General features: G+C 70.5%; 47 protein-coding genes and 1 pseudogene (1 of these 48 only partly in view). 30 read left to right on the top strand and 18 right to left on the bottom strand.

All coding sequences use genetic code 11. The annotated features are described in order from the left end of the window. From F0P95_RS02510 to F0P95_RS02500, 3 genes are all read right to left on the bottom strand, one after another. Positions 1-150, bottom strand: partial view of a hypothetical protein gene (locus F0P95_RS02510; protein WP_054668240.1) — the 5' portion only. It extends 114 nt beyond the left edge of the window; only the first 150 of its 264 coding nucleotides appear in the window; it begins with the start codon at positions 148-150; the stop codon falls past the left edge of the window. A gap of 64 nt (positions 151-214) precedes the next feature. Further along, the gene (locus F0P95_RS02505; RefSeq protein ID WP_182335569.1) at positions 215-802 is read right to left on the bottom strand and encodes a YdeI/OmpD-associated family protein; all 588 of its coding nucleotides are present in this window, start codon (positions 800-802) and stop codon (positions 215-217) included. A gap of 96 nt (positions 803-898) precedes the next feature. After that, the gene (locus F0P95_RS02500) at positions 899-2,278 is read right to left on the bottom strand and encodes an amino acid permease (protein WP_182335568.1); all 1,380 of its coding nucleotides are present in this window, start codon (positions 2,276-2,278) and stop codon (positions 899-901) included. Between the two features lie 245 nt (positions 2,279-2,523). Here F0P95_RS02500 and F0P95_RS02495 point away from each other — a divergent pair, with 245 nt between their 5' ends. Further along, on the top strand, positions 2,524-3,696 hold the full coding sequence (locus tag F0P95_RS02495) for an acyl-CoA dehydrogenase family protein (RefSeq protein WP_054668236.1): 1,173 nt from the start codon (positions 2,524-2,526) through the stop codon (positions 3,694-3,696). Between the two features lie 951 nt (positions 3,697-4,647). Next, a complete protein-coding gene (locus F0P95_RS02490) occupies positions 4,648-5,880 on the top strand; it encodes a CaiB/BaiF CoA transferase family protein (protein WP_182335567.1) in 1,233 nt (410 codons plus the stop codon). An 18-nt stretch (positions 5,881-5,898) separates the two neighbouring features. Here F0P95_RS02490 and F0P95_RS02485 read toward each other — a convergent pair whose 3' ends face one another. The 3 genes from F0P95_RS02485 to F0P95_RS02475 all read right to left on the bottom strand — a co-directional run bounded on the left by F0P95_RS02485 (position 5,899) and on the right by F0P95_RS02475 (position 7,455). Further along, the gene (locus tag F0P95_RS02485; RefSeq protein ID WP_182335566.1) at positions 5,899-6,366 is read right to left on the bottom strand and encodes a hypothetical protein; all 468 of its coding nucleotides are present in this window, start codon (positions 6,364-6,366) and stop codon (positions 5,899-5,901) included. A gap of 87 nt (positions 6,367-6,453) precedes the next feature. Next, entirely contained in the window at positions 6,454-6,933 is a 480-nt protein-coding gene (locus F0P95_RS02480) for a tRNA (cytidine(34)-2'-O)-methyltransferase (RefSeq protein ID WP_182335565.1), read from the bottom strand. Between the two features lie 126 nt (positions 6,934-7,059). Next, on the bottom strand, positions 7,060-7,455 hold the full coding sequence (locus tag F0P95_RS02475) for a hypothetical protein (protein ID WP_182335564.1): 396 nt from the start codon (positions 7,453-7,455) through the stop codon (positions 7,060-7,062). Between the two features lie 430 nt (positions 7,456-7,885). Here F0P95_RS02475 and F0P95_RS02470 point away from each other — a divergent pair, with 430 nt between their 5' ends. From F0P95_RS02470 to F0P95_RS02460, 3 genes are all read left to right on the top strand, one after another. Then, on the top strand, positions 7,886-10,744 hold the full coding sequence (locus F0P95_RS02470) for a M16 family metallopeptidase (protein ID WP_182335563.1): 2,859 nt from the start codon (positions 7,886-7,888) through the stop codon (positions 10,742-10,744). A 102-nt stretch (positions 10,745-10,846) separates the two neighbouring features. Continuing rightward, the gene (locus F0P95_RS02465; protein ID WP_054668222.1) at positions 10,847-11,158 is read left to right on the top strand and encodes a DUF4156 domain-containing protein; all 312 of its coding nucleotides are present in this window, start codon (positions 10,847-10,849) and stop codon (positions 11,156-11,158) included. A 217-nt stretch (positions 11,159-11,375) separates the two neighbouring features. Further along, the gene (locus F0P95_RS02460; protein ID WP_054668221.1) at positions 11,376-12,392 is read left to right on the top strand and encodes a 3-oxoacyl-ACP synthase III; all 1,017 of its coding nucleotides are present in this window, start codon (positions 11,376-11,378) and stop codon (positions 12,390-12,392) included. Between the two features lie 309 nt (positions 12,393-12,701). Here F0P95_RS02460 and F0P95_RS02455 read toward each other — a convergent pair whose 3' ends face one another. Continuing rightward, entirely contained in the window at positions 12,702-13,430 is a 729-nt protein-coding gene (locus tag F0P95_RS02455) for a UPF0149 family protein (RefSeq protein ID WP_182335562.1), read from the bottom strand. 149 nt (positions 13,431-13,579) lie between these two features. Continuing rightward, positions 13,580-14,170 (bottom strand): uracil-DNA glycosylase family protein, encoded by a 591-nt coding sequence (locus F0P95_RS02450; protein ID WP_425515894.1) that lies wholly within the window; start codon positions 14,168-14,170, stop codon positions 13,580-13,582. Positions 14,171-14,279: 109 nt separating this feature from the next. Between F0P95_RS02450 and F0P95_RS02445 the strand changes: the two genes are divergently transcribed. Then, a complete protein-coding gene (locus F0P95_RS02445) occupies positions 14,280-15,170 on the top strand; it encodes an alpha/beta fold hydrolase (RefSeq protein ID WP_182335561.1) in 891 nt (296 codons plus the stop codon). 207 nt (positions 15,171-15,377) lie between these two features. Here the strand turns inward: F0P95_RS02445 and F0P95_RS02440 are convergent, their stop codons facing one another. After that, positions 15,378-15,806 carry a YkgJ family cysteine cluster protein gene (locus F0P95_RS02440; RefSeq protein ID WP_182335560.1) on the bottom strand — a complete coding sequence of 143 codons (429 nt, stop codon included), beginning with the start codon at positions 15,804-15,806 and terminating at the stop codon, positions 15,378-15,380. Positions 15,807-15,908: 102 nt separating this feature from the next. Here F0P95_RS02440 and oleC point away from each other — a divergent pair, with 102 nt between their 5' ends. The 3 genes from oleC to F0P95_RS02425 all read left to right on the top strand — a co-directional run bounded on the left by oleC (position 15,909) and on the right by F0P95_RS02425 (position 18,814). Continuing rightward, positions 15,909-17,561 carry an olefin beta-lactone synthetase gene (gene oleC, locus F0P95_RS02435; RefSeq protein ID WP_182335559.1) on the top strand — a complete coding sequence of 551 codons (1,653 nt, stop codon included), beginning with the start codon at positions 15,909-15,911 and terminating at the stop codon, positions 17,559-17,561. Then, entirely contained in the window at positions 17,558-18,556 is a 999-nt protein-coding gene (gene oleD / locus F0P95_RS02430; protein ID WP_182335558.1) for a 2-alkyl-3-oxoalkanoate reductase, read from the top strand. The genes oleC and oleD overlap by 4 nt, the downstream gene beginning before the upstream one ends. A 102-nt stretch (positions 18,557-18,658) precedes the next feature. Then, positions 18,659-18,814 carry a DUF1328 domain-containing protein gene (locus F0P95_RS02425; protein ID WP_082394334.1) on the top strand — a complete coding sequence of 52 codons (156 nt, stop codon included), beginning with the start codon at positions 18,659-18,661 and terminating at the stop codon, positions 18,812-18,814. 30 nt (positions 18,815-18,844) lie between these two features. Here F0P95_RS02425 and F0P95_RS02420 read toward each other — a convergent pair whose 3' ends face one another. Both F0P95_RS02420 and ddlA read right to left on the bottom strand, forming a co-directional pair. Next, positions 18,845-20,056 carry an MFS transporter gene (locus tag F0P95_RS02420; RefSeq protein WP_182335557.1) on the bottom strand — a complete coding sequence of 404 codons (1,212 nt, stop codon included), beginning with the start codon at positions 20,054-20,056 and terminating at the stop codon, positions 18,845-18,847. Between the two features lie 62 nt (positions 20,057-20,118). Then, a complete protein-coding gene (ddlA, locus tag F0P95_RS02415) occupies positions 20,119-21,222 on the bottom strand; it encodes a D-alanine--D-alanine ligase (RefSeq protein WP_182335556.1) in 1,104 nt (367 codons plus the stop codon). Positions 21,223-21,391: 169 nt separating this feature from the next. Between ddlA and F0P95_RS02410 the strand changes: the two genes are divergently transcribed. From F0P95_RS02410 to F0P95_RS02395, 4 genes and pseudogenes are all read left to right on the top strand, one after another. Next, positions 21,392-22,039 (top strand): ubiquinone biosynthesis accessory factor UbiJ, encoded by a 648-nt coding sequence (locus tag F0P95_RS02410; protein ID WP_182335555.1) that lies wholly within the window; start codon positions 21,392-21,394, stop codon positions 22,037-22,039. Further along, positions 22,036-23,703: a ubiquinone biosynthesis regulatory protein kinase UbiB gene (gene ubiB, locus F0P95_RS02405; protein ID WP_182335554.1), complete on the top strand. Its 1,668-nt coding sequence runs from the start codon at positions 22,036-22,038 to the stop codon at positions 23,701-23,703. The genes F0P95_RS02410 and ubiB overlap by 4 nt, the downstream gene beginning before the upstream one ends. Then, a pseudogene (locus F0P95_RS02400) lies at positions 23,700-24,375 on the top strand (Qnr family pentapeptide repeat protein). The gene ubiB and the pseudogene F0P95_RS02400 overlap by 4 nt, the downstream one beginning before the upstream one ends. 94 nt (positions 24,376-24,469) lie before the next feature. Continuing rightward, the gene (locus tag F0P95_RS02395; RefSeq protein ID WP_182335553.1) at positions 24,470-25,234 is read left to right on the top strand and encodes a pseudouridine synthase; all 765 of its coding nucleotides are present in this window, start codon (positions 24,470-24,472) and stop codon (positions 25,232-25,234) included. A 24-nt stretch (positions 25,235-25,258) separates the two neighbouring features. On the opposite strand, the gene F0P95_RS02390 is transcribed toward F0P95_RS02395, so the two are convergent. Continuing rightward, entirely contained in the window at positions 25,259-27,271 is a 2,013-nt protein-coding gene (locus F0P95_RS02390) for a winged helix-turn-helix domain-containing protein (protein WP_182335552.1), read from the bottom strand. A 211-nt stretch (positions 27,272-27,482) separates the two neighbouring features. Between F0P95_RS02390 and F0P95_RS02385 the strand changes: the two genes are divergently transcribed. Next, a complete protein-coding gene (locus tag F0P95_RS02385; RefSeq protein WP_198422017.1) occupies positions 27,483-29,279 on the top strand; it encodes a tetratricopeptide repeat protein in 1,797 nt (598 codons plus the stop codon). A 67-nt stretch (positions 29,280-29,346) separates the two neighbouring features. Here the strand turns inward: F0P95_RS02385 and F0P95_RS02380 are convergent, their stop codons facing one another. Continuing rightward, positions 29,347-29,736: an MAPEG family protein gene (locus tag F0P95_RS02380; RefSeq protein WP_182335551.1), complete on the bottom strand. Its 390-nt coding sequence runs from the start codon at positions 29,734-29,736 to the stop codon at positions 29,347-29,349. Positions 29,737-29,803: 67 nt separating this feature from the next. Further along, the gene (locus F0P95_RS02375; protein WP_182335550.1) at positions 29,804-30,760 is read right to left on the bottom strand and encodes a tetratricopeptide repeat protein; all 957 of its coding nucleotides are present in this window, start codon (positions 30,758-30,760) and stop codon (positions 29,804-29,806) included. 175 nt (positions 30,761-30,935) lie between these two features. Here F0P95_RS02375 and F0P95_RS02370 point away from each other — a divergent pair, with 175 nt between their 5' ends. From F0P95_RS02370 to dcp, 9 genes are all read left to right on the top strand, one after another. Further along, positions 30,936-31,997: a HEAT repeat domain-containing protein gene (locus tag F0P95_RS02370; RefSeq protein ID WP_182335549.1), complete on the top strand. Its 1,062-nt coding sequence runs from the start codon at positions 30,936-30,938 to the stop codon at positions 31,995-31,997. Further along, positions 31,994-33,520 (top strand): glycosyltransferase family 2 protein, encoded by a 1,527-nt coding sequence (locus F0P95_RS02365; RefSeq protein ID WP_198422016.1) that lies wholly within the window; start codon positions 31,994-31,996, stop codon positions 33,518-33,520. The genes F0P95_RS02370 and F0P95_RS02365 overlap by 4 nt, the downstream gene beginning before the upstream one ends. Positions 33,521-33,537: 17 nt before the next feature. Next, positions 33,538-34,818: a YaiO family outer membrane beta-barrel protein gene (locus tag F0P95_RS02360; protein WP_182335548.1), complete on the top strand. Its 1,281-nt coding sequence runs from the start codon at positions 33,538-33,540 to the stop codon at positions 34,816-34,818. 13 nt (positions 34,819-34,831) lie between these two features. Further along, on the top strand, positions 34,832-37,210 hold the full coding sequence (locus tag F0P95_RS02355) for an LTA synthase family protein (protein ID WP_182335547.1): 2,379 nt from the start codon (positions 34,832-34,834) through the stop codon (positions 37,208-37,210). After that, positions 37,207-38,151: a hypothetical protein gene (locus F0P95_RS02350; RefSeq protein WP_182335546.1), complete on the top strand. Its 945-nt coding sequence runs from the start codon at positions 37,207-37,209 to the stop codon at positions 38,149-38,151. Before F0P95_RS02355 ends, F0P95_RS02350 begins: the two co-directional genes overlap by 4 nt. A 34-nt stretch (positions 38,152-38,185) precedes the next feature. Further along, positions 38,186-38,617 carry an alternative ribosome rescue aminoacyl-tRNA hydrolase ArfB gene (arfB, locus tag F0P95_RS02345; protein WP_054668193.1) on the top strand — a complete coding sequence of 144 codons (432 nt, stop codon included), beginning with the start codon at positions 38,186-38,188 and terminating at the stop codon, positions 38,615-38,617. A gap of 36 nt (positions 38,618-38,653) precedes the next feature. Next, the gene (locus tag F0P95_RS02340; protein WP_232528991.1) at positions 38,654-39,238 is read left to right on the top strand and encodes a 1-acyl-sn-glycerol-3-phosphate acyltransferase; all 585 of its coding nucleotides are present in this window, start codon (positions 38,654-38,656) and stop codon (positions 39,236-39,238) included. Positions 39,239-39,240: 2 nt separating this feature from the next. Further along, a complete protein-coding gene (locus tag F0P95_RS02335) occupies positions 39,241-40,677 on the top strand; it encodes a cryptochrome/photolyase family protein (RefSeq protein ID WP_182335544.1) in 1,437 nt (478 codons plus the stop codon). Positions 40,678-40,789: 112 nt separating this feature from the next. Continuing rightward, positions 40,790-42,946 carry a peptidyl-dipeptidase Dcp gene (gene dcp, locus F0P95_RS02330; RefSeq protein WP_182335543.1) on the top strand — a complete coding sequence of 719 codons (2,157 nt, stop codon included), beginning with the start codon at positions 40,790-40,792 and terminating at the stop codon, positions 42,944-42,946. A 91-nt stretch (positions 42,947-43,037) separates the two neighbouring features. Here the strand turns inward: dcp and F0P95_RS02325 are convergent, their stop codons facing one another. Together F0P95_RS02325 and F0P95_RS02320 are read right to left on the bottom strand one after the other, a co-directional pair. Further along, positions 43,038-43,265 carry a hypothetical protein gene (locus F0P95_RS02325; RefSeq protein WP_054668187.1) on the bottom strand — a complete coding sequence of 76 codons (228 nt, stop codon included), beginning with the start codon at positions 43,263-43,265 and terminating at the stop codon, positions 43,038-43,040. After that, complete coding sequence (locus tag F0P95_RS02320; RefSeq protein ID WP_232528739.1) at positions 43,252-43,749, bottom strand: 3-dehydroquinate dehydratase; 498 nt, start codon at positions 43,747-43,749, stop codon at positions 43,252-43,254. Before F0P95_RS02320 ends, F0P95_RS02325 begins: the two co-directional genes overlap by 14 nt. Positions 43,750-43,914: 165 nt before the next feature. Here F0P95_RS02320 and lepB point away from each other — a divergent pair, with 165 nt between their 5' ends. Next, the gene (gene lepB / locus F0P95_RS02315; RefSeq protein WP_182335542.1) at positions 43,915-44,544 is read left to right on the top strand and encodes a signal peptidase I; all 630 of its coding nucleotides are present in this window, start codon (positions 43,915-43,917) and stop codon (positions 44,542-44,544) included. A 193-nt stretch (positions 44,545-44,737) separates the two neighbouring features. Here lepB and F0P95_RS02310 read toward each other — a convergent pair whose 3' ends face one another. Continuing rightward, complete coding sequence (locus F0P95_RS02310) at positions 44,738-46,240, bottom strand: alpha/beta hydrolase (RefSeq protein WP_182335541.1); 1,503 nt, start codon at positions 46,238-46,240, stop codon at positions 44,738-44,740. Between the two features lie 180 nt (positions 46,241-46,420). Here F0P95_RS02310 and F0P95_RS02305 point away from each other — a divergent pair, with 180 nt between their 5' ends. The 6 genes from F0P95_RS02305 to dld all read left to right on the top strand — a co-directional run bounded on the left by F0P95_RS02305 (position 46,421) and on the right by dld (position 54,479). Then, positions 46,421-48,130 carry a histidine kinase gene (locus tag F0P95_RS02305; protein ID WP_182335540.1) on the top strand — a complete coding sequence of 570 codons (1,710 nt, stop codon included), beginning with the start codon at positions 46,421-46,423 and terminating at the stop codon, positions 48,128-48,130. Next, complete coding sequence (locus F0P95_RS02300) at positions 48,118-48,819, top strand: LytR/AlgR family response regulator transcription factor (protein ID WP_182335539.1); 702 nt, start codon at positions 48,118-48,120, stop codon at positions 48,817-48,819. The genes F0P95_RS02305 and F0P95_RS02300 overlap by 13 nt, the downstream gene beginning before the upstream one ends. A gap of 369 nt (positions 48,820-49,188) precedes the next feature. Next, complete coding sequence (lldP, locus tag F0P95_RS02295) at positions 49,189-50,847, top strand: L-lactate permease (RefSeq protein WP_182335538.1); 1,659 nt, start codon at positions 49,189-49,191, stop codon at positions 50,845-50,847. A 16-nt stretch (positions 50,848-50,863) separates the two neighbouring features. Further along, positions 50,864-51,649, top strand: coding sequence for a transcriptional regulator LldR (gene lldR / locus F0P95_RS02290; RefSeq protein WP_269150862.1), 786 nt, complete (start codon positions 50,864-50,866; stop codon positions 51,647-51,649). After that, on the top strand, positions 51,646-52,785 hold the full coding sequence (lldD, locus tag F0P95_RS02285; protein ID WP_182335537.1) for an FMN-dependent L-lactate dehydrogenase LldD: 1,140 nt from the start codon (positions 51,646-51,648) through the stop codon (positions 52,783-52,785). Before lldR ends, lldD begins: the two co-directional genes overlap by 4 nt. Further along, positions 52,782-54,479: a D-lactate dehydrogenase gene (gene dld, locus F0P95_RS02280; protein WP_182335536.1), complete on the top strand. Its 1,698-nt coding sequence runs from the start codon at positions 52,782-52,784 to the stop codon at positions 54,477-54,479. The genes lldD and dld overlap by 4 nt, the downstream gene beginning before the upstream one ends. 77 nt (positions 54,480-54,556) lie before the next feature. On the opposite strand, the gene F0P95_RS02275 is transcribed toward dld, so the two are convergent. Continuing rightward, positions 54,557-56,641, bottom strand: a complete 2,085-nt coding sequence (locus F0P95_RS02275) for a S9 family peptidase (RefSeq protein ID WP_182335535.1) — start codon at positions 56,639-56,641, stop codon at positions 54,557-54,559. Positions 56,642-56,658 lie beyond the last annotated feature (17 nt).

Genomic DNA, 56,658 nt, shown 5'->3' with positions numbered 1-56,658 from the left:
GGGATGGCTGCCGAAGCGGTAGTGCTGGCTGTCGTTGTCGGTGTCCTGCACCAGGTAGACACCGAAGGAAGGGGGATTGGTGAGGGTGCCTTCCAGCTTCACGGATGACGGGTCTATGGCGCGCTGGATGAGGTCTTCGAGGTCGGTCATGGCGTTGCGTGGGGATGTCGTGTCGTACTTTCGGGGGCAAGTGGAATCGTTGGCGGGGCCGGCGTCAATGCCTTTCGTGTTTCCAGTGGCGGCGCTTGCCCTGGGCCAGCCATTCGATGGCCTGGGCGATGCGCTGCTGGCGGGTGGATTCGCGCCGGGCCTCGCCGATCCACTCCAGGTAATCGCGGCGGGCGCCGGGGGGGAAGCCGTCGAACGTGGCGCTGGCCTGCGGTGCCGCGGCCAGCGCCCGGGCCAATGCCGGCGGCATGGTTAGCGGCGGCCGTGGGCCGCGCTTGAGGGCCGGCGCGCCGGCCCCGATGCGTTGCATGGCCAGGCGCAGCTGGGCGGCCAGCTCCTGGGTACCGGGCAGGTCGGCGACCGACCGCAGCCGGCCATACCGGCCCATGCCCTGCCCGGTGCCGCGCGGCTGGCCATCGCGCGGCCACAGGCTCAGTGCGGCGTGCGCCTTGAACGCGGCCATGCCGCACAGCAGCTTGCCGTCATGCAGGAACGCCGGCCGGCCCCACCTGATCGCCTCCCCGCCCCCGGGACTGGCCGCGTGCACGCGCTGGCGGATCTCGCGCAGGATCGGCTGCGCGAAGGCGGCGGCGCTGGCGATGTAGGCATCGACACGGGGATCGGGCGTGGGCATGGCGGGGCCTCGGATGGGCGGAGCCTGCCGCCACCCGCGCGCCAATACAAGCCCGCGGCGGGGCTGGCCGCGGGTTGCCTGCTGCCGCTGGCGTCCTCAGCCGCGACGCAAGCGCCGCGCCAGCCCGTTCACCACGGCGATGGCGGCGGTCAGGGCGGCCATCGACAGGAACTGCAGGCGGGTCTCGGGTGCGGACAGCAGCAGCGCGAAAATCAGCACCAGGATCGCCAGTGCCAGTACCGTCAGGTAGGGAAATCCGGCCATCCGGAACGGCAACGGCGTGCCCAGGCGTTCGGCGCGGCGGCGCAGTACCAGCTGCGAGACCAGGGTGATGGTCCACACCAGCAGGCAGGTCGAGCCGACCACGTTCAGCAGCACCGGCAGCACGCGCTCCGGATACAGCAGTTCCAGCACGGTGGCGGCGAAGCCGAACAGCACGCTGGCCAGCACCGCCAGCACCGGTACCTGGCGGCTGCTGATCCGCGCCAGTCCACGCGGCGCTTCGCCGCGTGCGGCCAGCGAGTGGATCATGCGCGAGGCGCCGTAGAGATTGGCATTGAGCGCCGACAACAGGGCGATCACCGCGATCAGGGTGATGGCGGTGGCCGCGCCGGGGATGTTGGCGACCTGCAGCACCGCCGCGAACGGCGATCTGAGCGATTCGCTGGTCCACGGCACCACCGCGATGATCACCCCGATCGAGCCGATGTAGAACACCAGGATGCGCCAGGCCACGGTACGGATCGCGCGTGCCAGGCTGCGCTCGGGATCCTGGGTCTCGGCCGCGGCCACCGCCACGATCTCGGTGCCGCCGAAGGCGAACACCACCACCAGCAGCGCCGCGCCGACGCCGGCCAGGCCATTGGGCGCGAAGCCGCCATGCGCGAACAGGTTGGACAGGCCCGGCGAGGGCACGCCCGGCAGCAGCCCGCACAGCAGCGCGATGCCGACCACGATGAAGGCAATGATCGCCGCGACCTTGAGGATGGCGAACCAGAACTCGAACTCGCCGTAGTTGCGCACCCCCATCAGGTTGATGACGGTGAACACCACCATGAACGCCAGCGAGGTCAGCGGCACCGACAGCTGTGGCCACAGCGTCGCCAGCAGGCCGGCCGCGCCGACCGACTCGGCCGCGATCACGATCACCAGCTGCACCCACCACAGCCAGCCGATGGTGGCGCCGGCGGTGGCGCCCAGCGCATCGGCGGCGTAGACCGAGAACGCGCCGCTGGTCGGGCGTGCGGCGGCCATCTCGCCCATGGCATGCATCATGATGATCACCAGCGTGCCGGCGACCAGGTAGGACAGCAGCACCGCCGGGCCGGCGGCGTGGATGCCCACGCCCGAGCCCAGGAACAGGCCGGCGCCGATCGCGCTGCCCAGGCCCATCATGATCAGCTGGCGCGGTTTGAGCGCGCGTTCCAGTTTCTGCGACGGCGGAGCCGGGGCGGCGACGGACGGATTGGCGGGCATCGGCGGGCTTCGGAGGGCGGAAAGGGCGACACCATACCGCGTCGGCCGCGTCCCGTGCCTGTTCCGTTGGTTGGGCCTGCCGCGCCCCGGTGGCAGGGGGTGCGGCGCCCGGTCCGGGGGCCCGGGAGGTGCGTGCCGGACCGCCGGCGGCATGTCAACGTGCGGACGCAGCATCTTTCCCGGCGCGGATGCACTACCTTATTCATCCACCCTCCCGGCCGTGATGGCAGCTTTCCGAGACAGCAATGACTTTGAAGACCCTCAACCCCTTCGACCTGTTCGATGTGCGTTCGCTGCTGAGCGAGGAAGAGCGCGCCGTGCAGGACTCCGTTGCCCGCTTCACCGACGAACGCGTACTGCCGATCATCGGCGACTGTTTCGACCAGGGCCGCTTCCCCGACGAGCTGATCCCCGAGATCGCCGACATGGGCCTGCTGGGCAGCACCCTGCCGGAGCAGTACGGCGGCGCCGGCCTCAATGGCGTCAGCTACGGCCTGATCTGCCAGGAACTGGAGCGCGGCGATTCGGGCCTGCGCAGCTTCGTCTCGGTGCAGAGCTCGCTGTGCATGTACCCGATCTATGCCTATGGCTCGGAAGAGCAGCGCATGCGCTGGCTGCCGGACATGGCGCGCGGCAAGGTCATCGGCTGCTTCGGCCTGACCGAGGCGCACGGCGGCTCGGACCCGGCCAGCATGAAGACCCGCGCGGTCAAGGACGGCGGTGACTGGGTCATCAACGGCTCCAAGATGTGGATCACCAACGGCTCGGTGGCCGACATCGCCATCGTCTGGGCCAACACCGACGAGGGCGTGCAGGGCTTCGTGATCGAGAAGGGCACCCCGGGCTTCACCGCGCAGGAGATCAAGCACAAGATGAGCCTGCGCGCCTCGGTGACCGGCGCGCTGTTCTTCGACAACGTGCGCGTGCCCGACGCCAACCGGCTGCCCAACGTCAAGGGGCTGAAGGGCCCGCTGGGCTGCCTGACCCAGGCCCGCTACGGCATCACCTGGGGCCCGATCGGCGCGGCCATCGCCTGCCTGGACGAAGTGCTGGCCTACACCAAGGAGCGCATCCTGTTCGGTCGCCCGGTCGCGGCGACCCAGAGCGCGCAGATCAAGATGGCCGACATGGCCCGCCGCATTACCGCCGGCCAGTTGCTGGTGCTGCAGCTGGGCCGCCTGAAGGACGCCGGGGAAATGCAGCCGCAGCAGGTGTCGCTGGCCAAGTGGAACAATTGCCGCCTGGCCATCGACATCGCCCGCGAATGCCGCGACCTGCTGGGCGGGGCCGGCATCACCACCGAACACTCCGCCATCCGCCACGCGCTGAACCTGGAGTCGGTGATCACCTATGAAGGCACCGAGACCGTGCACCAACTGGTGGTCGGCCGTGAACTGACCGGCATCAACGCGTTCTGAGTCTGGGACGGCCTGCATCTGGAATGCAGGCCGTTTTCCCGCGCGGTTCCCTGGCATATGCCGCCGACAGGGTATTCGGGCTGGCGGGAATGCGTGGTGTTCCCGCGGCTTCGGTTTCCACTCCTGCGCGGCTGCCACGCGGAATAGTCGGTGCCTTCATCGGGGCGTCCGGCAGGTAGGCCGGGCATGCGGCTGGCGGCGCCAGGGAACGGTGAGGCCTTTTCCGGGTGGGCCGGCTTCAGTCCTGCGCAAGCATCAGGGCCATGTGTGGCTCTTCATGCGGCCTGTACAGGGACAGCCCAGGCAAACAATCCTTGCTCCGGGTCTGCCTGGCTGTCAGCGACGATGGAAATTCTGAAGTTGGCCGGATCCCGGGATCCGGCCATGTGTTCAACCTGCAATCTGCTGCAGGCGTCCGCCAGAGTGCGGCGCCATTGAGCAGCTGCTTTCAAGGCCTACTTTTCCTGACGGGTGTCTTTCTCGAAGGGATCTTTCGCGACGAACACGTAGCCGCAGCTCGTACCGGTATTCGAGCACTTCCACACCCAGCAGCCTGATTGGACACAGACGTCCGGGACGGCATTTGCCGTACTGGAAACGGAGAAAAGTGCGATCGCAATTGCAGCTCCAGCTATTGCCTTGTACATATCGATCTCCATTGGCCGACGATCCTGTCGGCCAACCGATCCTTTCATGATTCCCCATCGCGTATGTTAAGGATCCGGTCCGGATCGATGGTGGTCCCTGGCTTTCCGCAATGCTTCATCGTTACGCTGCTGGCAGGAAATGCCGTGTCGAATGACTGCCTTCGATCATCGCCGACGAGTTGGCGGTGGGTATCGAGCAGAGTGGAAACTGGCGATGACGTGAGCTCTGCAATCCTGGCCCGGCATCCTTTTCATGATCGTGCGGAACCCTCCAGAGCTGGAGCCATGCCCTATGGTGGTCAACATGAAACTTCTGGAAGGTATCCGCGTACTTGACCTGTCGCGCATCCTCGCCGGGCCGTGGGCCACCCAGGTGCTGGCCGATTTCGGCGCCGACGTGATCAAGGTCGAGCGCCCCGGGGTGGGCGACGACACCCGCGGCTGGGGGCCGCCGTTCCTCAAGGACGCCGAGGGCAACGACACCACCGAGTCGGCGTACTACCTGTGCGCCAACCGTGGCAAGCGTTCGGTCGCCATCGACTTCACCCTGCCGCAAGGGCAGGCGCTGATCCGCGCGCTGGCCGCACGCTGCCAGGTGCTGGTGGAAAACTACAAGGTCGGTGGGCTGGCGAAGTACGGGCTGGACTACGCCAGCCTGCGTGCGCTCAACCCGGCGCTGGTGTACTGCTCGATCACCGGTTACGGCCAGGATGGGCCCTACGCACGGCGCGCCGGCTACGACGCCGCCATCCAGGCGATCGGCGGGCTGATGAGCGTGACCGGCGAACCCGACGGCGCGCCCGGCGGTGGCCCGCAGAAGGTGGGCGTTGCGGCAACCGACCTGATGACCGGCATGTATGCGGCCACCGCGATTCTGGCGGCGCTGCGCCATGCCGAACGCACCGGCCAGGGCCAGCAGGTCGACCTGGCGCTGCTGGACACGCAGGTGGCCTGGCTGGCCAACCAGGCCTCCAACTGGCTGGTCGGCGGCCAGGTGCCGGGCCGCCAGGGCACCGCGCATCCGAACATCGTGCCGTACCAGGTGATGCCCGCGGCCGATGGCCATTTCATGCTGGCGGTCGGCAACGACGCGCAGTTCGCGCGCCTGTGCGAGGTGATCGGTGAACCGTGGCTGGCGGCCGATGCCCGCTATGCGACCAACAATGGCCGGGTGGCGCACCGTACCGGACTGGTGTCGCTGCTGCAGCAGCGATTGCGCACGCGGCCGGCGGCGGAATGGCTGGAGAGGCTGGAGCAGGCGGTGGTGCCGGCCAGCCCGGTCAACCGCATCGACCAGGTGTTCGACGATGCGCAGGTGCGCGCGCGCGGACTGCGCATCGACCTGCCGCACGCCAGCGGCGGCACGGTGCCGGCGGTACGCAATCCACTGCGGTTCTCGGCGACGCCGCTGCAGTACCGGCAGGCCGCGCCGGTGCTGGGGCAGCACACCACGCAGGTGCTGGAAGAGGTGCTGTCGCTGGATGCCGACCGCCTGCAGGAACTGCAGGCGGCAGGGGTGCTCGGCGGCGCGGCGTGAACCGCCGCCGCCAACGGCTCAGGGGCGGTTTTCGGGCCAGCTGATACCGGTCTTGCGCATCGCCTCCATGCTGCGCTCGCGCGCGGCGGCGCGTTCGGCGACCGTCATGCAGATGGTCTGCGGGCGGTTGCTGCCGGTCAGCGTTTCGCGGCGGCAGACCAGCCGGCTGTCGGCCCTGGCCTTGGCAAGCAGGGTGTTGACCAGTTCCTGGTCGTTGACGACGTCCACCTGTGCGGTCGGGTGCAGGCCGGACAGAACGCCGTCGCTGCCCAGCTTTTCCTGGATGCGCGCCAGTGCGTTGACCACCTGCGCATGGTCGGCCGGCTTCAATTCGCTGTAGGTCTTTTGATCCGCCAGCTCGGCCCGGATGTGCTCGATCTGCGAGGCCGTCGGCCGGGTGGTGTCGATGAGCGGGTTGGTCGAGGCATGGAGCTGGCCGATGGCCATGAAACCGATCAGCCCGACGGCGATTGCGATGCGCTGCATTATCCTTCCATTGATTGGCGCATGGGTATGCGGAACCCTTGAGCATACCGGACCGGCGCAGCGTTTTTGCCTGCGCCGATGCTTTTGTTACTCGCCGCCGACGAAGCCATGCTGGCGCCAGGCCTCGAACACCACCACGGCGACCGAGTTGGACAGATTGAGGCTGCGGTTGTCCGGCTGCATCGGCAGGCGCAGGCGATGGCCGGCGGGCAGGGCGTCGAGCAGTTCCTGCGGCAGGCCGCGCGTTTCCGGGCCGAACAGGAAGGCGTCGCCGTCGGCAAAGCGTACGCTGTCGTAGCGCACGCTGGCGCGGGTACTCATGGCGAACAGGCGGCTGGGCGCGATGCGCGCCAGCGCGGTGTCCAGGTCCGGATGGACCTGCATGCGCGCGTATTCGTGGTAATCCAGGCCGGCCCGCTTGAGCTGCCTGTCGCTGAGATCGAAGCCGAGCGGTTCGATCAGGTGGAGCCGGGCGCCGGTGTTGGCGCAGAGCCGGATCACGTTGCCGGTGTTGGGCGGGATCTCGGGCTGGTACAGCAGTACATGGAAAACGGGAGGCGCGGTCATCGGCGCAGTTTACGCCGTGGGTGTCTGGCTAGGACCTGCCCGCGCCGTTGCAGCCTGCTGCGGGCGAAGGGATGGCATGTGCCCGGTACGGCTGCGGCACGGACAGGTCCGGAGGGGTGCGACGACTCACTTGGCGACCATCCCGTTGGCAACCTCGCCCAGGGTATCGGCAGCCAGTTCGGTGGCCAGCGCCTTGACCTGCTGGGCATCGGGACGAACGGTGATGGCCGGCAGCGAGACCATCCACTGGCCGATGCTGGCGCCGATCGCGACCGGCGTATGCGCGGCCAGCTGGGCGGCGGCCTGCTCGGCAGCGAGTTCGACGATCTGGCCGGCGGTCGGGCGCACCTGGACCGACGACAGGGTCGGGATGGCGCTGGAGCGCTCGAGTTCGGCCTGGGCCAGCTGGTCGGCGGAGGGGCGCACCTGCACGGTGTCCAGGGTGACGATGTTGGAGGCATGCGCGGAGGCGGCGAAGCCGGCAGCGAGGACGAGGGCGACGGCGAAGGATTTGGTGTTCATGGCGGGCCTGTTTGGTGTGTGTGAACGGTGGTGTGGTAGTAAGGTAGTACACCAAATCTCAGGATGCAAGGAATTTCTTGCTTTTCTTCGATTTGTTCAGCATCCAGTCATGTTTTGTTTGATCCGGATGAACTGCAGGTCTCCATGAAGCAGAATGCGTGCCATCTCCATCATTTTGATTTTCAAGTGATTTTCATGGCGAACGAGTGTCCGCTGTCCGGACGGTGTGGCCAGCCACCGGCGTCCGCGGACATCGATGCAGCCGTGGGCGCAGGTGGGGTTCATTGCCGGGGCGGGCGGCGCGGTGCTGTGCAGGTCGCCGGAAACCGAGCGCGTGCCTGTGGCTGCCACCCATGACCCATGGCGTATGCGGCCGGTCGGCATGGCCGGTTAGGATCGGCGTCCATATTCATTGCTCAAGGAAAGTGGGATGAACGCAGCAACACCCCGGACCGCCCTTCTCACCGCCGCGCTGGGCCTCGCCCTGGGCGGATTCGCCGGCGTGCCACTGCCCGCCGCTGCCAAGGCCCCGGCCGCGGCCACGGCGGTGGACATCCCGTTCGAGGAATTCACCCTGCCCAACGGCCTGCGCGTGGTGGTGCACACCGACCGCAAGGCGCCGATCGTGGCGGTCAACATCTGGTACCACGTCGGTGCCAAGGACGAGCCGTCCGGGCGCACCGGCTTCGCCCACCTGTTCGAGCACCTGATGTTCCAGGGCAGCGAGAACCACAACGGCGAGTTCTTCGAGCCGTTCAAGCAGGTCGGCGCCACCGACCAGAACGGCACTACCAACACCGACCGCACCAATTACTTCCAGAACGTGCCCACCACCGCGCTGGACATGGCGCTGTGGATGGAATCGGACCGCATGGGCCACCTGCTCGGCGCGATCGACCAGGCCGCGCTCGATGAGCAGCGTGGCGTGGTGCAGAACGAGAAGCGCCAGGGCGAGAACCAGCCTTATGGCCAGGTGTGGGACAAGCTGACCCGCGCGCTGTACCCGGCCGGGCATCCGTACCACCACGGCGTGATCGGCTCGATGAACGACCTCAACGCCGCCTCGCTGGAAGACGTCAAGACCTGGTTCCGCACCTGGTACGGCCCGAACAACGCGGTGCTGGTGCTGGCCGGCGACGTCGACGTGGCCACCGCCAAGGAAAAGGTCGCCCGCTACTTCGGCGACATCCCGGCCGGCCCGACCATGGCCCAGCCGAAGGTGGACGTCGCCCAGCGCGCCGCCTCCACCCGCGAGGTGATGACCGACAAGGTGCCGCAGGCGCGCATCTACCGTGCCTGGAACGTGGCCCAGGTCGGCACCACCGACATCGACCAGCTGCAGTTGTTCGCGCAGGTGCTGGGCGGTGCCAAGTCCTCGCGCCTGGACCAGCGGCTGCTGCACCAGGACAAGCTGGTGGACAACATCGGCACCATGGTCGGCCCGTCGCAGCTGGGTTCCAACTTCATCATCATGGCCACGGTCAAGCAGGGCGTGGACCCGGCCAAGGTCGAGGCGGTCATCGATGAAGAACTGAAGCGGCTGGTGGCCGAAGGCCCCAGCGCGGAGGAGCTGGCACGCGCCAAGACCGCGTTCCGCGCCGGCTTCATCCGCGGCATCGAGCGCATCGGCGGCTTCGGCGGCAAGGCCGATGCGCTGGCCGAATGCGCCGTGTACGAGGGCGACCCGGGCTGCTTCCGCACTTCGCTGTCCACCATCCGCGACGCCAGCGTCGCCGACGTCAAGGCGGTCGGCGCCAAGTGGCTGGGCGTGGGCGACCACACCCTGGTGGTGGAGCCGGGCGAGCGCGTGGCGCTGGCCGAGCTGCCGTCCGGCAAGCCCGCGCCGTTCAACGTGCCGGCGGTCGACGCCAAGTACCGTGTGCTGCCCTCGCAGGTGGACCGCAGCGCCGGCGTGCCGCAGACCGCGACCTTCCCGGAGCTGAAGTTCCCGCAGCTGCAGCGCGCCACGCTGAAGAACGGCACGCGGGTGGTGCTGGCCGAGCGCCATGACATCCCGGTGGTGCAGTTCAGCTACGAGTTCCAGGGCGGCTTCACCGCCGACCAGGGCCGCAAGCCGGGTACCGCCAACTTCACCATGGGCATGCTCGACGAGGGCGCCGGCAAGCTCGGCTCGCTGGCCTTCGCCGATGCCGCCGACGCGCTGGGCGCACGCATCGCCGCCGGCGCCTCGCTCGACGGCGCCAATGTCTACCTGTCGGCGCTGAAGGAGAACCTGGCGCCGTCGCTGGCGCTGTATGCCGACGCGCTGCGCGCGCCGCGCTTCGACCAGGGCGAGATCGACCGCATCAAGGCCACCTGGATCGCCGGCATCAAGCAGGAGAAGGTCAACCCGAACGCGGTGGCGATGCGCGTGCTGCCGCCGCTGCTGTACGGCAAGGGCCACCCGTACGCCATCCCGTTCACCGGCAGCGGCGACGAGGCGGCGATCCAGGCGCTGGGCCGCGACGACCTGCTGTCCTTCCACAAGGACTGGGTGCGTCCGGAGAACGCGACCCTGATCGTGGTCGGCGACACCACGCTGAAGGAGATCGTGCCGCTGCTGGACCGCCAGCTCGGCGACTGGAAGGGCGAGGGCGCGGCACCCGCGGTGGGCGCACCGTCGGCGGTCGCGCGCCCGGACAAGGCCCGCGTGTACCTGATCGACCAGCCCGGCGCGGTGCAGGCCAACCTGTTCGCCGGCCAGGTCGTGCCTTCCACCATGGACGCGGGGGCGACCCGCTTCGACATCGCCAATGGCGTGCTGGGCGGTGACTTCACCTCGCGCCTGAACATGAACCTGCGCGAGGACAAGCACTGGTCCTACGGTGCCCGTTCCAGCGCCAGCGGTGCGCTGGGGCAGCGGCCGTGGATGGCGGTGGCGCCGGTGCAGATCGACAAGACCAGCGACGCGATGAAGGAGATGCAGGCAGAGATCAGCCAGTTCGCCAGCGGCCAGCGGCCGCCGACGACGGACGAAGTCGCCCGCATCCGCAACATCCAGACGCTGAGCCTGCCGGGCGCCTACGAGACCGCCTCGGCGGTGATGAACACCATCGGCGGCATCGTGCGCTACCAGCGCCCGGACGACTACGTGTTCAAGCGCAAGGCCGAGATCGAGGCGATGACCCCGGCCCAGGTGGCCGAAGCGGCCAGGACGCTGGACCCGGCCAGGCTGACCTGGGTGGTGGTGGGCGACCTCAAGCAGACCGAGGCGCCGGTGCGTGCGCTGGGCCTGGGCGAAGTGGTGGTGGTCGACAGCGACGGCAACCCGGTGCCGGCCGCCAAGTGATGTAGTACCGTCGCGGCCCGCTCCCCCGGGAGCGGGCCGCGGATCATCACCGATTCATCCACACCCGGCACAATCCGTTCCGATTCCAACAAGGACCTGTCCATGCGCGCTCTGATCCTTACCGCCCTGATTGCCAGCACGGCCGCCTGCACCTGGGTGCCGATCGAGAGCGGTGGCAAGGCGGTGCGCGTGCTGCCGGCCGGCCCGGTGGCGCCGGGCTGCGTGGCCAAGGGCGAGATCGTGGTCTCGGTCAAGAGCAAGGTCGGTTTCTACAACCGCAACCCGCTGCGGGTGCAGGAAGAACTGGAAACCCTGGCGCGCAACGAGGCGCCCAGCGCCGGCGCCAACGCCATCCAGGCCCTGGCCGCACCGGCCGATGGCAGCCAGCGCTACAGCGCCTGGCAGTGCCGCTGACGCGCCGCGCGCGGACCTGCGGCGCCGACGCCCGGTCGGGTGGGGTAACGCGGACAGGCGGGCGCTGCCCTCCGTAAAACGCGCCTGGCGCGGGGCATCCGGCCGCTGGCCTGCAGGCCCGGTCCCCATACGCAGCGGCCGCAAACCGTTAAAGATGCGTCAAACACGGGCAGCCGCTAGAATGGCGCCCCCTTCGCCTGAGTCCTGGCGCCTTCCGATGCCCTTCCAGAATGTCTCCATCGCGGGACTGGCGCATGTCGACGCGCCGCATACCCTGACCTCCAAGGAAATCAACGAGCGTCTGCAGCCGACGCTGGACCGTCTGGGCATCCGTGCGGACATGCTGGGCGATGTCGCCGGCATCCATGCGCGCCGTCTGTGGGACCCGGGTACGCAGGCGTCCGACGCGGCCACCATGGCCGGGCGCAAGGCGCTCGAGGACGCGGGCGTGTCGCCCGACCGCATCGGCCTGCTGGTCAATACCTCGGTCAGCCGCGATTACCTGGAGCCGTCCACCGCCTCCATCGTCTCGGGCAACCTGGGCATCGGCGAGGACTGCGTCACCTTCGACATCGCCAACGCCTGCCTGGCCTTCATCAACGGCATGGACGTGGCCGCGCGCATGATCGAGCGCGGCGACATCGACTATGCGCTGATCGTCGACGGCGAAAGCTCCAACCTGGTCTATGAAAAAACCCTGGAGCGGATGAGCGCGCCGGACGTCACCGCGCAGCAGCTGCGCGACGAGTTCGCCGCACTGACCACCGGTTCGGGCGCCGCCGCGATGGTCCTGGCCCGCGCCGAGCTGGTGCCCGACGCGCCGCGCTACAAGGGCGGCGTGACCCGCGCGGCCAACCAATGGAACAAGCTGTGCGTGGGCAACCTGGACCGCATGGTCACCGATACCCGCCTGCTGCTGATCGAAGGCATCAAGCTGGCCTCCAAGACCTTCGAGGCCACCCGCCAGGCGCTGGGCTGGGCGGTGGACGAGATCGACCAGTTCGTCATCCACCAGGTCAGCCAGCCGCATACCAACGCGTTCATCAAGGCGTTCGGCATCGACCCGAAGAAGGTGATGACCATCTTCGGCGAGCACGGCAACGTCGGCCCGGCCTCGGTGCCGATCGTGCTGAGCAAGCTGCGCCAGCTGGGCAAGCTCAAGAAGGGCGACCGCGTGGCGCTGATGGGCATCGGCTCGGGCCTGAACTGCACCATGGCCGAGGTGGTCTGGTAAGCCAGCGGCTGCACTGCCGCAATGGTCCGCCCGGCGGTACGGGCGTGAGCCCCTGAAACGCCCGCAAGCCGCACTTGCGGGCGTTTTGCGTGACAGCACCCGCCTCGCACGTCGCCGCCGATCAGGGGCCTGGCGGGGCGGTGCTTGGCCCGCATGGGTTCCAGCTGGGCAGGAGCGCGTGGCGCGATTCCGGAACCTATGCCCGGTCGCGGAGGCCGGGGGGGCATCCCCGGCCCGGTGTCCCGGGTTCGGGCTGGCCGTGGCTCCGCCGCCCGGCAGCGACCGGCTGGGCGGGCTTGCCCGGCCGGCTCAGTTCAGCCCGCAGCACTTCTTGTATTTCTTCCCGCTGCCGCAGGGGCAGTCATCGTTGCGGCCGGGTTCGGCGTCGCGGCGGATCGGCACGCGCGGGGTCAGGGCATCCACGCGGTGGTGGTTGAGGTCGGCCAGCATCGCCGGCAGCTCCATGCAGATATCCAGGCGTTCGCGATAGCTGACCCTGGCCGGCGGGGCGTCGGGGTTCTCCGGATCGATCCGTTCGCCGCTGGCCAACTGGTCGAGCAGGTCGAAGATCTCCTCGATCCAGGCGTGCTCGTCCAGCCACGTGTCCCATTCCGCTTCATGCAGCATGACCGCGGTGAAGAAGCCCATCGCCCAGTCCCGGCCGACATCCAGTTCGGATTCGTCCAGGGCTTCCTCGGCCTGCTCCGGGTCTTCCGGCAGCCACATCAGCGGCGCGAGGTGGTCGGGCAGGTCTTCGCCTTCGAACCGCGCACGCGCGGCGCACATGTTCCAGTGGCCCATCAGCAGGTTCTGGACCTGGACGGCTTCGTCCTCGTTGTTCCAGCGCGGCGGCTGGCCACCCCAGACCTGCGGCTGCCATTGGCCGGGCGGCGCAGGCACTGGCGCGACCACCAGGGCCGAGAGGAAGCCGTCCAGCGCTTCGAGGTTGAGGCCCTTGAACGGCACCGCGCGCTGCTCAAGCAGGCTGGACAGCCGTTCGATCTGGTTGTCGTCGAGGAAGGAGGGAGGCGTGGACATGGCGGCCGCTGGGTGGGGTGGGCGTGCATGGTAGTCGCTGCGGGGCCGGATCCCGCATCCGGGCGCGGGCAACGGACCGGACGGCCGCGACGTCCGGCTTCGGCGCCATCCGGTGCTGGCCGGCCCGGCAATCGCGGCGTGCCGCCGGCTCAGCCGGCCAGCGCGTCCGCCACCCGCGCACGCAGTACCGGCAGCAGGTCGCGCTCGAACCACGGGTTGCGGGCGAGCCACAGCCGGTTGCGCGGGCTGGGGTGGGGCAGCGGCAGCACGCCGCGCTGCAGGTGCTGCCGCCAGGCCTGCACGGTTTCGGTGAGCGTGCGCCCGCGCTGTTCGCCGAGCAGGCCGGCCTGCGCGTACTGACCGATCGCCAGCGTCAGCCGCAGCCGTGCCAGTCGTGGCAGCAGCCGTGGATGCCAGGTGGGGGCGCATTCCGGGCGCGGCGGCAGGTCGCCGTTGCGGCCGGTGCCCGGGAAGCAGAAGCCCATCGGCACGATGGCGACCCGGGCGGCGTCATGAAACACCGTCCTGTCGATCCCCAGCCAGCCGCGCAGGCGCTCGCCGCTGGGGTCGTTGAAGGGAATGCCGGTCTCGTGCACCCGGCGCCCGGGCGCCTGGCTGACGATCAGCAGGCGCGCCCGCGGCGATGCCTGCAGCACCGGGCGGCAACCCAGCGGAAGCTGGCTCTCGCACAGGCGGCAGGCGCGGATGCGCGCCATCAGGGCATCGAAGGGTGCGTTCACGGTTGCTCGGTCTTTCGGCCGCCCCATTGTGCCGCCATCGGCCGCAGGAGGGCCGGCCGGCGCATTGGCCTACAATGCGCGCCCTGTCCGCGATTGCGTGAAGCCGCCGATGCAGTTCCCCGGTTACCCCGCCACCCGCCACCGTTTCGATGTCCGCCCCGGCCTGTCGATGAACTACATCGACGAAGGCCCGCGCGACGGCGAGGTGGTCGTCATGCTGCACGGCAACCCGTCGTGGAGCTACCTGTGGCGGCACCTGGTCAACGGCCTGAGCGATAAATACCGCTGCATCGTGCCCGACCATATCGGCATGGGCCTGTCCGACAAGCCGGACGACAGCCGCTACGACTACACCCTGCAGTCGCGGGTGGACGACCTCACCGCGCTGCTCGACCACCTCGGCATCAGCGGCCCGGTGACGCTGGCCGTGCACGACTGGGGCGGCATGATCGGCTTCGGCTGGGCGCTGGCGCACCATGCCCAGGTCAAGCGGCTGGTCATCACCAACACCGCGGCCTTCCCGCTGCCTGCCGAAAAGCCGATGCCGTGGCAGATCGCCATGGGCCGGCACTGGAAGCCGGGCGAATGGTTCATCCGCACCTTCAACGCGTTCTCGGCCGGTGCTTCGTGGCTGGGCGTGAGCCGGCGCATGCCGGCCGCGGTGCGTCGCGCCTACGTGGCGCCGTACGACAGCTGGGACAACCGCATCGCCACCATCCGCTTCATGCAGGACATCCCGCTGTCGCCGGCCGACCAGGCCTGGCCGCTGTTGGAGCGCGCCGCCGCGGCGCTGCCGTCCTTCGCCGACCGGCCGGCGTTCATCGCCTGGGGCCTGCGCGACATCTGCTTCGACCATCATTTCCTCGCCGGCTTCCGCAAGGCGTTGCCGCAGGCCGGGGTGATGGCCTTCGAGGACGCCAACCACTACGTGCTCGAAGACAAGCACGAAGTCATCGTGCCGGCGGTGCGGGCCTTCCTGGAGCGCAACCCGATCCGCTGATGCCGGGCCCCGGCCCGGCCACGCGGCCGATGGCGGCATGCGGGGCGGGCCGAACGCGCGGGGACACGGCCATGGCCTGGCTCCGGTGAGACGTCCCCCTTGTATCAAAGGGACGCGTGTCGACAGGCGCGGGCGACGTGCGCAGCGATGTGCCGGCGGCCCACGATCTGCGCGGCAAACCGTGGGGTGGCATGGCGCGGACCGCGCTTACGCCGCCACAGGCGTGTTCGGTGGCGAGGACGGGCTGTTGCCGCTGTCGTCCGGATGGTCGTCGTTGTCGGCGTCGTCGCGCCAGCGCCAGTCGGCCAAGGTCAGCGGCGCCATGCCATGGGCGATGCGCGCGCGGTCGCACTGCGAACTGGCCTTGCCGTATTCCCACGAGGCATCGACCTCGCGGCACACGCTGGGGCGGTTGGGGTGGATGCTGCAGCGCGAATACACGCCGATCTCCGAATCCAGCGCCACGCAGCGGATCGGGTCCGAATAGGTGCCGCGCATGCACAGCCGGTGCGCATCCAGGCGTTCGGTCAGCTGGTGCGGCACGCCGCCTTCGGTGACCTCGTCCGATTCCATCCAGTGGAAGGCGACGCGGTACTGGGTGCAGCAGGCGCCGCAGGTGAGGCAGGGATGGAGCATGGCGGCCGGCCTTCGGGCGGCGGTGCGGGCGGGAGGAGGTGGAAAATTTTCCACGCGGCCGGGCCACGCGCAAGAATTTTCTTCAGCGGCGACAATAGGAAGATGAACGAACCGTGCAACATCGCCGCGCGCCTGCCGCAACTGGCGCGCGAACGGCCCGACCAGATCGCCATCCGCTGCCCCGGCCGGCCCGGCGCCGGCGGCATGGCCGCCTACGACGTGGCCCTGGACTACCGCACACTGGATGCCCGCAGCGACGCCATCGCCGCCGGCCTGGCCGCCCATGGCATCGGCCGTGGCGTGCGCACGGTGGTGATGGTGCGCCCGGGACCGGCGTTCTTCCTGCTGATGTTCGCCCTGTTCAAGATCGGCGCGGTGCCGGTGCTGGTCGACCCCGGGATCGACCGCCGCGCGCTGCGCCAGTGCCTGGACGAGGCGCAGCCGCAGGCCTTCGTCGGCATCGGCCTGGCGCACGTGGCGCGGCTGCTGCTGGGCTGGGCGAAATCGGCCACCCGGCTGGTCACGGTCGGCAGCCGCTGGGGCTGGGGTGGCACCACCCTGGCGAAGATCGAGGCAGCCGGCGCCGGTGCCGGCAGCCAGCTGGCCGACACCGCGCCCGACGACGTCGCCGCGATCCTGTTCACCAGCGGCTCCACCGGCGTGCCCAAGGGCGTGGTCTACCGCCACCGCCATTTCCTGGGCCAGGTGGAACTGCTGCGCAGCGCCTTCGGCATCGAGGCCGGCGGCGTGGACCTGCCGACCTTCCCGCCGTTCGCGTTGTTCGACCCGGCGCTGGGGCTGACCAGCGTGATTCCGGACATGGACCCGACCCGGCCGGGCAGCGCCGACCCGCGCCGCCTGCACGACGCCATCGCCCGCTTCGGCGTGACCCAGCTGTTCGGCTCGCCGGCGCTGATGCGGGTGCTGGCCGAGCACGGGCAGCCGCTGCCGACGGTGACCCGGGTGACCTCCGCCGGCGCGCCGGTGCCGCCGCAGATCGTGGCGAAGATGCGCGGGCTGCTGCCCGCGCATGCGCAGTTCTGGACGCCGTATGGCGCCACCGAATGCCTGCCGGTGGCGGTGATCGAAGGCCGCGAGCTGGAGGACACCCGCGAGGCGACCGAAGCCGGCGCCGGCACCTGCGTCGGCCGCGTGGTGGCGCCGAACGTGGTGCGCATCATCGCCATCGACGACGCGCCGACCCCCGACTGGAGCGACGTACGCGAACTGCCCGCCGGGCAGGTGGGCGAGATCACCGTCGCCGGCCCCACCACCACCGACAGCTACTACAACCGCCCGCAGGCCACCGCCGCGGCCAAGATCCGCGAGGCGCTGGGTGACGGCGGCGAGCGCATCGTGCACCGCATGGGCGATGTCGGCTGGTTCGACGACCAGGGCCGGCTGTGGTTCTGCGGGCGCAAGACCCAGCGCGTGGAAACCGCCACCGGGCCGCTGTACACCGAACAGGCCGAGCCGGTGTTCAACACCGTACCCGGCGTGCGCCGCACCGCGCTGGTCGGCGTCGGCGAGTTCGGCAGGCAGGTGCCGGTGCTGTGCTACGAACTGCTGCCCGGCACCGATGCGGCGGCGGTCGAGCCGCAGCTGCGCGCGCTGGCCGCACGCCATCGGCACCTGGCCGGCATCGGCCACTACCTGCGCCACCCCGCCTTCCCTGTCGACATCCGCCACAACGCCAAGATCGGCCGCGAGAAACTCGCCGCCTGGGCCGCCACGCAACTGAAGGAGCATGCATGAAGATCCTGGTCACCGGTGGCGGCGGTTTCCTCGGGCAGGCGCTGTGCCGCGGACTGGTCGAGCGGGGCCATGAAGTGCTCAGCTTCAACCGCGGCCATTACCCCGCGCTGGCTGCATTGGGCGTGGGCCAGATCCGCGGCGACCTGGCCGATGCCAATGCGGTGCGCCATGCCGCCGCCGGCGTGGACGCGGTGTTCCACAACGCCGCCAAGGCCGGGGCCTGGGGCAGCTACGACAGTTATTTCCAGGCCAACGTGGTGGGCACCCGCAACGTGCTCGACGCCTGCCGCGCGCACGGCATCGGCCGGCTGGTGTACACCTCCACGCCCAGCGTGACCCACCGCGCCACCCATCCGGTGGAAGGACTGGGCGCGGACGAGGTGCCCTATGGCGAGGATTTCCAGGCGCCGTATGCGGCCACCAAGGCGATCGCCGAACAGGAAGTGCTGGCCGCCAATGGCCCGGAGCTGGCGACCGTGGCGCTGCGCCCGCGGCTGATCTGGGGGCCGGGCGACAACCAGCTGGTGCCGCGCCTGGCCGAGCGCGCCCGCGCCGGGCGCCTGCGCCTGGTCGGCGACGGCCTGAACAAGGTCGACACCACCTACATCGACAACGCCGCGCAGGCGCACTTCGACGCCTTCGACCACCTGGTGGCGGGCGCGGCCTGCGCCGGCAAGGCCTATTTCATTTCCAACGGCGAGCCGTTGCCGATGCGCGAGCTGCTCAACCGGCTGCTCGCGGCCATGGGCGCACCGGCGGTGGAGAAGTCGATCTCGTTCAAGGCGGCCTACCGCATCGGTGCGGTCTGCGAAACGCTGTGGCCGCTGCTGCGCCTGCGTGGCGAGCCGCCGATGACGCGCTTCCTCGCCGAGCAGCTGTGCACGCCGCACTGGTATTCGATGGAGCCGGCACGGCGCGATTTCGGTTACGTGCCGCGGGTATCGATCGAGGAGGGCCTGCGCCGGCTGCGCGACAGCGCACGGGCGGCCGGCTGAGGCGCGCTGGCGCCCATCATCTGGCGATCACGCCCCCATCACCATGCCGCCACCGCGGTTTGCAGAGGATGGTGCCCGGGTTCTCACACAAGGGAGATGCTGATGCTCCACTACGCCGTCGTGTTCTTCGTCATCGCCATCATCGCCGCGCTGCTGGGCTTCTCCGGCATTGCCGGCGCCGCCAGCAACATCGCCTGGATCCTGTTCGTGGTGTTTCTGATCCTGGCGGTGATCTCGCTGTTCCGCAGGAAGGGATGACCGCCGCAGGCGCACGGCAATGGCCCCCGCTCAAGGCGTGGGGCCTGTTTCCCGCGGCATGGCGCGGCCGATGACGGGCAGGCCGGCAAGGCACAGCGCCGCGAACAGGCCGCCGGCCCAGAAAGTCGCCGACGGGCCCCAGGCATCCCACAGCGCGCCGGCGATGAGGCTGGCCGCGAGCAGGGCGATGCCGCTGACCAGGTTGAACATGCCATAGGCGGTGCCGCGCAGGTCGGGCGGTGCGGTGTTGGCGACCATCACCGACAACAGCCCCTGGGTCATGCCCATGTGGATGCCCCACACCGCGACGCCGGCGATCACCATGCCCCAGTGCCGCGCCGTGGCCAGCAGCACGTCGGACACGATCAGCACGGCCAGGCCCGCGCCCAGCAGGTGGATATGGCTCAGGCGGTCGGAGAGCCTGCCGAACGGGTAGGCGCTGGCGGCGTAGACCAGGTTCATCGCCACCATCACCAGTGGCACCAGCGCCACCGCGATGCCGACCTGCTGCGCGCGCAGTACCAGGAAGGCTTCGCTGAAACGTGCCAGGGTGAAGACCGCGCCCAGCGCCACCACCCACCAGTACGTCCTGTCCAACCGGCGGAGATTGTCGCGCCGGATCGGATTGCCGCGGCGCCCCGCTTTGCCCGGGGCCGGTTCGCGCACGCCCAGCAGCAGCACCACCACGGCCAGTACCCCGGGAATCACCGCCACCCAGAACACCGCGCGGAAATCATTGGCCCACGCCAGCATCAGCCCGACGGCCAGCAACGGCCCCACGAAGGCGCCGACGGTGTCGAGCGATTGCCGCAGTCCGAAGGCGGCACCGCGGATCGCGGCCGGGGTGATGTCGGCGATCAAGGCGTCGCGCGGCGCGCCGCGGATGCCCTTGCCCACCCGGTCGGTGAGGCGCGCGGCCACGATGAGCCCGGCGCCGGGGGCGAGGGCGAACAGCGGTTTGCTGAAGGCGCCCAGCGCATAGCCCAGCACTGCCAGCGCTTTGCGCCGGCCCAGCCAGTCGCTGAGCACGCCGGAGAACACCTTGACGACCAGCGCGGTGGCCTCGGCCAGCCCTTCTATCAGGCCGACCGCCAAGGCGGTCAGGCCCAGCGTGCCGACCATGAACATCGGCAGCAGGCTGTGGATCATCTCCGAGGAGATGTCGGTGAGCAGGCTGACCAGGCCCAGCGCCCAGACCATGGCCGGGATGCGCGGCAATGGGCGTGGGGGCCGGGCAGCCATGCGCGCAGCGGCTCCCGGTCAGGCCCGCGGCGCGCGATGGCGGGCGGCGCGGGCGGCCATCATCAGGCGCCGGTGATCGAGCTGCGCAGCGCCTTGTCGGCGGCATGGCGCTCCAGCGCCAGTTCCACCAGGCGGGTGATCAGCGCCGTGTAGTCCAGGCCGCTGGCGCCCCACAGCTTGGGATACATGCTGATGCGGGTGAAGCCGGGCAGGGTGTTGATCTCGTTGATGACCACCTCGCCGGCCGGGGTCAGGAACACGTCCACCCGGGCCATGCCGGCGCAGTCCAGCGCCTGGTAGGCGCGGATGGCGATGGCGCGGATGCGCTCCTGCGCCTCGGCCGGGATGTCGGCCGGGATCACCGTCTCGGCGCCGTTGGCGCTGATGTACTTGGTGTCGTAGGCGTAGAAGTCGTCGTGCACCACCACCTCGCCGCAGACGCTGGCCTCGGGGTGGTCGTTGCCCAGCACCGCGCACTCGATCTCGCGGCCGACGATGGCCGATTCCACCAGCACCTTGTGGTCGAAGGACAGCGCCAGCGCCATCGCCCGGGCGAACTCACCGGCATCGCGCACCTTGCTCACGCCCACCGACGAGCCCTGGTTGGCCGGCTTGACGAACAGCGGCGTGCCCAGCTGCGCGACCAGTGCCGCGTAGTCGGCGCTGGCCGCGGTGGCGCGGCTGAAGCACACGAACGGCGCCACCGGCAGGCCGGCATCGCGCAGCAGGCGCTTGGCCACGTCCTTGTCCATCGCCACCGCCGAGCCGAGCACCCCGGAGCCGACGAACGGCAGGTTGGCCATGCGCAGCAGGCCCTGCAGCGAACCATCCTCGCCCAGCGTGCCGTGCACGATCGGGAACACCACGTCGATCTGCGCCAGCGCCGTGGCCGGGTCGCTGGGTACCAGCTGCGCCTGTTCGCGGCCGGGCAGCACCGCCAGTGCGTTGCCGGAGCGGTTCAGCGCGATCTTCGCCGGGTCGCCGGGGTTGAGCAGGAACTGCTGCGGGTCGCTCAGGTGCCAGTGGCCCTGTTTGTCGATGCCGATCAGGCTGACGTCGAAGCGCTCCTTGTCCAGCGCGTCGAGGATGTTCTTCGCCGACTGCAGCGAGACCTCGTGTTCGGCCGAACGACCGCCGAAGATGATGCCGACCCGGGTCTTGCCCATTGCCTGTAGCTCCTGCGCTTGCATTGATGCGCATAGCATGGGGGGAAAGCCGGCAATGGGGAACAGGCAGGCGCCGGCGCCGGTTTGCCGGGCGTCAGCCGCGGCCGTTGCGGCGCCCGTGCCCGCGGCAATGCCGTTGCCGGTTCCGCGCTTCGGTAGAATGCCGCGCATGCCTGCTTCCCCCTTCAAGTTCATCAAGCCGCTGGCCGGCCGCGCGCTGGAAACGGCGCTCAACCGTGCGCTGGCGATGGATCCGGACACCCGCGCCGCACTGGTGCCGCTGGATGGCCAGCGCATCGCCCTGACCCTGGAGTCGCCCGCGCTGGCGCTGCAGATCGGGGTGGCCGGGCAACGCCTGACGGTCGGGCCGGTGGACACCGCGCAGGAGCCGGACCTGGCCGTGCGCAGCACCCTGGGCGGGGTGCTGGCGCAGCTGCCGTTCCTGGCCAACGCGCGGCGCAGCCCGGGCGCGGCCCCGGCCGGACGGGTGAAGGTGTCCGGCGACGCCGAACTGGCGCGGCGCCTGCAGCAGCTGGCCACGCGCTTCGATCCGGACTGGCAGCAGCCGTTCGTGGCGGTGTTCGGCGAGGTGCTGGGGGTGCAGGTGGCGCAGACCCTGCGCGCGGCGCTGGCGCAGGCCCGCCGCAGCACCGCCGACCTGGCCCGGACCGCGGCCGAATACGTGACCGAGGAGTCGCGCGACGTGGTGCCGCGGGCCGAGCTGGACGCTTTCCACGACGACGTCGATGCGGTCCGCGACGACGTCGAACGCCTGGCCGCGCGCGTGGCCAGGCTGCGCAGCGGGGGCCGGGCATGAGGACGACCCGCGCGATGTTCCGCGCCAGCCGCATCGGCCGGGTGATGCTGCGTTACCGGCTCGACGACCTGTTCGACGGCACCCCGGCCGAACGCTGGCTGCGCATCGCCAGGCCGTTCGTGCCGCGCGCCCGCGGCGACATCGCCTCGCTGCCGCGCGGCGCGCGCCTGCGCCTGGCGCTGCAGGAGCTGGGGCCGATCTTCGTCAAGTTCGGGCAGATCCTGTCCACCCGCCGCGACCTGGTGCCGCCGGACGTGGCGGTCGAGCTGACCCTGCTGCAGGACCGGGTGCAGCCGTTCGACGGCGAGCGCGCGCGGCAGATCGTCGAGCAGGCGCTGGGCCGGCCGGTCGCCGAGGCGTTCGCCAGCTTCGACACCGCGCCGCTGGCGTCGGCCTCGATCGCGCAGGTCCATGCGGCGACGCTGCCCGGCGGCCGCCAGGTGGTGGTCAAGGTGCTGCGCCCGGACATCGAGCGGCAGATCGACGCCGACATCGCCCTGCTCCGGTCGCTGGCCGCGCTGGTCGAGCGCACCCATCCGCGTGCGGACAAGATCCGTCCGCGCGAGGTGGTGGCGGAAATCGAGACCACCCTGGCCGCCGAGCTGGACCTGCAGCGCGAGGGCGCCAACGCCAGCGTGCTGCGCCGCTTCTGGCAGGACTCGGACGACCTCTACGTGCCCGAGGTGATCTGGAGCCACACCGCCGAGCGCGCGTTGACCCTGGAGCGGGTCTGGGGCATTCCCTCGGACGACATCGCCGCGCTGGACGCGGCCGGGATCGATCGCAGCGCGCTGGCCGCCAAGGGCGTGCGCGTGTTCTACACGCAGGTGTTCCGCGACAACTTCTTCCATGCCGACGCGCACGCCGGCAACATCTGGGTCGATACCGACCCGGCGCGGCGCGACAACCCGCGCTTCATCGCGCTCGATTTCGGCATCATGGGCCAGCTCTCGGAAGAGGACCAGTACTACCTGGCCGAGAACTTCATGGCCATCTTCAACCGCGACTACCGGCGCATCGCCGAACTGCACGTGCAGGCGCGCTGGATGCCGGCCAGCGTGCGCATCGACGACCTGGAGGCGGCGGTGCGCGCGGTGTGCGAGCCGTACTTCACCCGCCCGCTGTCGCAGATCTCGCTGGCCGAAGTGCTGCTCAAGCTGTTCCGCACCGCGCAGCGCTACCAGCTGACCCTGCAGCCGCAGCTGATCCTGCTGCAGAAGACCCTGCTCAACATCGAGGGCGTGGGCCGCCAGCTCGATCCGCAGATCGACATCTGGGCGGTGGCCAGGCCGGTACTCGAGCGCATCCTGCGCGAGCGCTACAGCCCACGCCGCGCGCTGCGGGAACTGCGCCGCCGGCTGCCGGAGATCATGACCCGCACCCCGGACATGCCGGTGCTGGTGCATGCCTGGCTGCGCCAGCAGGTCGAGGGCCAGCACCAGCTGTCGATGCGCTCGCGCGACATCGTCAACCTCGACCAGACCCTGCAGCGCATGCAGCGGCGCGTGGTCACCGCCGTGGCCGGTGCCGGGCTGCTGGTGGTGGCGGCGCTGCTGCACGGCCTGCATGCCGGCGGCCCGCAGTGGGCCACGGTGCCGCTGTGGTCGTGGATCAGCGGCGGCGTGGGCGCGCTGGCGCTGGCCTCGGCATGGCTGCGGCGATGAACACCGGTGCCGTCGCGGCGCCGGCCATCGTCAGCAACGAGCGGATCGGCAGGGACCGCTTCACCGGCGCCACGGTCGCCAACACGCATTTCCGCAACTGCGATTTCTCCGGCGCCGACCTGACCGGCACGACATTCGTGAATTGCGTCTTCTACGATGCGGACACCCAGGCCGGTTGCCGCTTCAACGGCGCCCAGCTCAAGGAAGCCCGTTTCCGCCAGTGCGACCTGAGCATGTGCGGTTTCGCCTTCGCCAAGGCGCTCGGGCTGGAGATCGTGGAATGCCGGGCGCAGGGCGCGGATTTTTCCAATGCCAGCTTCATGAACCAGATCACCGCGCGCAGCTGGTTCTGCAGCGCGGTGATCCGCCAGTCCAATCTTGCCTATGCCGATTTTTCCGGCGTGACGCTGGAAAAAATGCGAACTGCCGGACAACCGCTGGACCGGCGCCAGCGTGGCCGGTGCGAGCTTCAGCGGTTCGGACATGTCCGGCGGGGATTTCTCGTCGCTGGACTGGCGTTCGGCCAACTTCACCCATTGCGACCTGAGCGGCTCGGAACTGGGCGACCTGGACCTGCGCGTGGTCGACCTTGAAGGCGTCCGGTTCGATGCCCTGCAGGTCGCCCAGCTGATGTTGCAGCTGGGCATCACGGTCGGGCCGGTGAAGGCCTGACTCCGTTCCCGGCGCGGCCGGAGCGACCGCCCCGCCGCTCGCGGGGCATCCACGAAACGGGCCGCGTGGCGTGCCCGAGCAGGTGTGCCGAACCATGGATCACGACACCACGATATCGATGCCCGCGCGGGCGTTGCCGGTGCTGTACGCCGACGACTGGCTGGCCGTGGTCGACAAGCCGGCCGGGCTGATGGTCCACGACAGCAAGCTGGCGCGCGGCGAGGACGATTTCCTGGCCGACCGCCTGCGCGAGCAGCTGGGCCGGCCGATCTTCCTGATCCATCGCCTGGACCGCGCCACCAGCGGTTGCCTGCTGCTGGCCTTCGACCGCGAAACCGCCAGCGCGCTGGGCAAGGCGCTGATGGCCGGCGATGTCGGCAAGGACTACCTGGCCGTGTGCCGCGGCTGGCCGGCGGAGGAGGCCTTCAGCGTCGACCACGACCTCGATGGCGGCCCGGGCAAGCCGCTGAAGAAGCCGGCCGTCACCCACTTCCAGAAACTGCTGAGCGGCGAACTGCCGGTGCCGTCCAACGGCTTCCCGACCTCGCGTTACGCCCTGCTGCGGTGCCAGCCGCAGACCGGCCGGTTCCGCCAGATCCGCCGCCACCTCAAGCACGTGTTCCATCACCTGATCGGCGACACCAGCCATGGCGACGGCCGCCACAACCGCACGTTCCGCATGCACGGCGTGCACCGCATGCTGCTGCATGCGGTGCGGCTGTCGTTCCCGCACCCGCACGACGGGCGCCGCATCGAGGTGAGCGCGCCGCTGGATGCGGAGTTCCGCAAGGCATTCGCGCTGCTGGGGTGGGACGAAGAGGTGCCGACCGGCGCGGTGCCGCACCGCGGGCATGGCTGATCCGCGTGCAGGCCAGGCAGCGCCTCAGCGGCACTGGAAGTCGTCCGCGCCGGTTGCGCGGCAGCCATCGCCCCAGCGGCCGGTCTGCCGCCAGTAGCCGACGACACCGGCCTGCACCAGCAGGCGCTTGAAGCCCGGGTGCGCGCGCACTCCGGAGTACGGCGCGTTCCACAGCGCGACGTAGGATTGCGGCGCCATCGTGCCGGTCGCGAATCCGGGCTGCGCTTCCAGGTCGCGCCGCATCGCCGCCACCGCCAGGTCGGCGTCGCCCAGCGCGTCGGCCACGTTGGTCCACACATAGGCCGCCCCGGCACCGCCGCCGTAGGCCTCGTCCGCCAGCGCCCTGCGCACCAGCGCCAGCATCGCCGCCCGGTCGTGCAGCACCGCACCGAGGTCGCGGAAGAACGGCGCGCCGAACAGCGTGCCCCGGTCAGGCTGCAGCAGTCGCCGGTGCAGCTCGGCAAGGTGCCCGGGCCCGCCCGGCCGCTTGCCGGCCAGCTGGCCGATGAAGGCGACATAGTCCGGTTCCCGCTGGCTTCCCTGCAGCCGGCGGCCACGCTGGTATTCCAGCTCCGCATCGGCCGGGCGCCGCGCGGCGGTGTAGTCGTACTGCAGGTCGCGGGAAAGGAACAGCGCCCTGGGTTCGGCCGCGCGCACCTGCTCGACCAGCGCCACGGTTTCGTCCAGGTGGCCCATGGCGTAGAGCATGAAGGTGTAGTCCCAGACCCGCTCCTTGAGCAGCGGCCCGGAATCGGCGACCTGCCTGGCCACGGCGATGGCCTCGGCATGGCGGCCCTGGCGCCACAGCGCATTGGCGCGCTCCTGGCGGGCGAGCGCGCTGTCCGGCGCGATCGCGGCGATACGTGCGCGCAGCTGCCGTGCCTCGCCGTGCAGCTGCGCGGCCTGGGGAGCGCCGATCTCGTGCGCCACAGCGTCCAGTGATGCGGCCAGCGCCTCCAGGCACAGCGTGCACTGCGGGTCCAGCGCCACCATTTCGCGCGCCAGCTGCAGCCGTTCCTGGTCATGGGCGAAGTCGAACCGTTCTTCCATGACGATGCCGCGCCAGCGCAGGTAGCGCTCGTAGGCTTCCACGTGGGTGGTGCCGCCCTGGCCGCGGTTGAATGCCGCCACGTCGAGTTTCACGCTCAGCGCCTGGGCGACGTCGCGCGCGATCTCCTGCTGCATCGCGAACACGTCGCGCAGCTCACGCGCATAGGTCCTGGACCACAGCTGCGCGCCATCGGCGGCGTGCACCAGCTGCGCGGTGACCCGCAGTGCCTGGTCCTCGCGGCGCACGCTGCCTTCCAGCAGGTAGGCGACACCGAGCTCGCGGCCGATCGCGCGCGGATCCTCGTTCCTGCCCCTGAACGAGAAGCTCGAGCTGCGTCCCACCACCCGCAGCGCCTGCGACTGCGCCAACTGGTCGAGGATCTCCTCGGCCAGCCCGTCGGCCAGGTATGCCTGGTCGCGCGCGCGGGAAAGGTCGGCGAACGGCAGTACCGCCAGCGACGGCCGCGGGGTGGGGGTGGATGCCGCCGTCGGCACGGGCGGCGCGGCCGGTGGGTCGGTGCGCGGCAGCCAGCGGCTGGTACCGGCCAGCAGCGCGGTGGCGGCGATCGCGGCCAGCCAGCGGATGCGCGGCCGGGGCGCGCGCGCCGCCGCGGGCGGGGCCGCGGCATCGGTGGATGGTTCCCGGGGCGCCGCCGACGGCGCTTCGCCGGCGGGCAGGTCGAAGCGGTAGCCGATGCCGTAGACCGTATGCAGCAGGCGCGGGTGCAGCGCGTCCTCGCCCAGCGCCTGGCGCAGCAGGCTCATGATCCGGTTCAGCACGCCCGGGGTGACGTGCCGGTGGCCCCAGACCGCGTCCAGGATCTGGTCGCGGGTGAACACCCGGCTGGGCGAGGCGGCCAGCAGCGCCAGCACCGCGAAGGCCTTGGGCTCCAGCGCCAGCTCGCCGCCGCCACGCCACAGGCGCCGGCCCGCGAAGTCGATGACCAGGTCGTCGAAGACAAGGTGGTCCGGCGCAGGCTGCGACATACGGCTCCCGGCGGGGTGGCCCCGGTCGCGGCGAGTATAGGCCGCAAGCCGGGCGGCCGGCGGCGACCTCCACCGCGTATTCCCGCCACCCTCAGGCTGGCCCAAGGCTGGCCTAAAGATCGACGGGCTGGGCGCTGGCAGGCTGGTGGCATGTCCTGCACCCGTGGCAGGCGCGTCGTTCCGGCCTGCGGCCGCTTTCCAGGAAACCGCCATGAACAAGCCTTCGTCCCGCCTCATCCTCCTGTCCGTCGGGTTGGCCGGTGCCTGCGGTTCGGCCAGCCTGCTGGGACGGTCGCACGGTGCGCCGTCGGCGTACGACCCGGTGCTCGACCCACGCGGCGCCATCTGCGGCGCGTCCACCGCGGGTCGCCCGGCCCTGCTTGACGCGCTGGTGCTGGCGCAGACCGCCGAAACCCGGCCCTTCCCGCAGCTGCCGATGAAGGCGGCCGAGGGGGCGGTGCCGCTGTACGACAACCTCGGCGGGCTGAGCCTGAAGGTCGGCACCCGCAATGCGCGGGCGCAGGCGTATTTCGACCAGGGGCTGCGCTGGGCGTTCGCGTTCAACCATGCCGAGGCGCAACGCGCGTTCCAGGCCGCGCAGCGCGAAGACCCGGCGCTGGCGATGGCGTACTGGGGCGAGGCGTTCGTGCTGGGGCCGAACATCAATGCGCCGATGCTGCCGGCCGCGGTGGCACCGGCATGGGCGGCGCTGTCCCGCGCGAACGCGCTGGCGCCGGCCGCGCCGGAGAAGGACCGCGCGCTGATCGCGGCGCTGCGCCAGCGCTATTCGGCCGACCCGGCGGCCGAGCGCGCGCCGCTGGACGCAGCCTTCGCCGATGCCATGCGGGCGGTGGCCGCCCGCCATGCGGACGACGACACGGTGCAGGCGCTCTACGCCGAATCGGTCATGGATACCCAGCCGTGGGACTACTGGGAGGCGGCGGGAACCCGGCCCAAGGGCCGCGCCGGCGAGATGCTGGCGGCGCTGGAGACGGTACTGGCCCGCAATCCCGACCACCCCGGCGCGATCCATCTCTACCTCCATGCGGTCGAGGCATCGGCCACGCCGGAACGCGGCCTGCCCCATGCCCGGCGCCTGGCCGCGTTGATGCCCGGTGCCGGCCACATCGTGCACATGCCGGCGCACATCTACTACCGCGTGGGCCTGTTCAAGGATTCGATGGAAATCAACCGGCGCGCGATGGCGGTGGACGATGCCTATTTCGCGACCTCGCCGTCCGACCCGCTGTACAAGGCCGCCTACTATCCGCACAACATCCATTTCGTGCTGGTGTCCGCGCAGATGGGCGGCGACGGAGCCACCGCCATCGCCGCCGCGGACAAGCTGGACGCGGCGCTGGCCGACGAGGTCGTCGCCGACTACCCGCTGCTCGAGCCGATCAAGGCCGCGCCCTACCTCGCGCACGTCGTGTTCAGCGCGCCTGCCGACATCCTGGCGTTGCCGCCGCCGCCGGAGAACCAGGTGCTGGTGGCGGCGCTGGCGCATTACGCGCGCGCGCTGGCGCATGCCGCGCGGCACGATTTCGACGACGCGCAGCGCGAGATAGACGCCATCGCCGGGATCGAGCGCACCGCCGATTTCCAGCCTTACCTGGACTGGTACATGCCCGGAAAGGAAATCGTGCAGACCGCACGGCTGGTGGCGCGCGCGCGCCTGGCCGATGCCCGCGGCGACCTGCCGGCGGCGGCGCGGGCCTACGAGCAGGCGGTGGCGATGGAGGACGCGCTCGCCTACATGGAGCCGCCGTACTGGTATTACCCCATCCGCCAGTCGCTGGGTTCGGTCTACCTGCGGCAGGGCCGGCTCGACGCCGCAGAGCGGGTGTTGCGCGAATCGCTGCTGCGCGCGCGCGGCAACGGCTGGGCGCTGGCCGGGCTGGTGGAAGTCTACCGGCGCAAGGGCGACGCGGCGGCAGGGGAGGCCGCGCGGCAGGCGTACAACAACGCGTGGTTCGGCGGCGATGCGCCGGACATCGCGCGGTTGTGAGGGGATGGCCGTACGGCCCGCTGCGTGCCGCACGGCATCGTGGCGGGGCCGGGGCGGCGCTTCTGGATCAGCCGCCGGCGGCCTGGGCGGCCAGCACGATCAGCGCCACGCTGCAGGCGAAACCGCCGAGCCACGCAAGGCTGCGCAGCAACGGCTTGTCGCCGACATAGAGCACGCCATGCAGGACGCGGAACACCACGAAGGCGATGGCCAGCGGGTTGACCGTCGCCGGGTCCACGCCGGCCAGCTGCGCCAGGACCACGCCGGCGGCGAAGGGCGCGAAATTCTCGAACGCGTTGAGGTGCGCCGCATTGGCGCGCTGCACGAGGTAGTTGTCGCTCCTGGCGACCCAGGCGCGCGGATTGCGGTTGTTGTAGCCGGGCCGCATCTTGGCCACGGCCACCCACACGTAAGGCAGGATCGCGGCGATCAACACACACCAGTAAGCGGTCGACATGGGCTGCTCCTTCCGGAAAAGGTGCAGCCTAGCCGATGCCGCCGTGCCGCGCCGGCCCGCGGCCGGCTCACCGTGGCGCGTCCGCCGGCTGTTTCAGGCGTTCCAGCAGCGCGTTGACCTCGGCATTGTCCGGCGCTTCGGCGTGCAGGCGCTCGAGCAGGGCACGCGCCTGTTGCGTCCGGTCCTGGCGGTAGAGCACCTGCGCCATGCCCTGCATCGCGTCGTTGTCGTCGGGCGAGAGTCTGAGTGCCTGCTCGAACGCGGTGGACGCACCTTCCAGGTCGTCCAGGCGCAGCAGCGCGAAGCCCAGCCCGCCCCAGGCGTCGGCCTTGGGATCGGGCATCAGCGTGGCCCGCCGGAACGCATCGCGCGCCAGCACGTTGTCGCCGCGACGCAGTTGGACCCAGCCGGTGAGCACGTACGCGGCGTAGTCCAGCGGCTGCACGGAAGCCAGTTCGTCCAGCGCGCCGGCGTAGTCGTCCTGCTCGTACAGGCCCTGGGCGCGTTCGTTGGCGAGCTGGCGCGGGCTGCGGCCGTGTTCGAGCGAACCGTCGAACTCGCGCGTGGCGGCCTGGCCCGCATGCTGCTCCAGGTAATCGCGCACGCTGGCGGCGCGGTGCAGGCCGAGATAGCAGTGGATGTAGACCGTGCCCGGGCTGGCGATGGCGGCATCGGCCGCGGCGCGCGAGTTGCGTTCGTAGTCGGCGCCGAAGCGTTGCCCGAGGATGCTGCCCATCGGGAAATTGAGGACCCGCATGCCCAGGCGCGTGGCGCGTTCCTTCTCGTCCTCGAGCAGCGATGCCTCGTAGGGCAGCTGCGGATTGAGCAGGCTGATGATGGTGGTGATGCCTTCGGCCTTGAGCCGGTGCATGTCCGCATCCACCGGATAGGGACCGAACACGAAGCGCGAGCCGGTGACCGACTGCTGCGCCCGCCACGGCTGCACCACGAAGCTGGCCGGATGCAGCAGCACCCAGACTCCGGCGGCGCCGCCGAGCAGCGCCAGGCATGCACCGATGGCCAACCACCTGTTTCTTAACATTTTGTTCATGTTCCCACTCCCGATGCAGTTGCACGTTGGTGAGCATGTGTGATTATTGTGACGCAAATCACAAAAACTTTGCGGATTTTTGCCGGTATTAGCTTTAGAGATATTTCAACGCGGACATGGATGCCGCTTCAGTGACAGGGAGATGAACATGGACAGTCTTTTGCACGGTTCGCCGGTAGTGGTGATTGCATTCTGGGTTGCGGTGCTGACCATCACGATGTCCTGTCTGCTGCTGGCCGGAGTCGTGCTGCTGAGAATGCGCGCGTTGCGGCGGGAAAGGCGGGATTTCCGCGAGCGCGAGCACTGGACGCAGGTACTGAAGCAGGAGCTGGCCGGCGTGTCCCCCCCGTTGCGCAGGCTCGATGCGCACCAGGCGCATGGTTTCATCGAGGCGTGGAACACGATCCATGAATCGTTGCCGGAGACCGATTCGCGCCGGCTGGCAGCGCTGGGCGAGCGGGTCGGCCTGGTCGAGGCCGCGCGCCGGCAACTCGATGGACGCTACCACGACCGGGCGATGGCGATCATCGCCCTCGGCCACCTGCGCGACCCGCAGCTGTTCGACGAGCTGTCCGCCTTCCTCGAAAACCCGAGCCCGATCGTTTCGCTGTGCGCCGCGCGCGCGCTGGCGCAGATCGACCCGCCACGGGCGATGGCGCTGTTCGTGCCGATGATCGCCTCGCGCGAGGACTGGTTCCCGGGCAGCGTGGCGCGGATCCTCACCGACAACCACGACGGCAGCGCGGCGCGCGAGTTGTCCAGCGTGCTGCTACGCGCCAACACCGACACGGCCGCGACGCTGGTGCGCCTGCTGGCGCGCATCGCCCCCGGGCAGGCCGCCGGCGTGGTGCGGCAGCTGCTCGACGCGCAGGTGGACGACCACGTCATCTCGGTGTGCCTGCAGCTGCTCAACGATCCGCAGGACCGCGAACGGGCCAGGCGCTTCCTCGATTCGCCACGCTGGCACGTGCGCATGCATGCGGCCGCGGCGCTGGGCCGCATGGGCGATCCGGGCGACCGCAGCCTGCTGGAACCGCTGCTGTCGGACAGCGTCTGGTGGGTGCGCTACCGGACCGCGCAGGCACTGCTGGCGCTGCCGGGCATGGGCGCGCAGGCGCTGTTGCAGATCAAGGAGCGGCTGGCCGACGCCTATGGCCGCGACATCATCGACCACGTGCTGTCCGAGCACCGCCTGGGGATCACGACATGAACACCTACTGGCAGCTGGTCCTCGATCATTTCTACCAGGTGCCGTGGGTGCACCTGATGATCTCGCTGCAATGGTTCTTCATGGCCTACTTCGTGGCCATCAACCTGGCCTACCTGGCGCTGAACTACATCTCCGCGTACCAGATCGTGCGCTACATGCGCGAGCATCGCGCCAACTACCTGCCGGAGGCGCTGCGCGAGTACCAGCCGCCGGTGAGCGTGCTGCTGCCGGCGCACAACGAGGAGAAGTCGGTGGTGTCCTCGGTGCGCTCGCTGCTCAAGACCAGCTACCCCGACTACGAGATCGTGGTGGTCAACGACGGCTCCACCGACGGAACCCGCGAGGCGCTGATCGCGGCGTTCGGCCTGGTGATGGTGCCCGAGGCCTACCGGGCGCGGTTGAAGACCGAGACGGTGAAGGGCGTCTACGCCTCGGCGACCCACCCGCGCGTGCGCATGGTGGACAAGGCCAACGGCGGCAAGGCCGATGCGATCAACGCCGGCATCAACTGCGCGCGCTATCCGCTGTTCTGCGTGATGGATGCCGACAGCATCCTGCAGCCGGAAAGCCTGTCGCGGGTGGTGCGGCCGTTCCTGGAGGACCGCCGGGTGGTGGCCAGCGGCGGCGTGGTGCGCGTGCTCAACGGCTGCACCGTCAGCGACGGGCAGCTGTCCAAAATCGGCCTGCCCGACCACTGGCTGCCCAGCTTCCAGCTGGTCGAGTACCTGCGCGCGTTCCTGTTCGGGCGCGTGGGCTGGTCGCCGATGAACGCGCTGCTGATCATCTCCGGCGCGTTCGGCGTGTTCTACAAGGAACGCGTGGTCGCCATCGGCGGCTACCGCGCCGACACGGTGGGCGAGGACATGGACCTGGTGGTGCGCATGCACAGCAGCCTGCGCAGGGAACGCCGCGACTACCGCATCGTGTTCGTGCCCGACCCGGTGTGCTGGACCGAGGTACCGACCGACCTGAAGTCGCTGCGCAGCCAGCGCATGCGCTGGCAGTACGGCCTGGCCGAGAGCCTGTGGTCGAACCTGTCGCTGATGTTCAACCGCCGCGGCGGCGTCGTCGGCTGGATCGCATTCCCGTTCATGCTGCTGTTCGAGTTCTTCGGGCCGGCGATCGAAGTGATCGGCTACGTGGCGATGATCTCGCTGGCCATCCTCGGCCTGGTGCCGCTGGACGTGTTCCTGGTGTTCCTGGTCGCGGCGGTGGGCATGGGCGTGCTGCTGTCGGTCAACGCCATGCTGCTGGAGGAGCTCTCCTTCGGCCTGTACGCGCGCCCGCGGCAGCAGCTGCGGCTGTTCGTGGTGGCGGTGCTGGAGAACTTCGGCTACCGCCAGATCAATTCGCTCTGGCGCCTGGCCGGCACCGTCAACTGGCTGCTGCGGCCGCGCCGGCGCCATGGCTGGGGCCGTATCCAGCGCGACGGCTCCTGGCAGCAGGTGCCGGAAGAAGACATGCCGCCGGCCGCGGTGCCGGCAGCCCCCCTCCGCCCGGACAGCGGCGGGCCCCTCCCGTGACCAACAGGAATCCTCCCGTGGCCGAGTCATCGCGTTTCCAATCCACCCACCGGTTGCTGGCGCAGGGCCTGGCACTGGCGTTGGCCGTCATGGCCGGGCCGGCGCTGGCGCAGGACGGCGCGGCGGACAGCCTGACCGCGCAGATGGCGCAGATCCGTGGCCTGGCCACCGGCGGGCAGCGCGCCGAGGCGATCGAACGCTATACCGCGCTGCTGGCCGAGCACCCGGACAACGGCGACCTGCTGCTGGCACGTGGCCGCACCTATGCCTGGGATGGCCAGTACGCGGCCGCCGAGGCGGACCTGGGCGCGGTGGTGCGCAACAGCCCCGGCTACGCCGATGCATGGTCGGCGCTGGGCGATCTGTACCGCTGGAGCGACCGCCCTCAGCAGGCCGTCGACGCCTATTCGCACTGGGTGGAACTGGCGCCGCAGGACCCGCAGGCGCGGATCGCGCGTGGCCGCGCGCAGCGCGATGTCGGCCAGGCCGCCGCCGCGCGGGCCGACTTCGATGCCGCCCTGGCGATGGGCGCGGACCCGGCCGAGGTCGATTCGCTGCGGCAGAGCCTGTTGCCGCGCACGGCCAACCCCGACGCGATGATCGCCGGCGGCTACAAGTGGGGCGCCAACCTCGGCTGGGACCACACCGGCTTCAGCGGCGGGCGGCAGAGCTGGAACGATGCCAACCTGACGCTGCGCCGCTATTTCGAGCGTGGCTCGCTGGGACTGGAACTGCTGCGCGCCGATCATTTCGGCCGCAGCGACACGGCCTGGGCCCTGGACGGCTACGCGCCGCTGTGGACGCGCGCCTACGCCAACCTGCGCTACCAGCGGGGGCCATCGTCGGGCCTGCTGCCGAAGTACGCCTGGCGCGCCGAGGTGTTCCAGGGCGTGGGCAGCGGCTGGGAACTGTCGGCCAGCGTCGATCACCTGCGTTTCTCCAGCGACACCGAGTTCTACGGCGTGGGCGTGGGCCGCTACGTCGGCAACTGGTACGGCCGCTACAAGCTGCAGCACGTCCCCGGGGCAGGGTCGGGCAGCTGGAGCCACCGGGTGCTGTTGCGCAACTACTACCGCGGCGACGCCGACGACTACTGGGAAGTGAACGCCGGCACCGGCCGCAGCACCGACATGGACCGCTTCGGCACCGTGGTGCGCAACAGCAACGCCGCGGTCGGCGTGGCGTGGATGCACTATTTCGCGCCGCACTGGGGCCTCAAGCTCGGTGCCGGCTATGCCGACGACGATGGCGGCTTCGCCGAGAAGCGGGTGTCGTTGTCGATCTATTCGCGCTGGTAAACGGGACGCAGCGATGAGCATGGGACAGCAGGGCAGTGCGTACCGGCGGTTCTCCTCCGGCTTCAGGGCCCTGCTGCTGGCGCAGTCGGCGCTGGTCGCCGGCGCCGTGATCGGCGGCAGCGCCGGCATGGCGTGGAGCGGCGGCGAGAAGTGGACGGTCGCCGGCATCGCGCTGGCGCAGGCGTTGCTGGTGCTGCTGCGCGCGGTACCGGTACTGCTGCTGCTGTCGCTGCCGCTGCTGGCGCTGAAGCGACCATTGCTGCGCGCCGTGGCCGTGGCCGTGCCATGGTCGCTGCTGATCATCGTGCAGGGCATGCTCGACCAGTACTACCAGGTGGCGCGCGTGCCGCTGGGTGCCGACCTGTTCGGCTACAGCCTGGCCGAGATACGCACTGCACTGGGCGATGGCGCGCCGCTCGATGCCGGCAGCGTGCTGGCGATGAGCCTGCCGCTGCTGGTGCTGTGGGCCGGCCTGTGGTGGTGGGTGCGGCGCGATGCGCGCGGCTCGGTGCTGTGGACCACCTTGCTGCTGGTGATCGGGCTGCTGGCCTGGCTGGTGCCGTTGCCTGCCGGCGCCGCGACCCTGAAGGACGAATCGGCGCGCGGCCTGGCCAGCAACAAGCTGGCCTGGTTCGGCGCCGATGTATGGCGCTGGCAGGGCGGCGACGCGCCGGCGACCGGGGTGGCCGATACCGGCGGGGCGCCGGCCGACCCCGGCGAGCCGGCACTGGATCCGCATTACCCGTTCCTGCACGACGAGCGCACGCCGGACGCGCTCGGCCCGTGGTTCTCGCCGACCGCCGATGGCCGCCCGCCGAACGTGGTGGTCATCGTGGTCGAGGGGCTGGGGCGCTCGTTCTCCGGGCCGGAGGCCTCGCTGGGCAGCTTCACGCCGTTCCTCGACGAACTGGCGACCCGCAGCCTGTACTTCGACAATTTCCTGGCCAACCAGGGCCGTACCTTCGGCGTGCTGCCCAGCCTGCTGGGCTCGGCGCCGTTCGCCGACCAGGGGTTCACCGCACTGGGCGGGCGCATGCCGCCGCATCCGGGGCTGTTCAGCGTGCTCGGCCAGCAGGGGTACCACACCGCCTTCTACAACGGCACCGATACCGGCTTCGACAACGAGGGCGGCTACATGCGCCTGCAACAGGTGCAGATGCTGGTGGACATGAACAGCTTCGGTCCCGGCTACCAGCGCAACCCGTTCAGCACCTGGGGCTATCCCGACAGGGAACTGGTGTCGCGGGTACTGGCCGACAGCGGTCGCCTGCAGCCGCCGTTCCTGCTGGCGATCCAGACCATTTCCATGCACACCAGCTACCGCTTCCCCGGGCAGGACGCCTACCTTGCGCAGTTCGCCCAGCGCCTGGGCCAACTGCGGATTCCCGAGGCGCAGCTGCCGTCCTACCAGGCGCAGGCGGACGTCTACAGCAGCATCCTCTACACCGACGACCAGCTGCGTCGCTACTTCGACGCGGTGGCCAGGACGCCGTGGTACGCCAATACCGTGTTCGTCATCACCGGTGACCATCGCCTGCCGGAGATCCCGATGGGCGAGCACGTCGACCGCTACCACGTGCCGCTGATCATCTTCTCGCCGCTGCTCAAGCGCGCCGCGCGCATCCGTGCCGTGTCGTCGCAGCTGGATGTCACGCCCTCGCTGCTGGCCCTGCTGTCGAACACCTACGGGCTGAAGCGGCCGGCACGGACGCCGTGGCTCGGTACCGGCCTGGACATGGCCGACACGTTCCGCAACATCCACGCGCTGCCGTTGAAGCAGACCAAGACCAGCGACCCGGAGTACCTGGCCGAACGCTGGTGGCTGCACGACGGAAAGCTCTACCAGCTGCAGGAAGGCATGCACCTGGCCGAAGTCGACGATGCGGCGCTGCTGGCGTGGGCCAATGCGCGCCTGCAGCGCTACACGCAGGCCAATGCGATCTTCATGCAGCAGCAGGCGCTGGACCCGGACGCGGCCAGGCCGGCGCTGGTGGCCTACCAGGCCGCGCCGCAGGTGCAGGTGCATGCGCCGGCGGGCCCGGCCATGGCCGGGCTTTCCATGGAGTCGGCGCAGGTGGTGCCCGCGGGCAGCGGCCTGCGCCTGTCGATGGTGTTCGGCAATGGCGACGGTGCGCCCAGCCGCAAGTTCGTGCCGCTGGCGGTGCTGACCGCCGCCGACGGCAGCGAACTGCAGGAGGTGTACGGCCAGGCGCTGGAACTGCCGGCGCGCGGGCGGCAGCAGGTGGAACTGCAGCTGCCGCGGCCCGGCGCCTGCAACGAGCGCTGCTACGTTTCCGTGTTTCCGTCCGACCCTGACACCGGCAAGGCCATCGGGCAGGGGCGCTACCGCCTGCCGGTGGATGCCGTCAACGCAACAGGAACCTCGCCATGACACGCCTGCGCATGAGCCTGGGCCTGCTGTTGGTTCTGTGCGTCCTGCCGCTGGCGGCATCTGCCGGCGCCAGCCGCGCCATCTGGACCTGGGAGGCGGAGTCCTACGCGATGGTCGAGGATCCGGCCGTGGCCGATGAGGCGGTGGCCTACCTGAAGTCGCAGCACATCGACACGGTGTACCTGTATGCCGACGCGTACCGCGGCCGCAACCTGATCGTCGACCGGCCGCAGCTGTACCGGGCCTTCATCGAGCGCCTGCACGGGCAGCGCATGAAGGTATACGCGCTGCTGGGCTCGGCCTATCTCAACACCGAGAACTACGTGCTGCCGGCGTACCGCGCCGAGGCCGAGGCGATGTTCCGGCGGGTGGTGGAGTACAACGCCGCGGCACCGGCGGCGGCGCGCTTCGACGGCGTCAACCTCGATATCGAGCCGCACATCCTCGACGAGTGGAACGACCAGACGCGCGAGCGCCTGCTGGTCGGCTTCCTGGACATGAGCGATGCGCTGATGCGGATCAAGCGCGCGGCCGGCGCGGACCTGCAGGTGGGGCCGGCCATCCCGTTCTGGCTGGACGGCATCACCCTGGAATGGAAGGGCAGGGTGCGCCCGGTCAGCGAGCACGCCATCGACACCTACGACTACGTCGCGCTGATGGACTACCGCGACCGGGCCGAGGGCCGCGACAGCATCCTCTCGCATGCCGCCGAGGAGATCGCCTACGCCAACCGCGTCGGCAAGAAGGTGGTAATCGGGCTGGAGGTGTCCTCCAACGACATCAACAAGGTCACCTTCCACGAGGAAGGCCCGAAGGTGTTCGAGCGCGAGGTGCGCAAGGTCGAGCAGGCGCTGCGCGCGGAGCCGTCGTTCGCCGGTTTCGCCATCCACCACTACCGCGCCTACCGGCGCTGGGCCGCCCGCGACTGGCCGGAGCTGTAGCCGGGGCGGCGGTCGGCGCGCTTACAATGCGCCGATGGTCAGTGAAGCCCTCCATGTCTCGGCGCGGCTGGCGATTCCGGAAGCGGAGATCGTCGAGCGTTTCGTGCGCGCCAGCGGCGCCGGCGGGCAGAACGTGAACAAGGTGTCCAGCGCGGTCGAGCTGCGTTTCGACGTGGCCGGTTCGCCGTCGCTGCCGGAGCCGCTGCGCGCGCGCCTGCTGGCGCAGCGCGACCGGCGCCTCACCGACGGCGGCGTGCTGGTGATCGACGCGCAGCGCTTCCGCACCCAGGAGCGCAACCGCGCCGACGCGCGCGAGCGCCTGGCCGACTTCATCCGTGCCGGGATGGTGGTGCCCAAGGCCCGGGTCGCGACCAAACCCACCCACGGCTCCAGGATGCGCCGGCTGGAACAGAAGAAGGAGCGCGCGCAGGTCAAGCGCGGCCGCTCGCAACGCAACTGGGAGTAACGCTTGGACAACACCGCTTCGCCGGCCCGGGGGCCGGTGGTTCCGCCCGTTCCCGCGAACGTGCCGCACGTTCGCGGCAGCGGTTTCGTCCGCTGGCTGGGGCGCACGGTCCTGCGCCTGGGCGGCTGGCGCGTGGTCGGGCCGATTCCCGACCTGGGCAGGGCAGTGGTCATCGCCGCGCCGCATTCGTCCAACTGGGACGGCCTGTGGGGGCTGGCGGCGAAGATGGCGCTGGGCATCGAGGCGCGCATCCTCGGCAAGGACAAGCTGTTCTGGTGGCCGCTGGGCGCGGTGCTGCGGCGGCTGGGCGTGGTGCCGCTGGACCGCAGTTCGCCGCAGGGCACGGTGGGACAGGCGGTGGCGATGATCCAGGGCAGCGAACGCATCTGGTTCGCGCTGGCGCCGGAAGGCACGCGCAAGCCGGTGAAGGAATGGAAGAGCGGCTTCATCCGCATCGCGCGCATGGCGCAGGTGCCGATCGTGCCGGCCTATTTCCACTACCCGGACAAGGTCATCGGCTTCGGCGCGCCGTTCCACACCAGCGGCGATGATGCCGCGGACATGGCGGCGGTGCGCCGCTGGTACCGGCCGTGGATCGGCCGCAACCGCGGCACGGTGTAGCCATGGGCGTCGCACTGGTCTGGCTGCGCGACGATCTGCGCCTGGATGACCACCCGGCCCTGCGCGCGGCGCTGGACCGCGGCCTGCGGCCGCTGCCGGTCTACATCCACGCCCCGGAAGAGGAAGGCGACTGGGCACCGGGCGCGGCGTCGCGTGCGTGGCGCCGGCGTGCCCTGGCGGCGCTTGCCGAAGCGCTGCAGCGGCGCGGTTCGCGGCTGCTGCTGGCGCGCGGGCCGACGCTCGCCACGCTGCAGGCGCTGGCCGCGCGCACCGGCGCCGGGGCGGTGCTGTGGACCCGCCGCTACGAGCCGGCGGTCGAACAGCGCGACGCGCACATCAAGCGCAGCCTGCGCCAGGCCGGCCTGCACGCGGAGAGCTTCAACGGCGCACTGCTGTTCGAGCCATGGGAACTGGCGACCCGGCAGGGCGACCCGTACCGCGTGTTCACGCCGTTCTGGAAATCGGCGCGTGCGCACTGGCGGACCCTTTCGACCTGGGATGCGCCGGCACGGCTGCCCGCGCTGGACGCGCTCGACCTGCCCGCGGGCGAGCGCCTGGACGACCTGCTGCCGGCACCGTCCCCGGCCTGGGACGGGGGTTTCTGGCCGCACTTCACGCCCGGCGAGGACGGTGCCCGCGCGGCGATGCAGGCCTTCCTCGACGGCGCCGTGCATGGCTACGCGCAGGGCCGCGACTTCGCCGCCGAAGCCGGCACCTCGCGGCTGTCGCCGCACCTGCACCACGGCGAGCTGTCGGTGCGGCGCGTCGCCGCGGCGGTGCTGGCCGCCGGCGACGCCATCGCCGAGCCCGACCGCGACCGCTTCCTCGCCGAACTGGGCTGGCGCGAGTTCGCCCACCACGTGCTGCACCACTATCCGCGGGTACCCGACCACAACCTCGACCCGCGCTTCGACGACTTCCCGTGGGCGGCGGCCGACGAGCCGCGGCTGGAGGCGTGGCGGCGCGGGCGCACCGGGGTGCCGATCGTCGATGCCGGCATGCGCGAGTTGTGGCATACCGGCTGGATGCACAACCGCGTGCGCATGGTGGTGGCCAGCTGGCTGACCAAGCACCTGCGCCAGCACTGGTTGCACGGTGCGCGCTGGTTCTGGGACACCCTGCTGGATGCCAACCTGGCCAACAACACCCAGGGCTGGCAGTGGACCGCCGGCACCGGCGCCGACGCGGCACCGTATTTCCGCGTGTTCAACCCGGTCAGCCAGGCGCGCCGGTTCGACCCGGAGGGCGCCTATGTCGCGCGTTGGGTGCCGGAACTGGCGCGGCTGCCGTTGCCGGCGCGTTTCGCGCCCTGGGAGCACCCGGAGCTGGCCCGGCGGGTCGCGCCGGGCTATCCGGCGCGGCCGCAGGTGGACCTGGCCGCGGGCCGGGCCGCGGCGCTGGCCGCGTTCGCCGCGCTGCGCGGCGGGCGCGCCGGCTGAGCAGGCGACAGCCGCCGCACACCCAGGCGCCACCACCGGCACATGCCAGCGTGCGGCCGAGGGAGTAGGGTGCGGGATCGCACGCATCCCCCGTCCCGCAGGAGCACGTTACATGTCGCGCACCCTCATTCTGGCCGCCGCCATCAACCTCGCGCTGGCGGCCTGTACCGGCAAGGAGTCCACTGCCTCCGTGACCACCGAGACCGCCCCCGCCGGCCAGCCCGCCGACGCTTCGACCAATCCGTTCATGACCGCCAGCACGCTGCCGTTCCAGGCGCCGGCGTTCGACCGGATCAAGGACGGCGACTACCTGCCGGCGTTCGAGGAAGGCATGCGCCAGCAACTGGCCGAGATCGCCCGGATCACCGCCAATGCCGAGCCGGCCAGCTTCGACAACACCCTGCTGCCGCTGGAGAAATCCGGCGCCATCCTCGACCGCACCAGCCGCGTGTTCTTCGGCGTGGTGCAGGCCGACACCAATCCGGAACGGCAGAAGATCCAGGAACAGGTGATCCCGAAGCTGGCCGCGCACAGCGACGCCATCCACCTGGACCCCAGGCTGTTCGAGCGGGTGAAGGCGGTCTATGACGCCCGCGCCGGCGCCGGGCTCGATCCGGAGCAGCTGCGCGTGGTCGAGGAAACCTACAAGGGCTTCGTCAAGGCCGGCGCCCAGCTCAGCGATACCGACAAGGAAACGCTCAAGCGCTACAACGCCGAGGAAGCCACGCTCGCCAACGACTTCCACAACAAGCTGGTCGCGGCCACCGCCGCCGGCGCGGTGGTGGTGGAGGACAAGGACACGCTGGCCGGGTTGTCCGATGGCGACATCGCCGCCGCGGCCGAAGCGGCCAAGGACCGCAAGCTCGACGGCAAGTGGGTGCTGGCGCTGCAGAACACCACCCAGCAGCCGGTGCTGGCGTCGCTGCGCGACCGCGCGCTGCGCGCCCGGGTGCTGCAGGCTTCGGAGACCCGCACCGAGCAGGGCGACGGCAACGACGCGCGCGCGATCATCCAGCGCCTGGCGCAGTTGCGCGCGGCCAAGGCCAAGCTGCTGGGCTTCCCGAACTACGCCGCCTACAACCTCACCGACCAGATGGCGCAGACCCCGGCCAACGCGCTGAAACTGCTGACCGACACCGTGCCGGCCGCCACCGCCAAGGCGCGCGGCGAACTGGCCGAGATCCAGAAGGTCATCGATGCCCAGAATGGCGGCTTCAAGGCCACGGCGTCGGATTGGGATTTCTATGCCGAGCAGGTACGCAAGGCGAAGTACGACCTGGACGAGGCGCAGATCAAGCCGTACTTCGAGCTCGACAACGTGCTGCAGAACGGCGTGTTCTTCGCCGCCAACCAGCTCTACGGGGTGACGTTCAAGGAGCGCAAGGACATCCCGGTCTACCACCCGGACGTGCGTGTGTTCGAGGTCACCGACGCCGACGGCCAGCCGTTGGCGCTGTTCTACGCCGACTTCTTCAAGCGCGACAGCAAGTCCGGCGGTGCGTGGATGGACGTGTTCGTCGAACAGGACGGCCTGGCCGGCACCCGGCCGGTGGTCTACAACGTGTGCAACTTCACCAAGCCCGCGGCCGGCCAGCCCGCGTTGCTGAGCTGGGACGACGTCACCACGATGTTCCATGAGTTCGGCCACGCCCTGCACGGCATGTTCTCCAACACCCGCTACCCGAGCGTGGCCGGTACCGGCGTGCCGCGCGACTTCGTCGAGTTCCCGTCGCAGTTCAACGAGCACTGGGCATCGGACCCGAAGGTGTTCGCCAATTATGCGAAGCACTACCAGAGCAGGGAGCCGATGCCGCAGGCGCTGGTGGACAGGATCGCCAAGGCCAGGACCTTCAACCAGGGCTATGCCACCACCGAATACCTGGCCGCGGCGCTGCTCGACCTGGCCTGGCACACGCAGGGCGCCGACGCGCCGCAGCAGGACGTGGGCACGTTCGAAGCCGCGGCGCTGAAGCAGTACCGCGTCGACCTGGCGCAGGTGCCGCCGCGTTACCGCAGCAGCTACTTCGACCACATCTGGGGCGGCGGCTATTCGGCCGGCTACTACGCCTATTTCTGGGCCGAGATGATCGACCACGACGCCTTCGAGTGGTTCAAGGAGCATGGCGGCCTGACCCGCGAGAACGGCCAGGTGTTCCGCGACAGGATCCTGTCCATCGGCAACACCCGCGACCTGGCCACCGCCTATCGCGAGTTCCGCGGCAAGGATCCGAGCGTGGAGCCGTTGCTGAAGAACCGCGGGCTGAAGTAAGCGATCCGGCCCGCGCCGGCAGCGCGCACGGCAGGGGCGACCCTGCCGTGCGCATGCGCATGACCGGTGGCGCTGCCGGCGCCGGGAGCGCTCACAGGCGCACGAGCATCAACAGGCGCACCTGCGCCGGCGTCGCCTCGTGCCTGCGCGCCGCCAGCACGCAGATGTGCTGCAGCAGGGCCTGCGGATCGTCGCCCGGCGGATCGCCGACGCCGCTGCCGACGCTGACGGCGAGCTGCCCCCACCAACGTGGATGGCCGTCGGCGAGGATCTCGTAACCGGCGGCGTAGTGGCGGATGCCGCCATCAGGTGCCGACATGCACCCGCTCACCGGCCTCGCTGCAGGCCAGGTGCTCCAATGCCACCTCCAGCGCCAGCACGTAGCTCTGCGCGCCGCACCCGCGGGCGACCGCAAGGCGGCGGCCCGCGTTTTCCGGCAGCTGCGCCGGGGGAGCATCGGCGGCGTCGTCATGTACTTCGACATAGGCGTTGCGCAAGCGCGGCAACAGCCGCCGCAGCCGCTCGCTGGAGACGCAGGCGCCGGGCGCCAGCAGCACGACGTCGGCCGGGTCGTGGTCGGCAACGCACAGGGCTTCGAGCAGTTCCTGCTCGGAGCGGCAGTCGCGCAGGGCCAGCGTGGTGTCGGCCTCGAGCGCACGGCTGACCACCGACTGCAGCACCGCGGCGGGCAGCGGGGCGGGCGTGTGGGGCGCGTTGCCGGGCAGGTCGGGCCCGCGCAGCAGGAAGACCGACTGCGGCCTGTGGGCCGGCGCGGGGGTGGGGTGCAGGCAGGGACGAGGCATGATGGCTGGGTGTCAGGCGCGGGAAGCGCGGTGACGCCACGATGCGCCGCCGGCGCGTAAAACCGCCATGCCGCCATGCCGCTGGCGGCGTAAACAATGCGTAGCTTCGGGAACTTGCCGGCCGCCGCCGGGGTCGCATGCGGCAGTACCCGGAGGGAGCGCGCCATGCATGTCGATTCGTCCGCCCGTCCCGGCCGCGTGCCGCGGCGGCCGTGGCAGTGGCTCCGCAGGGAGGCGCCGCCGCTGGCGCTGATGCTGCTGTTGCTGTGCGCGGCGCGCGACACGCTGGCCAATCACTACCAGGTGCCCAGCGGCTCGATGCAGCCCACGCTGCAGCCCGGCGACCGCGTCGTGGTGGACATGCGCGCCTATGGCCTGCGCCTTCCGTTCAGCAGCATCCGCCTGCTCGATACCGGCCATCCGCGGCGCGGCGATGTCGCCGTGTTCGACTCGCCGGCCGACGGCACGCGGCTGGTCAAGCGCGTGGTGGCGGTGGCCGGCGACCGGGTGGAACTGCACGATGGCTACCTGCGCATCAACGGCCGGCCGCTGAGCCGGATGCCCCGGCAGGAGGCGTTCGGCACCCGCCAGGTGACGCTGGACCTGGACGCCGGCGGTGGACCGGACATCGACGGCATCACCGTGCCCGCGGGCACGCTGCTGGTGCTGGGCGACCATCGTGGCAACAGCTTCGACGGGCGCTTCTTTGGCCTGGTCGACGCCGACAAGGTGTATGGCAGGGCGCGGGCGGTGTACTGGCGGCGGGGCGAGGGACTCGCCTGGCGGCCGCTGTAGCCGCACCCGCTCCGCTGATGGCGGTTTCTGCGTGCGGGCAGCGGTCGGGGCGTGGCGGTGCGCCGGCACGGCGCTGCTGCCTGGCCGGGTCGCGGGTCAGGCAGCGGGGGGCATCGCGGGCCGGGAATGCCCTGCACGTGCGCGTCCGCACCGGTCGTGAAGCGGAGGCCGTCGCCGCCGCCGGGGCGGGTGCCTACAGGTCGGCCTTGCGGGTGACGAAGGTCGGCAACGGCACATCCAGTGCCTCAACGGCCAGCGGGCGCCCGGCGAGGAAGCCGGCGATGTTCGCGGCGATATCCGCGTTGCCCAGCCACAGTTCGTTGTCGTGGCTGGCGCCGCGCACCAGCAACTGCCGGCCCTGGCTGAACCCGGGCAGCAGTGCCCGCGCATTGGCCGGCGGGGTGCGGCCGTCGAGCGTGCCGCTGATGAACAGCACCGGCACGTCGCTGCGCAGCGGTCCGCGGAACGACTCGCCCAGGTCGATGAGCCCGAGGCCATCGGCCAGTTCCGGGAACGGGAAATTCAAGGCGTCGCCGAACAGGCTGTCGCGCGCCTGCGCTTCGGCCAGTGCGCGGCGTTGCGGGCTCTGGCCGGAGGCGATGTCCATTGCCAGCGGCATGGCGCGGAACGTCCCCAGGCTCTCGCGCATCATCAATACGAAACCTGCCAGCAGGGCGTAGTCGCCGGCTTCGGCCTGGCGCAGCAGGAGCGGCAGAATCCGCTGGGTAGAACGCCTTCCGAGCGCGTTCGCAATCGCGATCTTCGCGTCGTACTCGCCGATGACGACCTTCCTGCCGCCGTGCATGGGGCTGCCGGCTTCCACCGGCTGGCGGCGGACCGCCTCGAGCACGCGGCGGACGGCGCCCTGCAGGTCGTCGAACCCCTGTTCCCGGGCGACCACGGCCAGCTCCGCCAGCAGGGCATCGGCAGCCAACGGCAGCTTGATCGTGTCGTCCGGCCCTTCGGTTCCCATCAGCACCACGCGCTCGAGGCCCGGGCCGTGGCGGCGGACGGTGGCCAGGGCCAGGTGCGTGCCGTAGCTCATGCCCCACAGACTGATGCGTGGCAGGCCCATCGCACGCCGCAGGTCCTCGATGTCGTCGGCGCTTTCGGCGGTGGTATAGGCGTCGAGGTCGACCCCGGCTTCGCGCCACTGGGCGATGCAACTGGCCGCGGTGTCGCGCAGCGCCGCCAGCGCCGCGTCCCGCTGCAGCGGCCGGGTGTCGTCGAACCGGTGCGCATGCGGGCACTCCGGGGGCATTTCCGAAAAGTCCGTGCCGCGCTGGTCGAGCAACAGCACATCAGCCTCGCGCCGGACCCGGTCGAACACCGGCCAGCGCGGACCGAGCGCGGTTCCGAAACCGGAGCCGCCCGGGCCGCCGGCAAGGTAGACCACCGGTGCGGTGCGGCCATCGCCGCCGGTGGCCGGTAGCCGTACCACCCGCAGGCGAATGCGCGGGCCGTCGGGTTCGCGGTGTCGGCGCGGTACCTCCAGGAAGGCTTCTTCGGCGGCGATCGTGCCGTGCTTCTGGGTCTTCATGGCGTACGGCGAGAACACCAGCCGGGCGGGCGCATCGGCTTCCGACGCCGACGCCGGTGCCGCGGCCGCCAGGGCGATGCACATGCCCGCCAGCCTGCCCACCCAGCGGAGGGACGGACTGCGGTTGCCGGAAACGGAAAGCGGATTGCGGGACATGGCGGACTCCAGTGGTTGGGGAACGGGGTGTGCGACCGGTGCCGGTGCCCGCACCGGGCATGCGGCGGATCGCGCCAGCGGGGCCAGCATCGCCCCGGGTACCGCGGTTCTGCCGCGCCGGTCCGTTGAACGGCTCCCCATGGCGGTCCAATGTCTCCGCGCAGCCGATACGATGGATCCATGCAGATCCCACGCACCCTGGCCGTACTGCTTGTCCTGATCGCCGCGGTGGCCGCGTGGCAGGTCGCCGCGACGGCGGACATGACGACGATGCAGGTACTGGCCGGGGAGATGGCGCCGGCGACGCTCCCGGCCTCCGGGCGTCTGCCGGAACACCCGCCGGCAGACCTGGACTGGCGCCCGCTCGACCAGACCGTCCTCAGCGGCTGGCGCGGTCCCTACTGGCTGCGCTGGCGGTCGACGGCGGGCACCGCGCCAGGCGATGACGGCCGCGCCCTGCGCCTGTCGCTGCGGGGCGCCAGCCGGCTGTACTGGAATGGCCAGCCCTTGCCAGGCAACGGCATCGTGGGCCGGACCGCCGCGGAGGAGCGCCCCGGCCTTGTCGACATTGTCCGGGTGCTGCCGCCTGCCGCTGGCAGCGGGACGGACGAACTGGTGGTGCTCGCCTCCAGCCACCACCCGCGCATTCCCCTGCGCAACGCCGACGCCATTGCGTTGGTGGCGCCCCCCGGGCTGCTGTATGGCCATGTCCTGCGGCCCTGGCTGATCGCCGCCTTCGCCACCGGCGCGCTCGCGGCCGCCTGCCTGTATTTCCTTGCGGTGCAGCGCGGCCGCCTGCGCGCGCCCGACGCGCGCCTGCTGCTCGCGTTGTGCCTGGTCGGGCTGGCGTTGCCGGTCGTCGAGGCCTGGCGTCCGCTGCTGGGTTACACCTATCCGTGGCATGGCCCGCGCCTGCTTGCGCTGTTGGCCCTTCACTGCGCGGCGGCGGTGTTGTTGCCGGCCTATCTCGCGCGCCGCTTCGCCGTCGCCATACCCGCCGGCGTCCGCGTTGCCTTCCTGGCGGCGCTCGCGCTGGCGGCCGCGTTCCTGCCCGGTTTCGATACCCGCTCAACGGCGGTCCTGCTGTTGAGCCTGCTGGCCTCGGCGGGGTTGCTGCTGCGCATCCGTGGCGCGCCCGAAGAACGCTGGCCGATCCTGGCGCTGGTGCTGGCCGGGGCGCTGGCGCTGGCAGTGGGGCGCAGCGCCTTCCTCGATGGCCCGTTCTTCCTGTTGTTGTCGGTGCTGATGGGCTTCCTGCTGCTGCGCCACGCCGCACAGCTGCGGGCGCTGGACCGGCACAACGCACGCCTGCGCGAGGAGCGCGCGCGCCTGTCCCTGCAACTGCTGCAGCGGGGCATCCAGCCGCACTGGCTCATGAACACGCTGACCTGCCTGCAGGAGCTGATCGAACAGGCGCCGTCACGCGCCAGCCGCATGGTCGAATCGCTGGCCGAACAGTTCGATCGGCTGCGCGACAGCAGTGCCCGGCAGAGCGTTCCGCTGCAGGACGAACTGGCCCTGTGCCGCAGTCACCTGGCCATCGTCGGCCTGGCCCTGGATCAGCCCATGACGCTCGAAGTCGATGCCGATGACATGCGGCTGTCGGTGCCGCCCGGCGTGCTCCATGCCCAGGTCGAGAATGCGCTGACCCACGCCGGCGCCAGCGCCTGCGCACAGCACCCGTTCCGCCTGCGCGTGCATCGCGACAACGGGCGCTGGGTCATTGAACTGCGCTGCGCCCCGGGGGCGTCGCCCCACCGTGGCCGCGGTACCGGCACGCGCTACATCGAGGCCAGCCTGGCGGCGGCCTGCCCCGGAGGCTGGCGCTTCGTCCAGGGCATCGAGGGGGCCGACTGGCGCGGCCGGATCGAGATGGCATGCGCGTCCTGATCGTCGAGGACGAGCCGCTGGTGCGCCAGCGCCTGCTGCGCCTGTGCGCGGAGCTGGCCGGCACGCGTGCGCGCTTCGATGCGGTGGAAGACCTCGAGGCGGCCGGGGACAGGCTTCAGCGCAATGTCTACGACGGCCTGCTGCTGGACCTGAACCTGGCGGGCGAGGATGGCTTCGAACTGCTGCGGCGCGCGGTGTCGGGGCGGTATCACTGCGTCGTGGTATCGGCCCATCGCGAGCGCGCGCTGCAGGCGTTCGAGCATGGCGTGCTGGACTTCGTGCCCAAGCCGTTTGCGCGCGAACGCCTGGGCCAGGCCCTGGAACGCCTGCTCGATGCAGGGCGCTACCGCGCCGGCCAGGCGCGCTACCTGGGCATATGGCGCGCCCAGGGCACGGCCCTGGTCGAGCTTGCCGACGTGGTGTGGATCCGCGCGGACGGCGACTACAGCGAACTGCGCATGCGCGACGGCCGCAGTGAACTGCACGACAAATCCCTTGCCGGACTGGGCAGCCTGTTGCCGCCCGATTTCGTGCGCTGCCATCGCTCCTATCTGGTCAACCTGCGCCATGTACGTACCCTGCGCGCGGCCTCGGGAAGCCGCTACTGGCTGGTACTGGGCGACGGCGCGGAGCTGCCTGTCGGACGCGCCCATGTCGTGGCCCTGCGGTGCCAGCTTGGGCTTGAATGAGGCCAGCAGGGCGATGACGGCCGGCGCCATGCCGGCATCGTCGACGCGGTCGCGCCCCGGGCGGCGATCCGGGCGCTGACCGCAGCGGCAAGGGGGCCGTCACCCGGCATCGGCCGTGCGGATGCGTCCAGGTGATTTCCGGCGCTGGCCGATGGATCGGCCGGCCGGCGTGGGCAGGCGGCCGGCGCATGCATCCGCCTGAATTGGTCGGTCCAATATCCCGCGGAAACCTGTGATTTAATGCGCGCTCCGTGGCGCGCCCGGTTGCATCGACGCCCGTCGGGCCAAAAGCCATACATTGGTCATACCAATGGTGGCGCCGTGGGATGCCTGCCGTGTGCAGGCGCCGCCCCTCCATCGGGAGTCGACATGCAGCCCTGGCAACAACTGTACGACCCGGCCGGCAACATCTGGCTGTCCAGTCTGATCGCGCTGTTGCCCATCGCCTTCTTCTTCGTCGCGCTGGCGGTGCTGCGCATGAAGGGCTGGCTGGCCGGCACGCTCACCGTCGCCATCGCCCTGGGCGTGGCGCTGCTGTTCTACCGGATGCCGCCGCTGCAGGCGCTGGGCGCGGCGCTGTATGGCTTCGTCTACGGCCTGTGGCCGATCGCCTGGATCATTCTCGGCGCGGTGTTCCTGTACAAGGTCTCGGTCCGGACCGGCCAGTTCGACATCATCCGCGCCTCGATCCTGTCGGTGACCGCGGACCAGCGCCTGCAGATGCTGATGGTCGGGTTTGCCTTCGGCGCGTTCCTGGAAGGCGCGGCCGGGTTCGGTGCGCCGGTGGCGATCACCGCCGCACTGCTGGTCGGGCTGGGCTTCAAGCCGCTGTACGCGGCGGGCCTGTGCCTGATCGCCAACACCGCGCCGGTGGCGTTCGGGGCGATGGGCATCCCGATCATCGTCGCCGGCCAGGTGACCGGGCTGGACGCGTTCGAGATCGGGCAGATGGCCGGCCGCCAGCTGCCGTTCCTGACCCTGATCGTGCTGTTCTGGATCATGGCGATCATGGATGGCTGGCGCGGCATCCGCGAAACCTGGCCGGCGGTGCTGGTGGCCGGCGGCGCGTTCGCCCTGGCGCAGTACCTGACCTCCAACTTCCTCGGCCCGGAACTGCCGGACATCACCGCGTCGCTGGCGTCGCTGGTCTGCCTGACCCTGTTCCTGCGCCGCTGGCAGCCGCGGCGCATCTTCCGCTTCGACGATGCCGGTGATGCAAGCGCCACTGCCCCGATGGTGGAAGTGCCGCGCTACAGCGCCGGCCGCATCATCCGCGCATGGTCGCCGTTCCTGATCCTCACCGCGCTGGTCACGCTGTGGAGCATCAAGCCGTTCAAGGCGCTGTTCGCCGCCGGGGGGCCGTTGCAGCACTGGGTACTGAAACTGCCGGTGCCGGGGCTGGACGGACAGGTGAGCAAGATGCCGCCGATCGTCGATGCGCCGAGCGCCTACGACGCCGTGTACAAATTCGACTGGTTCTCGGCCACCGGCACCTCGATCCTGCTCGCCGCGCTGATCGCCATCGTCGTGCTGCGGATGCCGGCCCGGGCCGCGCTGTCCACCTTCGGCGAGACCGTGCGCGAGTTGAAGACGCCGATCTATTCCATCGGCATGGTGCTGGCCTTCGCCTTCATCGCCAACTATTCCGGGCTGTCGGCGACGCTGGCCCTGGCGCTGGCGCATACCGGCGATGCATTCACGTTCTTCTCGCCGTTCCTGGGCTGGCTGGGCGTGTTCCTGACCGGCTCGGACACCTCCTCCAACGCGCTGTTCTCGGCGCTGCAGGCCACCACCGCGCAGCAGATCGGCGTGTCCGACGTGCTGCTGGTGGCGGCCAACACCACCGGCGGCGTCACCGGCAAGATGATCTCGCCGCAGTCCATCGCCATCGCCTGCGCGGCGGTGGGGCTGGCCGGCAGGGAGGCCGACCTGTTCCGGTTCACCATCAAGCACAGCCTGGCGTTCACGGTGATGGTCGGGGTGATCACCAGCGCACAGGCATGGTGGCTGACGTGGATGATTCCCTGAGCGGCACAATGGCGGCATGAACATGCATCAGCGAACACCGCAGCGGGTATCGGACCGGGTCGCCACGCAACTGCGCGCGCTGGTGGAAGAGCGGCAGCTGCAGGCAGGCGACCGCCTGCCCGCCGAACGCACCCTGGCGGTGCAGCTGGGGGTGTCGCGCACCGCGCTGCGCGAGGCCATCGCCCAGCTGAGCAGCCAGGGCCTTCTGGTCGCGCGCGTGGGTGGCGGCACCTTCGTGGCCGAACCGGCGGCACGCGCGCGGCAGGCCATCGAAGAGCCGCTGGCGCCCTACCTGCCGCTGTTCCAGGGCGACCCGGAATACCGCTTCGACGTGCTGGAAATCCGCCATGCGCTGGAAGGCGCCGCGGCCTGGCATGCCGCGCTGCGTGCCACCGCCGAGGACCGCGCGCGCATCGCCCGCGCCTTCGCCACCATGATGGATGCACACGGCAAGGACGACCCCGCCGGCGAAGCCAGCGCCGATGCCGACTTCCACCTGTCCATCGCCGAGGCCTCGCACAACCTGGTGCTGCTGCAGGTGATGCGCGGCCTGTTCGACCTGCTGCAGGCCAACATCTCGCAGAGCCGCGAGCGGCTGTACACCTCGCCGCGCACCTTCTCGCCGCTGTCCGAGCAGCACCGCGAGATGATGGATGCGGTGCTGGCCGGCGACCCGCAACGCGCGCGCGCCGCCGCGCTGTCCCACCTGGAGTTCGTGCACACCACGCTGCGCACGCTCGATGAAAACGAGGCCCGGCGCGCACGGGCCTCGCGCCTGCCTTCCGCCACGGCCAGCCCATGATCATCTCCGCTTCCACCGACTACCGCGCGGCCGCAAAGCGGCGCCTGCCGCCGTTCCTGTTCCATTACATCGACGGCGGCGCCTACGCCGAGCACACGCTGCGCCGCAACGTATCGGACCTGGCCGACATCGCCCTGCGCCAGCGCGTGCTGCGCGACATGGCCGACCTGAGCCTGGACACCACGTTGTTCGGCGAACGCCTGGCGATGCCGGTGGCGCTGGCGCCGGTCGGGTTGACCGGCATGTACGCGCGCCGCGGCGAGGTGCAGGCCGCGCGCGCGGCCGACAGCCGCGGCGTGCCGTTCACCCTGTCCACCGTGTCGGTGTGCCCGATCGAGGAAGTGGCGCCGGCGCTCCGGCGGCCGATGTGGTTCCAGCTGTACGTGCTGCGCGACCGGGGCTTCATGCGCAATGCGCTGGAGCGCGCGCAGGCGGCGGGCGTGAGCACCCTGGTGTTCACCGTGGACATGCCGGTGCCGGGCGCGCGCTACCGCGACGCGCATTCGGGCATGAGCGGGCCCAACGCGGCGCTGCGCCGCTATGCGCAGGCGCTGGCCCACCCGCGCTGGGCGTTCGACGTGGGCCTGCGCGGGCGCCCGCACGACCTGGGCAACATCTCCGCCTACCGTGGCCACCCGACCGGGCTGGAGGACTACATCGGCTGGCTCGGCAGCAATTTCGATCCGTCGATCTCGTGGAAGGACCTGGAGTGGATCCGTGCGTTCTGGAAGGGGCCGATGCTGATCAAGGGCATCCTCGACCCGGACGACGCGCGCGACGCGGTCAGGTTCGGCGCCGACGGCATCGTCGTTTCCAACCACGGCGGGCGCCAGCTCGACGGCGTGCCGTCCACCGCGCGCGCGCTGCCGGCGATCGCCGATGCGGTGCAGGGCGAACTGAAGATCCTGGCCGATTCGGGCATCCGTACCGGCCTGGACGTGGTGCGCATGCTCGCCCTCGGCGCCGATGCCGTGCTGCTGGGCCGCGCCTTCGTCTACGCGCTGGCGGCCCGCGGCGAAGCCGGCGTCGCCCATCTGCTGGACCTGGTCGCCAGCGAGATGCGGGTGGCGATGACCCTGACCGGCGCGCGCCGCATTGCCGACATCGGCCGCGATTCGCTGGCGCGGCTGCGGTGAGCGCCGCGCTGCTGGGGCGCCTGCGCGATGCGGTCGGCCAGCGCCATGTGCTGACCGGCGACAAGGCCACGCGCCGCTTCCGCAGGGGCTACCGCTTCGGCGAGGGCCCGGTGCTGGCGGTGGTGCGGCCGGGCACGCTGCTGCAGCTGTGGCAGGTGCTGCAGGCGGCGGTGCAGGCGGGTGCGGCGATCATCCTGCAGGCGGCCAACACCGGGCTCACCGGCGGCTCCACGCCCGATGGCGATGACTATGGCCGTCCCGTGGTGCTGGTCAGCACGCTGCGCCTGGAAGGCATCCAGCTGCTGGACGGCGGCCGCCAGGTGCTGTGCCTGCCGGGCGCCACCCTCGACCGGCTGGAGCAGGTGCTGGCACCGCTCGGGCGCGAGCCGCATTCGGTGATCGGCTCCTCGTGCATCGGCGCCTCGGTGCTGGGCGGCATCTGCAACAACTCCGGCGGTGCGCTGGTGCGCCGCGGGCCGGCGTATACCGAACTGGCGCTGTTCGCACAGGTCGATGCCGATGGCCGGCTGCACCTGGTCAATCACCTTGGCATCGCGCTGGGCGACAGTCCGGAGGAGATCCTCACGCGCCTGCAGGCCGGCGATTACCGTGCGACCGACGTCGGCAGTGGCGGGGGCCGTGCCGCCTCCGACCCGCATTATGCCGCGCAGGTGCGGCAGGTGGATGCGGGCACGCCGGCGCGGTTCAACGCCGACCCGGCGCGGCTGCACGAGGCATCGGGCTCGGCCGGCAAGCTGGCGGTGTTCGCGGTGCGCCTGGATACCTTCGAGAAGGAGCCGGCCGAGGTCTTCTACATCGGCAGCAACCGCACCGACAGCCTCACCGCGCTGCGGCGCCAGCTGCTCACCGGCTTCGAGCGGCTGCCGATTTCCGGCGAATACATCCACCGCGATGCCTATGACATCGGCGAGCGTTACGGCAAGGACGTGTTCCTGCTGATCGACCGGCTCGGCACCGCGCGCGTGCCGGCGGCGTTCGCCTGGAAGAGCCGCATCGACGGCTGGTTCGAGCAGTGGGGCCTGCGCGGGGCCAGCGACCGGGTGCTGCAGGCGCTGGCCGGGCTGCTGCCCGCGCACCTGCCGCCGCGCATGCGCCAGTTCCGTCAACGCTACGAGCACCACCTGCTGCTGAAGGTCTCCGCGCGCGACGCGGCGGAAACCGAGGCCTGGCTGCGCGGCTTCTTCGACGGCCATGAAGGCGGCTTCTTCCGCTGCACCGCGGACGAGGGACGCAAGGCGTTCCTGCACCGCTTCGCGGTGGCCAGCGCCGCGGTGCGCTACCGCGAAGTGCACCGCGACCGGGTGCAGGACATCGTCGCCCTGGACATCGCGTTGCGCCGCGACGACCGCGACTGGTTCGAGCGGTTGCCGGCCGAGCTCGATGCGCGCCTGCTGCACAAGCTGTACTACGGGCACTTCCTGTGCCACGTGTTCCACCAGGACTACATCGCGCGCAAGGGCGAGGATCCGCTGGCGATCGAGCACGCGATGTGGGCGCTGCTGGACGCGCGTGGTGCCGAGTATCCGGCCGAGCACAACGTCGGCCACCTGTATCCGGCCAAGCCGGCGCTGGCCGCGTTCTACCAACGGCTGGATCCCGCCAATACCTTCAACCCCGGCATCGGCCAGACCAGCAAGCGGGCCGGCTGGCAGGGCTGCGACTGCACGCACTGAGCCCCACCCGGCGCGCCATGCCGATGCAGTGCGGGCGGCCCGCTCCCGTGGGGTGGGCCGCCCGTGCCGCGCCGGCCTCAGCGGCGGATGTCCTGCACGTGGGCGCCGATCGCCTCGGCCAGGCCGGGCACCCCGTCCGCGCCGGTCGGCACGGTGATGCTGGAGCCGTTGAAATCACCGCCGATGGGCTGCGCCCGTCCACCCAGGCACTGCGCCAGGAAGCCTTCGGCCACGGCGTTGAACGCCTTGCTGTTCTCGGGGCGCGCGAAGCCATGGCCCTCGTCCGGGAACAGCACGTAGGTGACCGGGATGTGCTTGTCGGTCATCGCCTTGACGATCTGGTCGCTCTCGGCCTGGCGCACGCGCGGGTCGTTGGCGCCCTGGCCGATCAGCAGCGGCCGGGTGATGGCGGCGACGCGGGTCAGCGGCGAGCGTTCGGCCAGCAGCTGCTTGCCGGCCGCGGTGCGGGGGTCGCCCACGCGCCGGGCGAACTGCTCGAAGAACGCGGCCCAGTAGGGCGGGATGGTGGACAGCAGGGTATCGAGGTTGGAGGGGCCGACGATGTCCACGCCGCACTTGAACGTGTCGGGGGTGAAGGTGAGCCCGACCAGGGTGGCGTAGCCACCGTAGCTGCCGCCCATGATCGCGACCTGCTCACGCGTCGTCACGCCGTTCTTCACCGCCCAGTCCACCGCGTCGATCAGGTCGTCGTGCATCTTGCCGGCCCATTCGCCGTCGCCGGCATTGGTGAAGGCCTTGCCGAAGCCGGTGGAGCCGCGGTAATTGACCGCCAGGACCGCATAGCCGCGGTTGGCCAGCCATTGGTGGTAGGCGTCGTAGCCATAGATGTCGCGCGCCCACGGCCCGCCATGCACCAGCAGCACCATCGGTACCGGCGCGTCGGCCTTGCCGTCGCCATTGGTGTCGGCGGTGCGCGGCAGGGTGAGGTAGCTGACCAGGGTCAGCCCGTCGCGCGAGCGGATTTCCTGCGGCCACTGTGCCGCCAGCGCCTTGCCTTCCAGCGCCGGGCGCGCGGAGAACAGTTTCTCCGGGGTGCCGCCACGGGCGTAGCGGTAATAGGTGACCGGCGACTCGGCGGCGGAGTAGGCGACGATCCAGGTTTTGTCGTCGAGGGTGCGCGAGGTGACGCTGAAGCTGCCCGGGCCGATGGCCTTGAGCGTGTCCAGGTCCGGTGCGATGGCCGGGTCGACCGCCTTCCACTCGTTCTTCAGGTAATTGACCGCCACCGCCTGCGCGCGCTGGGTCATCGGGTCGTCGAGGGCGTCGTCGATGTCGGCGCGTGCGTCCTCGTAGACCAGGGTCTTGGCCCCCGTGCCGGCGTCGATGGCATACAGCGCCGCGGTATCGCGGCCGCGCGAGTCGAAGAAGTAGCGGGTCTTGCCGTCGCTGGTGTAGCCGCCCGGGAAGCTGGTCAGCGAGTCGGCGAACGGGATCTCGCCGGTGACCTTCCAGCCGCCCTTGCCATCGGGTTCGAGCAGGTCGTTGCCGCCGTCCGCGCGCGCGCGGCTGGCCATCCTGACCTTGAAATCAGGGTCGGCGATGTAGCCGGCGATCTGCCGGGTGTTCTTCTCCAGCAGCGTGCGCTGGCCGCTGGCCAGGTCCACCCGGTACAGGTCGTGCCACTTCGGGTCGCGGTCGTTCATCGCCACCAGCACCGATTCCGGATGCAGGTGGCTGACCCCGACGACCTCGGCGCGGGTGGCCGGGAAGTCGCTCAGGTCGCGCGCCTGCCCGCTGGCCAGGTCCACCGAGAACAGGTGGAAGTTCTCGTCGCCGCCGGTATCGCGCAGGTACAGCAGGGTGTCGGGGCGGTGGCTCCAGAAGTACTGGCGGATGCCGCGCGCCTTGTCCGCGGTGACCGCGCGCGCCTTGCCGATGTCGTCGGCCGGCGCGACCCAGACGTTCAGCACGCCGTCGACCGCGGCGACCCAGCCCAGGTACCGGCCGTCGGGGCTGATCTGCACGTTGGCGCGTTCGGGGTTGCCGAACAGGGCGTCGCGCGGGATCAGTTCGGGTGGGGCGGCCGGCGCGCCGGTGGCGGCCGGTGCGGCCGGCGTTCCGCTGCCGGCAGGCGTGCGGTTGCAGGCGGAAAGGGACAGGGTGAGGGCGAGGCTGACAGCGAACAGCAGAGTGCGATCCATGGCAGAACTCCGGTATG

Origin of the sequence: Stenotrophomonas acidaminiphila (assembly GCF_014109845.1) — a bacterium.
Lineage (GTDB): Bacteria > Pseudomonadota > Gammaproteobacteria > Xanthomonadales > Xanthomonadaceae > Stenotrophomonas > Stenotrophomonas acidaminiphila.
Note: the sequence above shows the minus strand (reverse complement) of the source record. Positions and strands in the feature narration are given on the sequence as shown.

What these genes read in the sequence shown, in the direction of transcription:
- F0P95_RS02505 (WP_182335569.1), bottom strand. Translation starts at nt 802, where the DNA reads ATGCCCACGCCCGATCCCCGTGTCGATGCCTACATCGCCAGCGCCGCC.
- F0P95_RS02500 (WP_182335568.1), bottom strand. Translation starts at nt 2,278, where the DNA reads ATGCCCGCCAATCCGTCCGTCGCCGCCCCGGCTCCGCCGTCGCAGAAA.
- F0P95_RS02495 (WP_054668236.1), top strand. Translation starts at nt 2,524, where the DNA reads ATGACTTTGAAGACCCTCAACCCCTTCGACCTGTTCGATGTGCGTTCG.
- F0P95_RS02490 (WP_182335567.1), top strand. Translation starts at nt 4,648, where the DNA reads ATGAAACTTCTGGAAGGTATCCGCGTACTTGACCTGTCGCGCATCCTC.
- F0P95_RS02485 (WP_182335566.1), bottom strand. Translation starts at nt 6,366, where the DNA reads ATGCAGCGCATCGCAATCGCCGTCGGGCTGATCGGTTTCATGGCCATC.
- F0P95_RS02480 (WP_182335565.1), bottom strand. Translation starts at nt 6,933, where the DNA reads ATGACCGCGCCTCCCGTTTTCCATGTACTGCTGTACCAGCCCGAGATC.
- F0P95_RS02475 (WP_182335564.1), bottom strand. Translation starts at nt 7,455, where the DNA reads ATGAACACCAAATCCTTCGCCGTCGCCCTCGTCCTCGCTGCCGGCTTC.
- F0P95_RS02470 (WP_182335563.1), top strand. Translation starts at nt 7,886, where the DNA reads ATGAACGCAGCAACACCCCGGACCGCCCTTCTCACCGCCGCGCTGGGC.
- F0P95_RS02465 (WP_054668222.1), top strand. Translation starts at nt 10,847, where the DNA reads ATGCGCGCTCTGATCCTTACCGCCCTGATTGCCAGCACGGCCGCCTGC.
- F0P95_RS02460 (WP_054668221.1), top strand. Translation starts at nt 11,376, where the DNA reads ATGCCCTTCCAGAATGTCTCCATCGCGGGACTGGCGCATGTCGACGCG.
- F0P95_RS02455 (WP_182335562.1), bottom strand. Translation starts at nt 13,430, where the DNA reads ATGTCCACGCCTCCCTCCTTCCTCGACGACAACCAGATCGAACGGCTG.
- F0P95_RS02445 (WP_182335561.1), top strand. Translation starts at nt 14,280, where the DNA reads ATGCAGTTCCCCGGTTACCCCGCCACCCGCCACCGTTTCGATGTCCGC.
- F0P95_RS02440 (WP_182335560.1), bottom strand. Translation starts at nt 15,806, where the DNA reads ATGCTCCATCCCTGCCTCACCTGCGGCGCCTGCTGCACCCAGTACCGC.
- oleC (WP_182335559.1), top strand. Translation starts at nt 15,909, where the DNA reads ATGAACGAACCGTGCAACATCGCCGCGCGCCTGCCGCAACTGGCGCGC.
- oleD (WP_182335558.1), top strand. Translation starts at nt 17,558, where the DNA reads ATGAAGATCCTGGTCACCGGTGGCGGCGGTTTCCTCGGGCAGGCGCTG.
- F0P95_RS02425 (WP_082394334.1), top strand. Translation starts at nt 18,659, where the DNA reads ATGCTCCACTACGCCGTCGTGTTCTTCGTCATCGCCATCATCGCCGCG.
- F0P95_RS02420 (WP_182335557.1), bottom strand. Translation starts at nt 20,056, where the DNA reads ATGGCTGCCCGGCCCCCACGCCCATTGCCGCGCATCCCGGCCATGGTC.
- ddlA (WP_182335556.1), bottom strand. Translation starts at nt 21,222, where the DNA reads ATGGGCAAGACCCGGGTCGGCATCATCTTCGGCGGTCGTTCGGCCGAA.
- F0P95_RS02410 (WP_182335555.1), top strand. Translation starts at nt 21,392, where the DNA reads ATGCCTGCTTCCCCCTTCAAGTTCATCAAGCCGCTGGCCGGCCGCGCG.
- ubiB (WP_182335554.1), top strand. Translation starts at nt 22,036, where the DNA reads ATGAGGACGACCCGCGCGATGTTCCGCGCCAGCCGCATCGGCCGGGTG.
- F0P95_RS02395 (WP_182335553.1), top strand. Translation starts at nt 24,470, where the DNA reads ATGGATCACGACACCACGATATCGATGCCCGCGCGGGCGTTGCCGGTG.
- F0P95_RS02390 (WP_182335552.1), bottom strand. Translation starts at nt 27,271, where the DNA reads ATGTCGCAGCCTGCGCCGGACCACCTTGTCTTCGACGACCTGGTCATC.
- F0P95_RS02385 (WP_198422017.1), top strand. Translation starts at nt 27,483, where the DNA reads ATGAACAAGCCTTCGTCCCGCCTCATCCTCCTGTCCGTCGGGTTGGCC.
- F0P95_RS02380 (WP_182335551.1), bottom strand. Translation starts at nt 29,736, where the DNA reads ATGTCGACCGCTTACTGGTGTGTGTTGATCGCCGCGATCCTGCCTTAC.
- F0P95_RS02370 (WP_182335549.1), top strand. Translation starts at nt 30,936, where the DNA reads ATGGACAGTCTTTTGCACGGTTCGCCGGTAGTGGTGATTGCATTCTGG.
- F0P95_RS02365 (WP_198422016.1), top strand. Translation starts at nt 31,994, where the DNA reads ATGAACACCTACTGGCAGCTGGTCCTCGATCATTTCTACCAGGTGCCG.
- F0P95_RS02355 (WP_182335547.1), top strand. Translation starts at nt 34,832, where the DNA reads ATGAGCATGGGACAGCAGGGCAGTGCGTACCGGCGGTTCTCCTCCGGC.
- F0P95_RS02350 (WP_182335546.1), top strand. Translation starts at nt 37,207, where the DNA reads ATGACACGCCTGCGCATGAGCCTGGGCCTGCTGTTGGTTCTGTGCGTC.
- arfB (WP_054668193.1), top strand. Translation starts at nt 38,186, where the DNA reads ATGGTCAGTGAAGCCCTCCATGTCTCGGCGCGGCTGGCGATTCCGGAA.
- F0P95_RS02335 (WP_182335544.1), top strand. Translation starts at nt 39,241, where the DNA reads ATGGGCGTCGCACTGGTCTGGCTGCGCGACGATCTGCGCCTGGATGAC.
- dcp (WP_182335543.1), top strand. Translation starts at nt 40,790, where the DNA reads ATGTCGCGCACCCTCATTCTGGCCGCCGCCATCAACCTCGCGCTGGCG.
- F0P95_RS02325 (WP_054668187.1), bottom strand. Translation starts at nt 43,265, where the DNA reads ATGTCGGCACCTGATGGCGGCATCCGCCACTACGCCGCCGGTTACGAG.
- F0P95_RS02320 (WP_232528739.1), bottom strand. Translation starts at nt 43,749, where the DNA reads ATGCCTCGTCCCTGCCTGCACCCCACCCCCGCGCCGGCCCACAGGCCG.
- lepB (WP_182335542.1), top strand. Translation starts at nt 43,915, where the DNA reads ATGCATGTCGATTCGTCCGCCCGTCCCGGCCGCGTGCCGCGGCGGCCG.
- F0P95_RS02310 (WP_182335541.1), bottom strand. Translation starts at nt 46,240, where the DNA reads ATGTCCCGCAATCCGCTTTCCGTTTCCGGCAACCGCAGTCCGTCCCTC.
- F0P95_RS02305 (WP_182335540.1), top strand. Translation starts at nt 46,421, where the DNA reads ATGCAGATCCCACGCACCCTGGCCGTACTGCTTGTCCTGATCGCCGCG.
- F0P95_RS02300 (WP_182335539.1), top strand. Translation starts at nt 48,118, where the DNA reads ATGCGCGTCCTGATCGTCGAGGACGAGCCGCTGGTGCGCCAGCGCCTG.
- lldP (WP_182335538.1), top strand. Translation starts at nt 49,189, where the DNA reads ATGCAGCCCTGGCAACAACTGTACGACCCGGCCGGCAACATCTGGCTG.
- lldR (WP_269150862.1), top strand. Translation starts at nt 50,864, where the DNA reads ATGAACATGCATCAGCGAACACCGCAGCGGGTATCGGACCGGGTCGCC.
- lldD (WP_182335537.1), top strand. Translation starts at nt 51,646, where the DNA reads ATGATCATCTCCGCTTCCACCGACTACCGCGCGGCCGCAAAGCGGCGC.
- F0P95_RS02275 (WP_182335535.1), bottom strand. Translation starts at nt 56,641, where the DNA reads ATGGATCGCACTCTGCTGTTCGCTGTCAGCCTCGCCCTCACCCTGTCC.